This is a genomic window from Falsiruegeria litorea R37, assembly GCF_900172225.1.
GTDB lineage: Bacteria > Pseudomonadota > Alphaproteobacteria > Rhodobacterales > Rhodobacteraceae > Falsiruegeria > Falsiruegeria litorea.
Genome location: NZ_FWFO01000009.1, coordinates 1 through 57,671, shown reverse-complemented (window position 1 = coordinate 57,671; position 57,671 = coordinate 1). Strand labels below are relative to the sequence as shown.

The window sequence follows — 57,671 nt, the reverse complement described above, 5'->3', positions numbered from 1 at the left end:
ATCCGCCATGCGCTGCCTGTTCCAGCTTTCGCTGAAGAACCCGCGCGCGTCGCCAAAACGCTGGGGCGTCAGGATCAGCACCCCTGGCAATGCGGTCTGCTCTACCTGCATCTGCAAATCACCTCGTTCAAAATTGTCCTATCCGGACCTCTACCAAGATGGCCCGGAAGATGTCACCGATCTGTCAGCGGCTGCTGCGTTTTTTTACCCAGCCCAGGAAGGCCGCATCGGGTTTGCGCAGACGGGGGCTGCCGGACCGGGCCCAGACCCCGCGCCATTCCGCCTCGAGCGCATAGACATCCGCCCCCGGCATCAGGCGGCGCGCCTCTTCTACGGCCTCGGCACTGAGCGTCGGTGGCGGGGTGTCGGAACTCACCAACCCGCCGCGCGGGGTGAACCGCATCAGATCGCCGGGTTCCTCGGTCATCTCGTAATCGGGCAGGTGATCCGCCTCGATCATGTCGCGCAGCATCTTGCGGAACACGCGCCGGGGCGAGGCGCTGCCGGATTTTTTCAAAAGCGTGTCGACCGAAACGGTCCACGAGGGCTGCCGCCCGCAGTGCTTGCGCGCCAGCTCATAAATCCGCCGCTCCAGCGGTTTGCGCAGGCGGAAATAATCACGACTAAGGGTGAGAACCGATTTCGACACCACCGCACGAAACAGCCAGTCCGACAGGGTCACCGAAACGCTGGCCATCCGGCCCCCGCGGGATTTGCGCACGATCTCCCAGCTCTCGATCAGGCCAAAGCCGGTGGTCGTCTCTTTGTCGCCCGTCACGATGTTGGTGGTGATCCGGGTGCCCGCGAGCCGTTCGAACGCCTCGCGCAGACGGCGGTAGGCGTCACCGGATGTTTCCCGGTTGGTGGCCACCAGCAGATCATGCGCCTTGAGCTGCAGCGTCCGGCTGACCTGTCGCCCTGCGTTGATCGCCGCCATCAGCTGGCTGATGCAGAATATCAGGATGTCCTTGTCATGGATCGTGGCCAGCCCCTTGACGGATGGGGTCACGGTGATCTCGGTGCCGTTGTGATCGTATTGCAGGATGCGCCGATCCGGACGCGTGGCCAGCGAGAACAGCGGATGCTCCATGCTGGCGAGATCATCCTTGGGGATCGCGTCAAAAATATCGCAGACGAAAAAATCGCCCTGTTGATGGCGGTCCGGCAATAGCCCCCCCGCTGCTGTCACTGCCCTGCTCATTGGCCCTGCCCCGGCTCTTGTCTGCTCGGCCCGTTTGGCGGTCAGTTGTCCGACTCGTTTGGGGCTCGTTTTCTTTCGTGGTTTTAGTAACGCCACCCTAGAGTTATCCACAAGCTCAGACAAGCATCTGACAACGGGGGTTCGGAGTCACTTCATCGGGGGTTCAGAGTCACATTATCGGGGTTTCAGAGTCATCATGATCTGGGAATTTGGAGTTTGAGCATTGAATTAAAATAGTTTTCTTTCGAAAGCAGTGTCCTGTAACTGAAGATAACACACATTTAACACCCTAAAAAAATTTCACCACGCCAGAACTTGCGCTATATTCGCACCACCATCCCCTTATTTTGCTAAGAAAAATCACGCGGCCTGCGCGTTTTCCTTTCATGTGTCGCCTTTTTCGGTATCATGGGGAAAACACAGCACATCGAGCGGATTTCAGACAGGTTCCCCCATGGCCAAGGACAGCACCTCCCTGCCCCCCTATTTCAACATCGACCCCGACGCGGCCCTGGCCGAGTTGGACTTACCCACAGATACGGGCGGCTTTGCCGAGATCGCCGAGGCTTGCACCCGGGGCCGGGCGGACCTGGCCAGCCGAGGTATGGACGAAGAGGGGCGCAAATCCCTGCGCCTGTTTTCAACCTGGGAAATCACCCGCTATCTGATCCCCGTGGCCCAAGCCCATTTCCGCCGCGTGCTGAAACAGAACCCCGAGTTGCCCCAAGGCCAGTCCGAGACCGAGGGCGGCGCCAAGTGGTTCACCCTGGACGAGGTGCTGCGGCTCCGGGCGTTCTTTGGGGCGCAAGGATCCAAGGCCAAGAACTACCTGCCCTATCGGCCCGCCGGACAGCCCGCCAAACTGGTGGCGGTGGCGAACTTCAAGGGCGGCGTTGGCAAGACCTCCACAGCGGCGCATCTGGCCATGTCGGCAGCTCTGGATGGCTACAAGGTGCTGGTGGTGGATCTCGACAGCCAGGGCTCGATGACGTCGATCTTTGGCGGCCGGGTCGAGGATGAGTGGCAAACGGCCTTCCCGCTTCTGGCGCGCCACTACGGCGAGTATCTGCGGATCGAGAACCAACGCCGCCTGGATCGCGGAGACGCGCCACAGCCCCTGGACGAGGCGCTGAGCGCCGCTATGGACATGACCTCGGCAGATGTCATCCAATCCACCCATTGGCCCAACATCGACCTTATCGGCGCGCAGCTGAACCTGTACTGGGCGGAATTCCAGATCCCGGTCTGGCGCATGCAGGCGCGCGGCTGGAAGCTCTGGGACGCGCTCACCGACCGGCTCGAGGCGGATGGGGTGCTGGATGACTATGATCTGGTCTTCATCGATACCCCCCCGGCCCTTGGCTATCTGACCATCAACGGGCTGGCTGCCGCCGACATCCTGCTGGTGCCGATGGGGGCCTCTTTTTTGGAGTTTGACAGCACGGGCCGTTTCTTTGACATGCTGCATTCCACATTCGCCAGCATCGAAGATGGCGAAAACGTCGCCGCGCGTGCTTTGGGACGCCCCGAGATGGGGTTTGAATGGGATGCGGTGCGCACGGTGATCACCCGCTATGACGGCGCGCAGCAGGGCGAACTTTCGGCTCTGATGCAGGTCTATTTGGGCAAAACGCTGTCCCCGCATCGGCAGGATTTCACCGCGCTGATTGGCCAGGCCGGCGAACAGGTGAATGGCATCTACGAGGCCGATTACCGCGATTTCAATCGCGAGACCTATGCGCGCGGTCGCGAAACATTCGACGCCACCTATGCCGCTTTCAAACGCCTGCTTCTGGGTGTCTGGCGGCGCGGTGAGCTCGAAACCCAACAAGCAGCAGAATAACAGACCCTAACAAGGGCTTCCGGAGGAGCAGATATGGCAAAACGCAAACGGCTGACCCCCGCCCAACCCGGGTTTCTGGGCACATCGCAAGCCGCACCTGAAACCAAGGCTATGCCAGTGGGCATGAACGCCCCCATTGCGCAGGTCGCAGGCGAGGCCTCGGCCACCGCAGCCTTGGCCGAGGTGAGCCAGGCGCTGGCGGACGCGCGGTCCGAGGGGCGGATGCTGGAACTGCTGGATCTGGATGCAATCGACGAGCGCCACCTGGTCCGCGACCGCCTGGAACAGAACGAAGAAGAGATGGAGTCGCTGGTCGAAAGCCTGCGCGCGCGTGGCCAGCAGATGCCGGTCGAGGTGGTTGCCCTGCCTGACGCAGCCGGTGGGCGGACCCACGGCCTGATCTCGGGCTGGCGGCGTCTGACCGCGCTAAAGCGGCTCTATAAAGAGACTTCAGACCCGAAATTCGCCAAGGTCCGCGCCATGGTGATCACGCCGGACACGGCGCAGGACGCCTATGTGGCGATGGTCGAAGAAAACGAAATCCGGGTGAACCTGAGCCACTATGAACGCGCCCGCATCGCCGTGCGCGCGATGAAGGAAGAGGTCTATCCGACACAGCGTGCCGCGTTGCAGGGGCTCTTTGCCAATGCGACCCGGTCCAAACGATCAAAGATTGGCACCTTCATGATGCTGGTCGACGCTTTTGACGCGACGCTTTGGTACCCCTCGGCGATCAGCGAAAAGCTGGGGCTCGCCATGGCGCGTGAGATGGTGCGCGACCCAGGGTTCACTGATGCGCTGAAAGAGCGGCTGAAAGAGACCCCGCGCGACAGTGCGGGCGCCGAGATGCGGATCATTGCCCAGGCCCTGGCCGAACGGCAGCCCCCTGCCCCGGCCGCAGACCCAGAGCCTGCGCCGCGCCCCCGTGTGCGCTCGACCGCGCAGAACCCGGCCAAGGGCGAACGCATCGTGACCCAGGTCACGGCAGGCATCGAGATGCGGTTTACCCCGGATCAGAGCCGCATAGAGTTGATGGGTGAAGGCGTCACCGAGGCTTTGGTCGAGCTGATCCAGGACGCGATCCGCCGCGCCTGACGCCTCTCTTCCTCTTGCTGAAAATATCCTGGGGGAGTCGCCCGAATGGGCGACGGGGGCAAAGCCCCCTTCCCCTTATCAGGCTCTAATTGGACTCAATTTGTTTCGCGCGCGAAACGTTTCGTTAGGGATTACCGCCCCACTCCAAGGTACATTTCGAACCCGGCGCGCTTGGCGGATTTCTCGTTGTAGATGTTGCGCAGATCGACCATGCGGGGCGTTTCCATCTTCTTGGCCATCTGCTTGAGGTCCAGCGCTCGGAACTCGTTCCATTCGGTCAGCAACACCACCAGATCGGCGTTGCGCACCGCGTGATAGGGATCGTCCATCCACTTGACCCCGGGCAGCAATTCCTCGCCCTCGGCAAAGCCCTGCGGGTCAACCACGCGGACTTTGGCTCCGCCGCCGATCAGGGCCGGCACGATGGTCAGGCTGGGGGCATCGCGCATGTCGTCGGTGTTGGGTTTGAAGGTCACGCCCAAAACGGCGACGGTCTTGCCGTTGAATGTGCCATCCAGGGCATCGCGCAGCTTTTCGACCATGCGGGTTTTGACCTCGTCATTGACGCGCATGACCGTCTCGGTGATCTGCATCGGAAAGGCATTGTCCTGCCCGATCCGCGCCAGCGCTGCGGTGTCCTTGGGAAAGCACGAGCCGCCATAGCCGGGACCTGCGTGCAGAAATTTGTTGCCGATGCGCCCGTCCATGCCGATCCCGCGTGAGACCTCTTTGACGTCCGCGCCCACCCGCTCGCACAGGCCGGCGATCTCGTTGATGAAGGTGATCTTGGTCGCAAGGAACGCGTTGGCCGCATATTTGATCATCTCGGCGCTTTCCAGATCTGTTGTCAGGATTGGGAAGTCACGTAGATACAAGGGACGGTAGATGTCGGCCATCACCTCACCTGCGCGGTCGTTCTGCACGCCCACGACGACACGGTCGGGGTGCATGAAATCGTCGATGGCCGCCCCTTCGCGCAGGAACTCGGGGTTGCTCGCCACATCGAACTCGGCCTCTGGGTTGGCCTTGAGGATGGTCTGTTTGACCTGCCGGTTGGTGCCGAGCGGTACGGTGGATTTGGTCACCACCACGGTATAGCCGGTCATCGCCTGTGCGATTTCTTGCGCCGCAGCCATCACATAGGTCAGATCCGCATGCCCGTCGCCGCGTCTCGTGGGCGTGCCAACGGCGATGAACACCGCATCAGCCCCGTCCACGGCGGCCGCCAGATCGGTGGTGAAGCTCAACCGCCCCGCCGCCACGTTCTTGGCCATCAACGCCTCGAGCCCCGGCTCATAGATTGGCACCTGGCCTGCCTGCAGCATCTCGATCTTGGTCTCGGCCTTGTCGACGCAGATCACGTCATGGCCAAAGTCCGAAAAACAAACGCCCGAGACCAGCCCCACATAGCCTGTTCCGATCATCGCAATGCGCATCTTGCCTCAATCCTTCTTGTTGTCCGGGCTCGTCGGCGCCCGGCCGTCCTGCTCTGGCCGCACAATCGGCAATCCGGGGCAAGGTTTCAATGGCTTGTGTGGGGGCGGGGGATCATTGCAGTAAGGTGTGCCTGACGGGCGCCATCACGCCTTGTAGTGGCCGGTCTGATGCCAGCGCCAAGCGTCTGCGATCATCTGTTTCATGGTCGAACGCGCAGGCGACCAGCCCAATTCGGCGGCGGCCCGGCTGCTGCCTGACACCAGCTTGGTGCAATCGCCTGCCCGACGCGACCCCATGGAATAGGGCACAGGCCGGTTGGTGATCACCTGTCCCTGGTCAATCACCTCCATCACCGAAAAACCGGTGCCTGTGCCCAGGTTGAAGACGCGGCTGTCCTTGCCCTCTTGCAGCCAGTTCAGACCCAGAACATGGGCATCGACCAGATCGCAGACATGCACATAGTCGCGGATGCAGGTGCCGTCGGGGGTGTCGTAATCCTCTCCGAATACAGTCAGCGCGTCGCGCTTGCCTTCGATGGCGTCCAGCATCAGGGGGATCAGATGTGTCTCGGGGCGGTGAAACTCGCCGACCTCGGCCTCGGGGTCGGCGCCTGCCACATTGAAGTAGCGGAAGATCACCGAGCGCAGCCCGTGGGCGGCCTCAAAATTTGCCAGGATATCCTCGACCGCGCGTTTCGAGGCACCATAGGCGTTCAGCGGCAGCTGCGGGGTGTTTTCGTCCAGGACCACATTGTCGTGGTCGCCATAGGTGGCACAGGTCGACGAGAACACGAATTGCAGGCACCCAGCGGCCACCGCCGCCTCGATCAGGGTCAGCGAGCCGCCCACGTTGTTGGCCCAGTAGTGGCCGGGTTCATGCATGGCCTCGCCGACCTGGCTGAGGGCCGCAAAATGCATGACGGCGGCGGGCTTGTATTTGGCAAAAACCGCGTCCAGTCGGGCCCTGTCGGTCAGGTCGCCCTGTTCAAAGGGGCCGAATTTCACCGCATCCCGCCAGCCGGTGACCAGGTTGTCATAGGTGACGGGCACAAACCCCGCCGACTTGAGCGCTTTGCAGGCATAGGATCCAATGTAGCCTGCGCCGCCAGTCACCAAAATATGTGTCACGTAAGATCTCTCTGAATATTGAATTTGGGGGCGCTGATATCATACGATTTGCAGGGCCTCCAATGTTGAAATGCCTCTAAGCTGGATCGTCGTGGTGATAGCCTTTGTACCATTCGACAAACCGGCGGACACCGGTGTCCACATCGGTGATCATTTCAACATCGGTGAGGTCGCGCAGCAGCGTGGTGTCGGCCCAGGTGGCAGGCACGTCACCGGGCTGCATGGGCAGCATGTTTTTCTGGGCGTCCTTGCCAAGAGCCTTTTCAATGGCGCGGATGAAATCCATCAGGGCCACGGGGCTGTTGTTGCCGATGTTGACGGCGCGAAACGGGGCCACCGGGCTCAGGCTGTCGTGATCACCAACCGGCGTGGTGCCAGGCACCGCATCCCCCAGGGCCACGATCGCACGCACCAGATCGTCGATATAGGTGAAGTCGCGCCGCATCTCGCCGTTGTTGTAGACGTCGATTGCCTCGCTTTGCAGGATGGCGCGGGTGAATTTGAAATAGGCCATGTCGGGCCGACCCCAGGGGCCATAGACGGTGAAGAACCGGAACATGGTGACGGGCAGCCCATAGAGGTGGGCATAGGAATGGGCCATCGCCTCGTTTGCCTTTTTGGTGGCGGCATAGAACGACATCTGCGTGTCGACCTTATCCGTTTCGCGATAGGGCATTTCGGTGTTGGCGCCATAGACCGAGCTGGTCGAGGCCAAAAGCATATGTTCCGGCGGATGGGCGCGGGCGGCCTCGAGCAGCTCGTAAGTGCCGATCAGGTTGGCCTGCAGGTAATCGCGCGGCGCGTCGATGGAATGGCGCACGCCGGCCTGGGCGGCCAGGTGGATGACCCGCGTCGGTCGATGGGTGGCAAACAGATCCATCAGGCGACCGGGATCTTCGAGCTTGCCGATCTCGGCGGAAAACCCGGGGCGTGGGGTCAGCTGGTTCAGCCGGGCCTGTTTCAGGGCAGGGTCGTAGTAGGGGTTCAGACTGTCCAGGCCAACAACGTGCCAGCCCGCATCAAGCAGCGCATGGGCCACATGCGAGCCGATAAAGCCCGCCACACCGGTGATCAGGGCAACAGGGGCAGAGGCGGTCACGGGATCAGTCACGGGATCAGTCACGGGGGCAGGGGTCCGACTAAGAATAAAGCTATCTTTCCTTAAGACAGATCTCCTCGCCAGCCCAGAGGCAATTCCACCCCGGGAAGGGCATGGGCGGCTTGGGCTGTGTCTTGGCAAGGGGGGGATTATTGGCTAGGAGTTTGGCGACCCGGAACAGCCCTTATTGAAGACATTTTATCATGACACTTGCCCTGATTATCCTTGCCGCTGGCAAGGGCACCCGCATGCGCTCGGACCTACCCAAAGTGCTCCATCCCATTGCCGGTGCGCCACTGGTGGTGCATGCAATGGAAGCAGGCAAACCGCTGTCGCCTGAACGCTGCGTGGTGGTGGCTGGTCACGGCGCTGATCTGGTGCGCAAGCGTGTATTGGCCCATGATCCGACAGCCGAGATCGTGTTGCAGACCGAACAGTTGGGCACGGCTCATGCGGTGGATCAGGCGCGTGCAGCGCTTGAGGGTTTCGAGGGCGACGCCATCGTGCTTTATGGCGATACGCCCTTTGTTAGTGCCGAAACCTTAGGCGATATTCAGGCCGCCCGCGCCAGTGGCGCCGATGTGGTGGTCCTGGGGTTCGAGGCTGCCGTGCCCGGCAAATACGGTCGTCTGGTCGTCGAAGGGGATCGCCTGGCTCGCATCGTCGAGGCCAAGGATGCAACGCCTGCCGAGCTGGACATCACCCTGTGCAACTCGGGCGTGGTCTGTGCCGACAGCGCCACGCTGTTTGATTTGATTTCCAAGGTGGGCAATGACAACGCCAGCGGTGAATATTACCTGACGGATATTGTCGACATCGCCAATGCCGATGGCAAACGCTGTGTCGCGGTGACCTGTGACGAGGCCGAGACGCTTGGTGTCAACTCGCGCGTGGATCTGGCTGCGGCCGAAGCGGTGTTCCAGACCAGCCGCCGCCGTCAGGCTATGGAGGAGGGGGCCACGCTGGTGGCGCCCGAAACCGTGCATTTCGCCTATGACACCAAGCTGGGCCGCGATGTGCTGGTTGAACCCAATGTGGTCTTTGGCCCGGGTGTGGTGGTCGAAGACGGCGTCGAGCTGCGCGCGTTCAGCCATCTTGAGGGCTGCCATGTGGGGCAGGGGAGCATCGTGGGTCCCTACGCCCGTTTGCGTCCCGGCAGCGATCTGGCCGAGGGCGTCAAGATTGGCAACTTTGTCGAGACCAAGAACGCGGTTTTGGCCAAGGGCGCCAAGGTCAACCACCTGTCCTATATCGGGGACGCCTCGGTCGGGGCTGAGGCCAATATTGGTGCGGGTACGATCACCTGCAACTATGACGGGGTTCTGAAACATCACACGGAAATCGGCGAAAACGCCTTTATAGGGTCGAATTCTGCCCTGGTGGCCCCGGTCAAGATCGGCGCCAGAGCGTTGGTCGGGGCTGGATCGGTCATCAGCCGCGATGTCCCGGACGAGGCACTGGCGATGACCCGCGCCAAGCAAGAGGTCAAACCCGGTCTGGCCGCCAAGCTGCGCGCGCGGCTGCTCGAGCTCAAGGCCAGCCGCAAAAAGTAAGACGACCCGCTCAAAGAAAATCCCCGCCACGTCAAAGACAGGCGGGGATATGTGGCTCTAATTCAGGTATATTTGACCTATCAGGCCTCTTTGATCGATTGCGTTGCGGCCACCAGCGTGATGGTGCCTGCCGTGTGATTGGGTTGGGGCACCTTTAGTTCCTTGACCCCGGATGTGACCCCGGATGTGATCGCCTGTTGCGTGGCCAGGGGGTCGGCTGCGACCGAGATGCCGGCAAACCAGACCTTGTGGTTCGCGCCAGTGTCAGGATAGCCGCTGATGCCACCGCTGACGTTGGTCTGATTGGGCAACCAGAAGGGCTGGGCATAGACGGTGCCCGGGGCAAAGTTGAGGGCTGCGTTTGTCCCCGAAGTATCGATGCCACCAATGTATCCGGTCGTGTGGTACCATTTGTCGGTCTGAGGCACATGCAGGCCGTTGTAGAAGGCGTATTTGTAAGTGCTGCCGCTCGAGCAATTGGCAAGGCGTGTGCCTGCCGGCCAGGTGCCCGAGGCGTGATCGGGATTGCCCATCGAGGCCGGGAGCGGCTTGTTAAGGGTGATGACGTTGGTGGACTTGTTGATCTGTCCCAGATCGAACAGATCCGTGGCAAGCACACGGCTGTAATACGGGTAGGTGTAGCCGCCGCTGTTCTTGTAGCCAAAGATGATCAGGCCGCGATAATAGGCGGGAGATTGGCTTTCATTCCATCCGGCGGCATTGGTGAGTTGAACCGTGGTGTCGCCAGGGGTCAGCGGTGCGGCCAGCGTGGTCAGACTGTCGACGCCCCCATGTTTGTAGCGCATGTGGTTGTTGGAATAAATGATGTTGCGGTCCGCATCCAGGCAGATCAGGCCCATGTATTGGGCATGGCGTTCGCCGTTGGCAAAGGCGGACCAATCGCCGCTGACGCTTTCCTGGCGCAGGTATGAATTCAGCCGATAGACTTGATTGGGGTCTACTGCGACCAGTTCCGACATGGTTGCGGGGCCTGCATGGTGGCCCTTGAACTGGACGCTGGCGGGCAGGTTGGGCGACGTTGTGGCGTCATAGCTGAAGGCCGAAGGGAAATTATAGGCATTGCCCAGCAGGCAGGTGCCATTGGCCACCAGGCCATCCCCTTTTGCGATCATGTAATTGGTGGTCAGCAGGGCGCCGCTGCCAAATTCGGATGGGGCCAGCCCGCTGGCGCCGGATGGAAAGCTGACTGTACCAGTATCCTTGTCGGCCACGATGGCCTGTTTGAAGGTGGTGCCATCGCCGCTGACCTTGATCTCAAAATCATCTGAGCCGGTTGTGCCCATTTCGGCCCGCCCCGACCAATTCGTCTGAAACAGCAGGCTGGCGGTGTCGGCGGCGGCGGCTTTGTTCAGCTTGAGCTGATGGCCCGCGCCTGCATGGCTGAGCAGTGTGGCCGGACCTGAGACCGCCAGCGGGTTGCCGGCGTCCGCCGTGGTGCCAACCCCCACCTGCGTCAGGTTCTGAAAATCAGGGGGGCTGACCGCCTTGACCCAATCGGTGCCATCAAAGGCCAGAAGCTCCTGGGCGTCTTCATCCCAGGCGATCCAGCCACCCTCGGCCGGGTAAAAGGCCCAAGATGTGTCTTCGAACACCGCCAGCTCGCGGCTGTGTCCGGACCAGGCGCCGTCAGCGCCGATGGGCAGGATGTAGCGCGCGCCATCGTCAGGTGTTGCAGGCGGCGTGGTGATCGAAGCCGAGGTGACGGACAGTTGCACCAGCGCATCCAGACGCCGCATGCCCTCGTTATGGGTGACATGCTTCTGGGCTTGCGATGGCTGGATGTAGGGCAGGGACAAATTAGGTGAAACAGGCATGAAACCCCCCGTTGAATGGAACGGGGGGCAGAATTAGGCCAAATCACTTTATGGCTGGTGTGAGCACCGTACGTTGCGCGCCCCGGGGACATCCCCGGGCACGCATGTCAGGATCAGTTGTCGTAATAGGCGCTATAGGCCCCATGGCTGTCGCCATAGCCGTATTGCTTCATGCCCTTGACGTTGATCTGACCCAGCACCAGGCCGGTGACCTTGACGTTCACCGTCTCGAAAGATTTCAGACCCTCGCTGACTTGACGATGCGTGGTCTTGTCCCAGCGGACGGTGTACAGGATCGCATCCACCGACTGGCCGATCACACGGGCATCGGGCACCGCCAGAACGGGCGGGGTGTCGATGATGATGTAGTCGTATTTCTTGCGGATCTCGTCCATGAACTCGCGGAACCGTGCCGAGGAATAGAGGTCGGCGGCATTGGTGCCGGACTTCTCGCCGATCAGGATGTCCACGTTCATGGTGGGCTCGTGCACCACGGTTTCCTCAAGCGTGCGGTCGCCGGCCAGGACCGAGATCAACCCGCGCCGTTCCTTGATGTCGAAGTATTCCGAGAAGACGCGGCGGCGAATGTCGCCTTCGATCAGCAGCACCTTCTTGCCCAAGCCGGACAGGTTCTGCGACAGAGCCAGAGACTGTGTGGTCTTGCCCTCGCCAGGGATCGACGAGGTCGACATGATGATCTGCGGCGGGTTGTCGATGTTGGACAGCAGGACCGAGGTGCGCATGTTGCGGATCGCTTCGGCTGCAGCCGAGGTGGGTTTTTCGACCAGATATTGCAGTACGTTCTTGCGGCGGCGGGCGCTGATCGCTGGGATCTGGCCCAGAACCGGATAACCGGTATAGCTTTCCAGGTCTTCGGCCGCGCGGAAGGTGGTCTGTGTGAACTCGCGCAGCAGTACAAGGCTGCCGCCAACAAACGTGCCCATGATTATGGATAGGGCCACGATGATCATTTTACGCGGGGCGGATGGGCCCAGGGGGACAACGGCCTGCGACAGGATGCGGGCATCAGCCTGCTGGATGCCCTGTTGCACGCTGGTTTCTTTCAGGCGCGACAGGAAATACTCATAGATCAGTTTGCTGGCCTCGGCCTCGCGTTCAAGCTGACGCAATTCGACCAGATCGATCGACTGAAGCCGGATCTGCTCACGCTGATCTACAATGGTGGCCTCAAGCGCCGATATCTGGTTGGATACGCGGCTCTGTTCCAGCTCGGCCCGTTCCTGAACTTGCTGAAAACGCGCATCGAACGTGGTGCGATCTGCGTCCGGGTCATCCTTGATCTGGGTGTAGATGCGGGTCAGCGTTCGGTCCGCGGCGGCTTCGGCCATCTGCTTGAGGTCCTGGCTATCGTATGCCAGCTCAATTTCCTTGACCCGCAGTCGGGCGTTCACTTCGGTTTCCCTGGCTTCTCCAAGCCGGTCGCGGAGTTCCTTGATCTGCCGGTTCTGCTGGGCCAGGTCTTCGGGGCTGACCAGGTCGGTGGAGGCGTTGAAATCTTTGGCGGCAGCCTCGGCCTGCTCAAGCTCGACCTGAAGGTGGCTGACCCGGTCCGTCAACCAGGTGGTGGCCTGCTCGGTCGCTTCGAACTTGGTCTCAAGCTGATCCAGGATGTAGAGTTCGGCCAATGTGTTGGCGATCAGGGCCGATTTTTCGGGGTCTTCGGTTTGTGCGGTGATGGCAAAGACATAGCTTTGGCGCACGTTGATGACCGAGATCTTGGCCAGAAGGACATCGATGATCGAATCCAGGATTGCGCGGTCCGACAGGGATGGCGGAGGGGAGGTGTCGGTTGCCACAAAGCTCGTGACATAACCGATCAATGCGCCGAGCGAGAATTTGCTTGGCGGCTGCAGGGTGGAGTTGAATTCTGGATCGTCGACCAGGTTGAGCTGGACGGCCAGCTTGTCTAGCAGCCCGCGAGAGCGCAGCACTTCGACTTCGGTGTTGATGGTGATTTGGTCACCGCCCAATCCGGAAACGACGCTTTCCAGGTCGACAACCTGTTCCTGGCGGCTTTCCAAGGCAACCACCGAGCTGGCTGTGTAGGTCGGTGTGGCCATAACAAAGGCGTAGTAGACGCCAAACGCCGACATGATGAAGGCACAAAATGCGATGAAAAACTTGCCCCGCCACAATGTGCGGAAAATTTTTGACAGATCGATGTCGTCGCTGCCTGCTGCGGTCGCGGGGGCCTGCGTCGGGGCCTGTACCGTAGTGGAACTGAATTTTGGAAGCGATGTCATATTCAATCTCAAAAGTTAAAGTCGTGTCGAACCTGCTTCCCATACTGGCCCGACAATGGCAATTGCGGATTTCTAGCATCCTGGGGTGTGTGCCCCCAATGCGTAGAACACTCATTTCTCTGGTTTTCTTTTATCAAACCGAGTAGACGTACCCAGAGTTGAACATTTTTGATCTGAAGTTTCCGATGCTACATTCCAATTTGCACGATCTGCCGCGGGGGCTGAAACGCCTCATCTTTTTTGTGACTGACACCGCGTTGATTCCGATCAGCCTTTATATTGCAAGCGCCCTGCGATACGGCAGCGCCCTCCCTGATATGCAAGGTCGGATGAGCCTGTTTTTGGCGATCACGCTGCTGGGAATGGGGCTGATTGCTTTCTTCCGATTGCCGCAAATCAAGCTGGATGCCTTTGAAAATCGGGCGGTCATTCAGATCGGTCTGGTGGCGGTCATGCTGTCCTTTCTTGCGATGGTGTGCAGCTACATGCTGGGCAACGCGGGGCCACGATCGGTGCCGCTGATCTTTGGGTCGGTCTTCTTCCTGTCGTCTCTGGCGGTGCGCATGGCTGGGCTGTGCCTGCTCAACTACCTTTATGATCGCAGCAGCGACCGCGAGGCCGTGCTGATCTATGGCGCCGGTGCTGCTGGCATTCAGCTGGCTTCGGCCCTGACCCGCTCGCGCGAGGCGCGCCCTGTGGGTTTCATCGACGACAATCCGAACCTGCATGGGCTTATGGTCGCAGGCTTGCCTGTTTGTGCCCGGGCCAAGATCAACCTGATGATGGCCAAGCACGATGTGAAGCGCATCTTGTTGGCGATTCCCTCGGCCACGGCGGTCCGCCAGGCAGAGCTGCTGACGATCCTGTCGGGTTATGACGCCGAGGTGCAAGTGCTGCCCTCTTACGTGGATCTGATGGCGGGTCGCGGGCTTGAGGGCAAGCTGCGCACGGTGACCCCGGATGAACTTTTGGGCCGGGACAAGGTGGATCTGGACATCCCCGAGATCGCCAAGACCTATGCCGGACGCGTTGTCATGGTGACAGGGGCCGGTGGGTCCATCGGATCGGAACTGTGCCGCCAGCTGATCAACTGTGCGCCTGCGCGCATCGTTCTGTTTGAACAGAGCGAGTTCCAGCTTTATTCGATCGACCGCGAATTGCGCCCCTTGGCCAAGGCTGCGGGCATTCCGGTCACAACCCGTTTGGGTTCGGTCACCAACAAGGCGCGCGTCTCGGGTGTGATCGCTGAAGAAGTCGTCGAGATCATCCTGCACGCGGCGGCCTACAAGCATGTGCCGCTGGTCGAAGACAACGAGCTGGAAGGCGCGCGCAACAACGTGCTGGGTACGCAAGTTGTGGCCGAAGCCGCAGCCGAGGCCGAGATCGAGCGCTTCATCCTGATTTCCACCGATAAGGCGGTGCGCCCGACCAACGTCATGGGCGCCTCGAAACGGATGGCGGAACTGGTGGTGCAGGATTTGCAGTCTCGCAGCACGGTCACGAAATTCGCCATGGTGCGCTTTGGCAATGTTCTGGGCTCGTCCGGCTCGGTGTTGCCGCTGTTTCAGAAACAGATCGAGGCTGGCGGCCCGGTTACCGTGACCCATGCCAATGTTACGCGCTTTTTCATGACCATCCCCGAAGCCGCCCGTCTGGTGCTGCTGGCGGGTGCCTATGCGCGGGGCGGGGACGTCTTTGTGCTGGACATGGGCAAGCCGCAAAAGATCATCGACATCGCGCGCCGCATGATCGAGCTGTCGGGGCGCACCGTGCGCGATGAGCAGACCGGACAGGGCGACATTGCCATCGAAATCACCGGCTTGCGTCCGGGTGAAAAGCTCTATGAAGAGCTGCTGATCGACGATGACAGCCTGGTGCCGACGCCGCATGAAAAGATCCTGCGCGCCGAGGAAAGCAAACTGTCCCAGATCGAGGTCGTGGCCATGGTGCGCGAGCTGCAGAACTGCATCGCCGAAGCTGACACCCAGCGTCTGCGGGATCTGATTGCCACCCGGGTCGAGGGTTATCACATCCAGGAGCTCGAAGCCTCGCAGGCGGGTTAACGCCTCCCCCTCTTTCTCGTTCCGAGTATTTGCCTTTGACCGGGCGAATTGTTGCAGTCTTTCTTACAAAGTTTGCCTGATTTGGTGGCAGGCCTGCCTGATCGGGCGGGCCGCTGTTTGGGTGTGCCTTGAAACCAATAGACGGGATTATGGAACTTTGATACAAGCCCGTTAAAACGATCTGAGGGAATAAATTTTCATGTTGGATTCAATCACTTGGTGTACCAACTGCCTGAATATGTCGACGCGACCCCGTATTGCTTTCGATGACCGCGGTTGGTGCAACGCCTGCCAGTGGATGGAAGAGAAAAAGACACTGGATTGGGACTCGCGTCAAAAAGAGCTCGAGGAACTGCTGCAAAAGTACAAATCCACCGATGGCGGATTTGACTGTCTGGTTCCGGTCAGCGGCGGCAAAGACGGATCCTATGTGGCGCATCAGCTCAAGCACGTCTACGGGATGAACCCGTTGGCGGTGACCATCCGCCCGGCGCTGTCGCTGGAGTTGGGGGATCAGAACCTCAGCAATTTCATCAATTCCGGCTACAACCACATTCACGTCTCGCCCGACGCCGAGGTCATGCGCCGGTTCAACCGCTATGGCTTCATCGAAAAGGGCTTCCCTTACTACGGCTGGCTGACGACCATTCTGTCGTCGGTGATCCGCGTGGCGCTGAACTTTGACATTCCGCTGATTTTTTACGGCGAGGATGGCGAGGTCGAATATGGCGGGTCGACGGAATCCAAGAACCGCGCCCTGTTCGATATCGAATACATGAAGCGGGTCTACCTGGAAGGTGGCTATGAAAAGGTTCTCAACCTCTTCGATGACATCGATCCGGCAGATCTGTATTTCTGGCAATTCCCCAAGGATGACGCTCTGGAAGGGCGTGATCTGTACCTGACCCACTGGTCCTACTTTGAACCGTGGGATTCCTATCGCAACTATCTGGTGGCCAAGGAACACTGTGGCCTCAAGGAACAGGACGAAGGCAACCAGGGTACCTTCACCAACTTTGCCCAGAACGATCAGGCGCTTTATGCGCTGCATGCCTATCTGATGTACCTCAAGTTCGGGTTTGGCCGTGCCACCCAGGACGCGGGCATCGAAATCCGCCGCGGCGCTATGACGCGCGAGCAGGCGGTGAACCTGGTGCGTATGTATGACGGGCACTATCCGGAAGAGTTCATCGACATGTATCTGGAATACTATGAGATGACCAAGGAAGAGTTCGACGCCGTGCTGGACAAATGGGCCAACACAGAGCTGTTCGAAAAGGTGGACGGTATCTGGACCCCCAAATTCATGGTCACCTGACATGACGGTTGTCAGCATCGTCGATTACGGCGTCGGAAACCTGCGGTCTGTCATCAATGCGCTTGAACACATTGGTGCCCAGGCTGAACTGGTTTCCGATCCGGCTGCCTTGCGCAAGTCCGGCAAACTGCTCTTGCCCGGAGTGGGTTCTTATCGCATCGCGATGGAGCAGTTTCAGGCCAGCGGTCTTGCTGACACTTTGATGGAGCGCGTGACCCAGGATCAGATCCCCATGTTGGGGATCTGTGTGGGCATGCAGCTGATGACCGAGCACGGGACCGAGGACGGCGGCGCGCCGGGCCTGGGTCTGGTGCCCGGGGTGATCGACAAGTTCGATGCCGACACCATGAAGGCCAAGGGGCTGAAAGTGCCCCATGTCGGGTTCAACACGGTTCGGCCCAAATCGGGTTCGCTTTTGTTCAAGGATCTGGGCGACGGGATCGACGTCTATTTCACCCACAGCTTCCGGCTGGCCTCGACCGGCGACGATCATGTGGGGGCCTTGTGCAACTATGGCGTGGATTTTGTCGCAGCCGTTGAACACGAGCATGTGGTCGCCACGCAGTTCCACCCCGAGAAAAGCCAGGCAAACGGGCTGGCGATCCTTCGCAATTTTATGGACAACTTCTGATGCTGAAAAAGCGGCTGATCTTCACTCTTTTGTATTCAAAGGGGAGTTTTATGTTGAGCCGCAATTTCCGCCTGCAGCGGGTGGGAAACGCGGATTGGCTGAACCGGAACTACAATTTCAGCACCATCGCCACTTCGATCGACGAGTTGATCATTCTCAACACCGAACGTGCCGATGACGGCACCCCGCTGTCGCATCAGAAATTTCTGAGTGACGTCGAAAAGGTGACCAAAGGCTGCTTCATGCCTTTGGCTTTGGGGGGCGGGCTGACCTCGGTCGATCAGATCCCCCAGTTGATGCAAAGCGGCGCGGACAAGATCGTGGTCAATACGGCGCTGTTTCGCAACGCCGAGTTTGTCCGCGCGGCCGTGGCGAAATATGGCAGCCAATGCGTCGTGGCCTCGATCGATTATCGCCACAGCCAGGACGGGTTCGAAATCTATACCGCCTGTGGCAGCGAACGTGTCGAAGGTGAGTTCACCGATCTGCTGGCCTATGTGGCCGATCTGGGCGTGGGCGAGATCTATCTCAACTCCATGGACAAGGACGGCACTGGCCAGGGCTATTGGATGGATGTGCTGGATCAGATCAGCGCAATTGAACACCTGCCGGTCATCATGGCCGGGGGGGCGGGCAATTTCGAACATCTGATGGAAGGGCTGGGCAGCGCCAACATCGATGCTGTGGCCACCGCCAATCTGTTCAACTTTGTCGGGGACGGCTTGCCCAAAGCGCGCGAAAAGCTGCTGGCGCATGACCAGAACCTTGCCCGCTGGTAGCGGCTCTAATTTGGTGTTTTCCCCGTGACTGGGGGTATTTGAAATTTATTGGGATGACATGGTGATGAAAGATCAGCTCGTTCAACAGAGCACATCCATCAGGAACGTGATGCAGCAGCTTGAAGCTGCCAGCACGAAGATCGTTGTTGTTGTGGACGCGGCAGGTCATGTGATCCGAACCTTGACGGACGGCGACCTGCGCCGCGGACTGTTGCAAGGCGCCACGATGGATGCGCCTGTGGACGATTTGGCTGCCCCGCCTGCGCCACCGGTCACGGCCCTGGTCGGCAGCAGCGATCAGGATATCAGCGACCTTTTTGCCCGCACCCAGGTCAACAGCATTGTGCTGGTCGATGAGGCAGGTCAGCCGGTGGGGATCGAAGAGGCCGCGCATGTGCATGATCGCATCCTGCTGTCGCCGCCGCATCTGGGCGATGCCGAAGCGGGCTTTGTCGAAAAAAGCTTTGCCGACAACTGGATCGCGCCTGCGGGCCCCAACATTGATGCCTTCGAGGTGGCTCTGGCGCAAGAGGGGGGGCGCACCCATGCCCTGGCGCTGTCTTCGGGCACGGCGGGTCTGCATCTGGCCTTGCGGGTGCTGGAAATCCAGCCGCAGGACCGGATCTATGTCTCGGATCTGACCTTTGTCGCCTCGCTGCAGCCGATCCTTTATGAACATGCACAGCCGGTGCTGATCGACAGTGAACCGGACACCTGGAACATGTCCCCGCAGGCCCTGGCCAGCCGGTTGGAAAAAGACGCAAAGCTGGGACAGCTGCCCGCCGCAATCGTGGTGGTGCACCTTTACGGCCAATCTGCCAAGCTGGATGAGATTTGCGCGCTGGCCCAAACCTATGACATTCCGGTCATCGAAGACGCCGCCGAAAGCCTGGGCGCCCAGTATCGCGGCCGTCCCAGCGGTGCGCATGGGTTGCTGTCGGTCTATTCCTTCAACGGCAACAAGATCATCACCACCTCGGGTGGGGGGGCGCTGGTGTCCGATGACACAGGGCTGATCGACAAGGCACGCAAACTGTCGACCCAAGGTCGTGACGCGGCTGAGCATTACCAACATTCCGAAGTGGCCTATAACTATCGCATGTCCAATGTTCTGGCCGGGATCGGTCGGGGACAGCTTGCGGTTCTGGGCGACCGGGTCGCGCGTCGTCGCGAGATCTATGAGATCTACAAGGCCGGATTCCAGTCGCTGCAAGGCGTCTCGTTTCAGGCTGATGCGCCGGGCTCGGTGGGCTCGCGCTGGTTGACGGTTCTGCGCTTTGACCCCGATCAGGTCGACGTGCACCCCTATCAGATCATGCGTCATCTGGGGCGGTTGGGGATCGAAACTCGCCCGGCGTGGAAACCCATGAGCATGCAGCCACTGTGCGCAGGCTATGAGTTTGAACCCCACAGCCCGACCGAGCCTGTATCCGGCAAACTGTTCATGCAGTCGCTGTGCCTGCCTTCGGGCAGCGCAATGTCGCGCAGCAGCCAGGACCGGATCATCAACGCCATTTGCGATATCATTTCAGGAGCGTAAAGACATGTGCGGTATCTTTGGAAGCTTCGGCTATGATGGCACACAGCTGTCGGATGATGTGATTGCCCAGGTGTCGGGGGCGATCCGCCACCGGGGCCCGGATGCAAACGGCTATTATTCGGATGATCGGGTGGTGTTGGGCAATACCCGTCTGGCCATTCTCGACCTCAGCACGGCCAGCGATCAGCCGCTTTATTCGGATGACCGCGACATCGTGGTGGTTCAGAACGGCGAGATCTACAATTACATCGAACTGCGCGAAGAGCTGCGCCGGCTTGGCGCGCGCTTTGACAGCGAAGGCGACACCGAGGTTCTGTTGCGCGCCTTTGAACAGTGGGGCCCCGATTTCGTCACCCGGCTCAACGGCATGTTCGCCATCGCCGTGTTTGAGAAAAAGCACCAGAAACTGTGGCTCTACCGCGACCGTTTGGGGGTCAAACCGCTTTACCTGGCGGGCGGCGAGAATGGCGAGCGTCTGTGGTTTGCTTCGGAAATCAAGGCGATCCTGGCCAACGGCAACAGCTATACCCCCGATCTGGATGCTTTTGCCCAGTTCTTTGCGCTCAACTACATCCCGCAGCCCTCGACCGCTTTTGCCGGCATCCGCCACCTGCCGCCCGGACACCGGGCCGAGATTTCGGCAGACAAGGGCGTGCAGATCACCCGCTATTGGGATCTGGCCGATGTGGCCGAGCAAACGGACATGAGCGAGGCCGACGGTCAGGCCGGGTTGGTGCGTATTCTCGATGATGCGACCCGGATTCGGATGCGCTCGGATGCGCCTTTTGGGGCGTTTTTGTCCGGCGGGCTCGACAGCAGCTCGGTCGTGGCCTTCATGAGCATGTATCAGACCGCCCCGGTTCGCACCTTTTCCATCGGCTTTGATGATCCGCGCTTTGACGAAACACGCTATGCCCGGATGGCAGCCAAGCGGTTTGGAACGCTGCACGAAATGGGCACCCTGACCCATGATTCCTACACCATGTGGCCCCGGTTCATCTGGCACTGCGACCAACCCCATGGCGATGTCTCGTTCATGCCCACTGACCGGGTTGCATCCCTGGCGGCGCGCGACGTCAAGATGGTGCTGACGGGCGACGGCGCGGACGAGCTGTTTGCGGGGTACGAAAAATACCTTGATCTGTTCCCGAACGGTCAGACCGATCATCTGGGCGCGAATTGGGAAGACGATTTTGTCCGCAGCTCGGGCCTGTTGGTGGGCTCGCAGGCGGATGATCTTTTGGCCGGCCCCCTGAAAGAGGCGTTCAAGGACACCGATCCCTATCGGGCCCTGTCCAGCGAAATACGCCGGGCCGATCACCTGGATCCGATCAACCGGGTGCTGTTTGCGGAAACCACGACCCTGCTGCCGGGCAACAACCTGGTCAAACCCGACCGGATGGCGATGGCCAACTCGGTCGAGGTGCGCTCGCCCTTCCTGGATTACCGGATGGCGGAATTTGCCTTCTCCATGCCCGGTGCGCTCAAGCTTAAGGGCGGCGAGACCAAGGCACTGTACAAGCGGGCCGTGGAACCCTTCCTGGGCAGCGAGCTGACCTATCGACGCAAGCAGATGTTCACCGTGCCGGTTGGCGAATGGCTGCGTCAGGCATTGGCAGGCTACACCCGCGACATGCTGCTGGATGGCCGTCTTGAGGCGCGTGGCCTGTTTGACATGGACACCATCGACGCCATGCTGACCCAGCACATTGCGGGAACCGCGAATTTCACCCGCCAGTTGCGGGCGCTGATTTCGGTTGAAACCTGGTTCCGCCTGTTTGTGGACCGGGATGCAGATGTTCTGGAGCAGGCGGGTCAGGCCCCAGTCTGATACGCTCTCGCGCTTGTTTTTCCCTGATTAGACCATTGGATTTGAGGCCCACATGCAGTTTTTGATGATCGTCGACGATCCCGACATCGCCCGCTACGCCAGTGAAAATGGTGTGGACCGGTTGTTTGTGGATCTGGAATACATCGGCAAGGATGTCCGCCAAAAGGGCATGGCCACCTGGAAAAGCAAGCAAACGCTCGAGGATGTGACCAAGATCCGCGAAGCGGCCCCCGAGGGCCACGTGCTGGTGCGGATCAATCCGCTGTATGACGGCACCAAGGCCGAGCTGGACGAGGCCATCGCACGTGGCGCCGACAGCATCATGTTGCCGATGTTCCGCACCACGGATGAGCTGTCGCGCTTTTTTGATCTGCTCGGGGACCGGGCCGAGGCGCTGCCGCTGGTGGAAACCAATGATGCGCTGCAGGCGATCCCCGACATGGTCGCGAGGTTGCCGCTGACGGGTCTGCATATCGGGCTCAATGACCTGCATCTGGATCTGGGGCTGGATTTCATGTTCCAACCCATCGCCGACGGCCTGCTGGATGCGCCCTGTGCGGCGCTGCGGGCGGGCGGCGTGCCCTTTGGCATCGGCGGCATTGCCCGCGCGCGCGAGGGCATCGTCAGCCCCGATTACCTACTGGGCGAGCATGTCCGGTTGGGCTCGTCGGCGGCGATCCTGTCGCGGACCTTTCACCGCGAGGCACAAAGCCTGGCGGACCTGCAAGACAACATGGACTTCCCCGGCGAGGTCGCCAAGTTGCGCGACATCTATGCCGCGTTTCAGGCACAGGATGGCGACGCGCTGGAGCAGAACCGCAAGGACACCTGCAGCCGCATCAATGATGTGGTAGCTCTGGTGCGCAAACAGAAATCGGATCAGGGACAGGCATGAGCGCACATATCGAACTTGGGGGCCGTCGCATCTCGGCTGATGACCCGTGCTATGTCATTGCCGAGGTGGGGGTGAACCACAACGGGGATGCCGCGCTGGCGCATAAGATGATCGATGCCGCCAAAGAGGCGGGTGCCGATGCGGTCAAATTCCAGACCTACAAGACCGACGCGCTGATCACCGCGAACACGAAAAAGGCCGATTATCAGACCGGCACCACCGGCGAGGGCTCGCAGGATGCGATGCTGCGCCAGCTGGAACTGCCGCAAGAGGTCTTTGCCGAATTGGCCAAACACTGTCGCGAGGTGGGCGTCGATTTCATGTCGACCGCCTTTGACAGCGAAAGCCTTGAGGCGGTGTCGAAACTGGCCCCGGTCTGCCTGAAATGGCCCTCGGGCGAGCTGACCAACACGCTCTTGCTGCGGCAGGCGGCGCAATATGATCTGCCCATCTTGCTGTCGACGGGCATGGGCACGCTGACCGAGATCTCGACCGCGCTGGATCTGCTGGCCGCACATGGCACCGATGACGTGGTGATCCTGCAATGCGTGTCGAATTATCCGGCCGCGATCGAGGAACAGAACCTGCGCGTGCTGCCCCATATGGCGGCCGTTTTTGGCAAGCCCACCGGCTTTTCCGATCACACCGAAGGCCCCTATGCGGCGCTGGCGGCGCGGGCCTTGGGCATGTCGGTGCTGGAGAAACACTTTACCATGGACCGCACCATGGAAGGGCCTGACCATCGCGCCTCGATCGAGCCTGCGGAATTTGGCCAGATGGTCACCGTGCTGCGTCAGGTCGAACAGGGTCTGGGCGACGGGGTGAAACGGCGCCTGAATTCCGAACAGAACATCCTGAGTGTGGCCCGCAAGAGCCTGGTCTACCTCAGCGATCTGCCCGCGGGCCATGTGCTGAGCTTGCAGGACCTGACCGCCAAACGCCCCGGCACTGGCCTGCCGCCTGATGAGGTCGACAGCTTTATCGGCCGCACCCTGGAGCAGGCCGTCACCCGCGACGAGCAGGTGCAACGTGGTCATGTCCGCTGAGGGGCAAACCCCTCTGTGCCTCTTTGGGGCAGGTGGGCACGGCCGTGTGGTCGGTGCCATCGCGGCGCGTATCTGGCCCGCAGATGTGATCTTTGGCGATGGTGGGCGTGCCTTGGGCAGCCTGGTTGATGGTATCCCGGTGGGGGTCTCGGATCTGAGTGAGGTGCAGGATCACCATGTGATCGTGACCGTGGGCAAGACCGCCACCCGGCGCAAGTTGCAGACCCGCGCCGAGGAGCTGGGTCTGACCTGCACCCATCTGATTGCCAACCCCGGCGGTTACTTTGCCGATGCGCCCGGAGCGGGCAGCATGATCCTGACCGCAACCGTGGTGAACCCCGGTGCGCGCATTGGCCGGGGGGTGATCGTCAACACGGCTGCGGTGGTCGAACATGACTGCATCGTGGGCGATTTCTGCCACTTGGCACCGCGTTCGGTGATGCTGGGCGATTGCAGCTTGGGTGATGATGTCTGGCTGGGCGCCAATGCGACGGTTGTGCAGGGGGTGTCCATCTGTTCGAATGTCACCATTGGGGCGGGAGCCGTGGTCATGCGCGACATTACTGAGCCGGGCACCTACGTCGGTGCCCCCGCCCGCAAAATCAACGATACGAGCGCTTTGACCCCGTCACCCTGAGGCCGGTCATCTGGAGAATCCCCATATGTCACATTCGATTACAGCCCGCCCTGCCAACGTTCCCGAACCGGGCACGGTCGATGTGCTTTTTGTCACTTATGGGGGGGGTCACTGCCGGATGGTGATCCCGGTGGCCCAAGAGCTTGAGGCGCGCGGGATCAAGACCTGTGTGTTTGCCTTGACCCTCGCCATCCCCCCGGTCCGAGACAGCGGGCTGGACTGGTTTGGCTATTCGAACCTGCCACAGGCCCAGGACCCGCATGTGCAATCCATGGGCAAAGAGCTGTCCAAAGGCTTCCCGACCGATGGCCCCGTGGCGATCGAGGAAACCGTTGCCTACATGGGGCTGAACTATCGCGACCTAGAGCTGACCCATGGGGCCGAGGCCGCCGAGGCGCTTTATGCCGAAAGCGGCCGCTTCAAATTCCACCCCTATCACATCATGCTCGAAACGCTGGAACTGATCCGGCCCAAGGTGGTGGTGGCCACCAACTCGCCCCGCTCGGAGCGGGCCGCGATCGAGGCGGCCAGCCATTTGGACATCCCGGCGCTGTGCATGATCGACATGTTCGCCATCCAGGAAAAGGAATGGATCAAAGAGCCGGGATACGGCACCAAGGTCAGCGTGCTGAACGAATGGGTCCGGGACATGCTGATCGAAAACGGCCGTCCCGCAGGCGACATCCATATCACCGGCAACCCCGCTTTCGATCAGTTGCAGACCGACGAGGTCCGCGCCAAGGGCCAGGCGCTGCGCACCGACCGTGGTTGGGGGCAAGAGGGACGCACGACCCTCCTTTATGCCTCGGCCCCGGAATCCCCGACCGATCCCTACACGGGCGAGCCCGCAGATATGGAGCTGCCGCTGAAGGTCGAAAACGAACTCAAGGCGATTGTGGCTGCAAACGAGGAACTGGAGCTGGTGATCCGGCGTCACCCGAGCGAGGATCAGACCGTTGCCCTGGCCCCACGCGTGCACCAAAGCACCATGGCCGATGACATCGACGTTCTGTTGCATGCGGTCGATATCGTTGCGGTGACCTGCTCGACCGTGGGTTTTCAGGGCTATCTTGCGGGCCGGGATGTATTGAGCGTTGAATGTTCTGTGGTCTCACGCGATGCACCATACGGGGCGTTTGGGATCAGCCGGGCGGCCATGACCATAGGTGACATCGACGCGGTTCTGCGCGATATCCTGGAGACACCCGGAGACGCCAAGGACACGCGTCGATCGCCCGCTGGACAAGAAATCTCCGATCTCATCGAACAGCTTCTTCCTCAGCAGCGGCAGGCCTGAGACATGTCAGACACAACAGCCCATCCCGAGCAGACCGCGACCTCGATCCCGCAGGCCAGACAGGCCGCGCGCATTCATGGACTGGATCTGTTGCGCGGTGTGTGCGCGATCTTTGTGGCGACCTATCATTTTATGCTGTGGCAGGGATATGGAGAGGTCGAAAGCCTTGGCACCTTTCCCGTTTACACTTTCTTTGTGCTCTCAGCGCTGACGATTTCCCATATCTACCAACACAAGTTTTCCGAGGTGATCAGCAAGCGGGACCTCTATGTCTTTTTGTACAAACGCATGAGCCGGGTGTTGCCCCTGCTGGCGATTGTAGCTCTGGTCATGGCGCTGTTGCGGGTGGCGGTGAAGCCCGAGTTTGATATCGACGTGATCACGCGGTTCATCATGACCGCAACCGGGGCCTTTGCCTTTCACATGCCGGCCTTGATGTCCAACACCATTGGGGCTTGGTCACTAGGGATCGAGTTTGTCTTTTACATTCTGTTCCCGATCGTGGCTCTGCTGATGCCGAAGCAGTTGAACGCAAAGCTGTTCCTGATTTTTGGTGCGTTGGTGCTGCTTCAGCTTGCTTCGATCCACAAGGTTCTGGCGTTCGAGCCCGAGTTTGCCTGGTACAGCTTTGTTATGCCTGTGACCTTCGCACCCTTCTTTCTGGGCGGGATGCTCATTCTCTATTTCAAGAAGCGTGAACAGCGGGGGTTTGCCTTGGCGGCCATGGTCTGTTTGTGCGTGATGTCGTTCTGCTCGCTGATCACCCCGGTCCAGATCGGCAAGGACCCGGTTCTGTTCACCGCCTTGATGGGGTTATCCATTGCTGCGGTCTATTTCTCGTACAACTGCAAACTGTCCGGGATCGGCGAGAAGATCGCACATGAGGTCGGGCGGCTGAGTTATCCCTTGTATCTGACCCATTGGTTCAGCTTTCAGCTGGTATCGAAGCTGGGCGGGCACCTCGCGCTCGAGGGGGTGGCCCTCTGGGTTGTGTTCTTTGGTGTGGCGATGTGCGTTGCGCATGTGGCCAACATCCTGTGTGAGATGCCGATGCAGCGATACTTGAATGGCCGTTTGCGCCAGCGCAGCGGTTAAGTCAGTATGCGTGGATCGTTTACCCCCATGAACACTCTATTGAAGGTGAGGCGCTAACGTGTTGGTCGTTCGAAAAACCACCGTTTTGTGGATGGGCTTGTTCCTGATTTTTGCCATGGCAGGAATGGTCATTTTGCCGGACACCGAGATCGACAACCTTCAGTTTCTGGGGTGGCAAGATGGGTTCTTCTCGCAGATGAACCACATCCAGTATTTTTACATCTGGTCAGATTTCGAGCCTCTGTCACAGCTGAATGCGCATTTGGTCCGGTGGCTTCTTTATTATCCCATCTTCCATTTCGGTCCGCATGACTACTTCTTTTATGCGCTCTATGCGGCGCCGATCTCGTTTCTGCTGGCGCGCCAGAAAATGTGGTTGGTGATTCTGGTTTTGCTCTTGATGCCCTTTGCCTTGAGCCTGCGGTCGGGGCTGGCGGCCATCGGGTTGGTGAGCGTCTATTTCGTCATGTTCCACCGCCTTAACGCCGGGCTGGTGCTGACGTTTGGGGCGCTCTTGTGTGTCTTCAGCAGCGCCACCTTGCTGCAGGCGTCGATCTTCTTTTGCTATGTTGTCTACAAGCGTGGACTGCGGCTCAAAGAGGTCATTCCGCTTCTGATCATGCTGACGTTTCTGGTGATCGGTGTCAGTGACAAGGTGAGCGGGGCTTTGGCAGGGGATGTCGGATATGTGGATGTCGGGGGAAGCAGCAATATTCTGATTGCTTACGTGATGCGCGGCACCATCATTGTCAGCTTTCTGCACAACAACCCAAGGGCCTATGTCTATCTTGCGCTCCTTGTGGTCCTGCTGATCTATGTGGTCCGCCTGCTGATCAAGCGTGGGGTCGTTCAGGGGATGCGCCGGGTGATGCTGTTGTGTCTGTTGCCTGGGTTCGTACTTGAAGGGCTCGGTGTTGTTGCGGCCTTTCCGATTGTGGTCTGGGCCTTGGTTCCAAAATACTGGCGTGGATTGTCCGAGGAGAAACCCCTTTGAGCATTCCCGTCGCCTGGGTCGGCTGAGACCTCTGCAAGATATATCATCAAACGCTTTGAATTAGAGAACCACCTATGAAATCCGCTCTGTCCGCCTCTGCCCTGATCAGCTTTGCCTTGCTGTTGGGGCGTCTCTCTGGGTTTCTTCGTGAAACTCTTTTGGCGGGGCGCTTGGGCACAACGGCCGAGGCGGATGCCGCGATCCTGATCCTGACCCTGCCTGATTTCATGGTGGGGCTGTTGCTGGCAGGGGGCTTCAGTGCAGCCCTTGTGCCGGTGCTCAAACAACATAAGGGCACGGACCGGCTGTTTCTGACGCGTCGGTCGAGCCTGGTGATCGCGTTGGGGTTTGTGGTGCTGGCGTTGTTGATCGCGGTGTTCGCCGAGCCGGTCATCCGCCTGTTCATCCCGAGGGTGGATTTTGCCGCGCTGCCGGATTTTGTCCCGGGCTTCAACCTGAGCCTGATGGCGCTGCCGGTGGCCGCACTGATCGGGGTTTCAACCAGCTATCTCAACACCGTGGGCCGTTTCACCATTCCCAGCCTCAGCGTGCTGGTCTTCAACGGGACGATCTGCATCTATCTGGCGCTGCCCTTCGTGAACCCCGCTCAACTTGTGGGCTTTGCCGGGGTGGTGCTGCTGGCGGCGGTGCTGCGGCTTTTGTTCCAACTGCGTGCGATGCCCGAGACGATGCGCAAACCGACAGGCACCCCGCCGCCCTGGCCGCCGGGGCTGATGCGCAAGTTTGTCGTGGGCACCCTGGGGTTCAGCGTCATCGTCGGCGCAGCCATCGTGTTCCGCTCGCTGCATGCCCTGAACGGCGAGGGGTATATGGCGGTTTTCAACTATGCGCAGAAGCTCTTTGAGCTGCCCGCCGCCCTGCTGATCGCGCCGGTGGTGATCGTGCTTTTGCCGACGCTGTCGGGGCTGGACCCTGCCGACACCGACACGTTCGAGGATTACGCCCGCAAGGGCATGCTGGCCGGTCTGACCCTGGCTTGTGTGGCTGCGGCTGCGGGGGGGCTGTTCATGCCCACCATCGTGCGCATCATCTTTGAGCATGGCGCCATGACGCCTGCGGAAAGCGCCCGCATCACCCAGACCGCGCGGGTGCTGGTCGCTGCCTTGCCGCTTTATGCGCTGCTGCAACTCAGCGCCACGGCGCTCAACGCTCAAGGGCGCCCGACCCTGATGATGATCAACAGCTTCATCGGCCTGGGCGCAGGTGTGGCGTTTTACGGCGCGCTTGTGGCTCTGGGGTGGGGGGAAAACGCGGCTGCGGCAGGATTTGTCATGTTCCACGTGGTGGCCGCCGGCTTGTGCATGGGGGCCACATTCGGATGGGGGGTGCCCAGTGGGGCCACGCTGCGGGCGGTGCTGTTCATGCTGGTGAAACTGACCCTGGGGCTGGCGCCTTTTGTCTATCTGGCAACGGTGACGCCGGATATGCCGATCTGGCTGGGTTTTGCTTCTCTTGTGGGGGCCAGCTTGCTACTGACTGCGGTGAACCTGCCTTTGATCAAGCCTTTGATTAAGATGAAGATCGACAGAAGTTGAGAGAATGACACGGATGGCGCAACAGGCTCTGGTGATCGGCTATGGTTCAATCGGCAAACGCCATGACGCGGTGCTGAGCGAACTGGGGTTGCGCACGGCCATCTACAGCCGCCGCGCCATCGACCACCCCTGCAGCTATCAGTCGCTGGACCTGGCGTTGCAGGATTTTGCGCCCGATTACGTGGTGGTGGCCAACCGCACGTCCGAGCATCGGGGCACGCTGCAAGAACTCAAGTCGCTGGGATACACGGGCCGCATCCTGGTGGAAAAGCCGCTGTTTTCCGAGCTGGGCGACATTCCCGACGGCATGGGAGATGCCATCCGCGTTGGTTATAATCTGCGGTTCCATCCGATCCTTCTGCGCCTGCGCGAGCTGTTGCAGGGGCAGACGATCTGCACCTTTCAGGCCTATGTCGGGCAGTATCTGCCGACCTGGCGGCCGGGCACGGATTACCGCGACAGCTATTCCGCGCGCGCGGGCGAAGGCGGCGGGGCGCTGCTCGATCTGAGCCATGACATCGACTATACCACCTGGCTTTTGGGCGGTTGGTCGCGGGTCACGGCCATGGGTGGCAAGACCAGCGCGCTTGAGATCGACAGCGACGATGCCTTTTCCCTGCTGCTGGACACCCCGCGCTGCCCGGTGGTGCATGTGCATGTGAACTACCTCAACCGCACGGCCCGGCGCGAGATCGTGGTCAACACCACCACCCACACCTATGTGGCCGATCTGGTGGGCAACCGGATCCTGATCGATGGCGCCGCCGATGATCACCCGATTGAACGAAACGAGACCTATGCCGCCATGCACCGCGATGCCATGGGGCCGGACACCGGGCTGTGCTGTACCGCGCCCCAGGGGCTGGCGCTGATGCGCTTGCTGGATGCGGCGCGGCAGGCCTCAATTGAACATGTTTGGATAACACCGTGATACTTTCTTCGATTTGTGCGCGTGGCGGCTCTAAGGGCGTCAAGAACAAGAACCTTCGCATGATCGCGGGCCGCCCGCTGATTGCCCACACTGTCCAGCAGATCCTGGACAGTGGCCTGTTTGAACATATCGCCATCAGCAGCGACAGCGACGCCATCCTGGATGCGGCAGGCAAGGCCGGTGCCGACATCCTGATCAAACGCCCCGATGAGCTGGCCACCGATACAGCCGCCAAGCTGCCGGTGATCCAGCACTGTTTCCAGCAGGCCGAGGCCACAACCGGCAAGACCTTCAGCCACCTGATCGATCTGGATGCCACAGCGCCCCTGCGGGCAGTGTCGGACATCACGGCGGTGGCCGATCTGCTGAAGCAGCCCGGCACCACCAATGTCATCACCGGGGCACCCGCGCGGCGCTCGCCCTATTTCAATCTGGTGGAATGCGATGAAAACGGTGTGCCCAGCCTGTCCAAAGCCCCCAAAGGTGCCGTGGTGCGGCGTCAGGATGCGCCCGAGTGCTATGACATGAACGCCTCGATCTATGGCTGGACGCGCGCGGCGCTGTTTGATCAGGCCTCGCTCTTTGAGCCGGGCACGCGGCTGCATGTGATGCCCGAGGACCGCTCGGTCGATATCGACAGCGAGCTGGATTTCCAATTTGTCGAAATGCTGATGAACGCACGCCAGCAAGCCGAAGGAGCAGATCATGCTTGAAGATAAGGTCATTGTTGTCACCGGCGGCGCAGGTCTGATTGGATCGCGGTTCTGTCAGGCCATCGTCGATCAGGGCGGCATCGCCGTGGTGGCGGATCTGAACCTTGAGGCCGCTGAAAAGACCGCCCAGACCGTGGGCGGGGACACGAGGCGCGCCATCGCGCTGAAGCTCGACATCACCGACAAGGTCAGCCTTGAGGCCGGGATTGCCACGCTGCGCGACAGCTTTGGCCGCATCGACGGGCTGATCAACAACGCCTACCCGCGCAACAAGAATTACGGCCGCCGCCTGGAAGAGGTGGAATATGCCGATTTCTGCGAAAACATGTCCCTGCACCTGGGCGGCTATTTCCTGACCAGTCAGGTGTTTTCCGCCTATTTCGCCGCGCAAAAAGGCGGCGCAATCGTCAACATGTCCTCGATCTATGGCGTCATGGCGCCCCGGTTCGAGGTCTATGACAACACCCCCATGACCATGCCGGTGGAATATGCCGCGATCAAATCCGGGGTGGTGCATTTGACCCGCTATTTCGCGCAGTACTACAAGGCGTCCGGCGTGCGGGTGAACACGCTCAGCCCCGGCGGGGTCGAGGACGGGCAGGCGCCATCGTTTCTGGCCGCTTATGCGCAGTTCTGCGGCACCAAGGGGATGCTGGATGCCGATGATCTGACCGGCGGTCTGGTGTTCCTGCTGTCCGATCACGCGCGGTACGTCACCGGCCAGAACCTGGTCATTGATGATGGGTTTTCCTTGTAAGGGAGCGGGGGGATGAAGATCCACTACGTCACCGGCAGCCGTGCCGACTTTGGCCTGATGCGGCTGGTGTTGCAGCATCTGGATGCCCAAGCGGGTCTGGATGTCGCCTGTGTCGTGACCGGCCAGCACCTGCTGGAAAAATACGGCAACAGCCGCGATGACATCGTCCAAAGCGGGCTGCGCATCGCGCGTGACATCCCGGTTGCACTCAGCGGGCGGGATGGGGCCGAGATGGGGCAGGCGCTTGCCCATGAACTGCTGGGCTTTCTCGACTGCTGGCAAGACGACCGCCCGGATCTGGTGCTGGTTCTGGGCGATCGCGGAGAGATGCTGGCCGCTGCTCTGGCGGCGGTCCATCTGGGTATCCATGTGGCCCATATCCATGGCGGCGAGGTCTCGGGCACGCTGGATGAAAGCTTTCGCCACGCGATCAGCAAGCTGGCGCATTTCCATTTCCCCGCCAATGCAGATGCCGCCGAACGGCTACGCCGCATGGGCGAGCAGGCCGATCACATCTGGACCACCGGTGCGCCGGGTCTGGTAGGTGTCACCGATGGCACCGCGCGCGACCCGAACTGGCTGCGCCAGCGGTTTGATCTGAAGGTCACCGGCGCCCCGGTTCTGGTGGTGTTTCACCCGGTGGTGCAGCAGGCAGCCCAAGCCGCTGAGCAGACCGCACAGATCCTGCAGCTGCTGTTGGAGCAGGACTGTCACGGGCTGATCATGCGCCCCAACTCGGATGCGGGTGCCGAGCTGATCGACCAGGAGCTGGATCGTTTTGCTGCCAACCCGGAACACGGCGGGCGCTTCCGCATCCTGGCGCATCTGGAGCGCTCGGAATACCTGAATTGTCTGGCCAATTGCGATCTGATGATCGGCAACAGCTCGTCCGGGATCATCGAAAGCGCCAGCTTTGATCTGGCCTGTCTGAACCTGGGCGATCGTCAGAATGGCCGCTTGCGCAATGCCAATGTGGTGGACTGCGCAGACATCGCTCTGGAACAGATGCGCGCGGCCTATGCACAAGCACGGACCTTGCAGCCCCCGTTTGAAAACGCCTATGGGGATGGCAAAACGGCTGAGCGGATGGCCAAGATCCTGCCCGATCTGCCGCTGACGCAGGAAACCCTGTCCAAGATAAACGCTTATTGAACGCTAAAACCCTTTGTTAGAGAAAGACCCTGACATGTCGCAGTCGCACAGCTCTATTCGGAAACCCAAAACCGCGACCGTGGTGGCCCTGCGTCTGTGCGATTTGTGCATTGCGGTGCCCATGGCGCTTTTGTTTGCCATTCCGATGCTGATTGCGGCACTGGCGATCTGGCTTGAGGACCGCGACAGCGTGCTGTTCAAGCAGATTCGGGTGGGGCAGGGGACACGCCACTTCAAGATCTTCAAGTTCCGCACCATGTACACCGATAAAAGCCGGATGATGGGGGATGAACACAAAGGCGCACCCTCGGAAGAGGCGCGCGCGCAATTTCAAACCACATCGGCCAACGACAGCCGGATCACCAAGGTGGGCAAGGTGCTGCGCCCCACCCATATGGACGAGCTTCCACAACTTTTGAACGTGGTGCTGGGGCATATGTCGCTGGTGGGTGTGCGCCCTGACGTGCCGGTGCAAGAGGCCGATTACACGCCCGAGGTCTGGCAGGACCGCCACCTGCTGCGCCCCGGCATCACCGGCTTTGCCCAGGTGGATTCCACGGTCGAGACCACTGAACAGCGCACCGCCCAGGATCTGCGTTGGGTGCGCAATGCTTCTGTTGCGGCTTATGTTCAAACCCTGCTCAAGACCGTGACCAAGGTTCTCAAACGCAACAGTCTCTGAAAGGTCCACGCCTGCATGACCAGCCCAAAGACGCCAACGCCGAAGACCCCGCTGCGGATTTCTTCCGAAGGCAAATACACTTTGGATCTCATGCGTGCGCTTGCGGCACAGATGGTGTTGTTGGGGCATATCTTCGGGATATTGGGGAGCAGCGCTGCTTTGCGGGACATCGCTGCCGTGCCAGTGGTGGTGTTTTTTGTCCTGTCGGGGTACCTCATTACACATTCAGCCGAGAACCTGCGGCACAGAGGAGCAGGGTTCCGGGCCTTTTTCATCTCGCGATTTTCAAGGATTTTCCCGCCCTATCTGCTCTGCCTGTGTCTGATTGCCCTGGTAGATGTGACCATCGTTCGGACCGGGGTTTTCGGGGCATATGAATTCGCGCCCCAAGTGACGCTCAAGGAGTTTCTGGGCAACATCTTCATGTTGCAGGTTCGCCCTGTGGTTGGGTCTGTAGGACGCGCGCTGTTGTGGGAAGTGAACCAGTTCGGGTCTGCGCGCCCGTTCTGGACGATCAGCTTTGAATGGTGGCTCTACATGAGTTTTGGCATCGTCTTCTTTTTTCGCCATCAGTTGGGGCGGCCCTGGATTCTGCTTGCCCTTGGCATCTGCGGGGCGGTGCCGGCCTTGAACATCCTGAGTGAAAACGAGTTTTCCAGCGGATTGACATGGGTCTGGCTGGCGGGGGCAGGGCTCTATTACCTGAACAGACGATGGAACCCAGGGTGGGTGTCCGCCCGAACCCTGTTGATTATGGCCGGGGTGTTCGGGATGTACGTGCTGGTCGATTACGCGGCCAACATCAAAAAGTTTTCCATGGTTGATGTCTATGATCTGAGCTTCATGGTTCTGTTGGTGTTCCCTGTCGCGCTGATGATCATCTACAGCCAATGGTTCCCCGATCGCGCCCGCAGATGGGTGGTCGCGCCGCGGGTCGTGTCCTTTCTGGCAAGCTATTCCTATTCGCTTTATCTGATCCATTTCACGGTGATTGTTGTGGTCTCGCAGATCATGCCCGACGCATCCATCTGGATATCCGGGGTTTGCATGGTCGTGTCGGCAAATCTGGTCGCGATCTGCGTGGCGAGCGTCACGGAATTCAGATTGCACGACATCAGGGATGGGATGAGCCGTCGTTGGATCTCTTGAACAAGCGAGGCCGCACGGGAACTACATTGGGTGAGCAATACCTCGGTTGCGGTCTATTTCCAGACTCTGCTCCAGACCGTCGCCAAGGGTCTTGAGCGCAACAGCCTGTAAGCGTGATTCCAGTAGAAATTTTCCATAATCATGGTTACGCGTACGTTGGGTGGGAAGAGGTGGATTCACAAATGAAGTGCAAATTCTGTATCAGAACAGACGCTTGCACGGAGGATGCTGAATGGGACACCACTACTCACACCTGAGACTGGACGAACGCCGCAAGATCGCCAAGTGGCTTAAAGTCCATATGCCAATTTCTGAGATCGCGGATCGTTTGTGCCGTGATGCTTCGACAATCTACCGAGACACTAAACGGAACCGCTACACGGACTCAGAACTTCCGGAGCTAGATGGTTATCACGCCGTGGCCGCTCAAGACATGTACGAGAAACGTCGTGCCATTCATCGCAAGATGATGGTGTTCCCGGAACTCAAGGCTGGCTCCCCTGCCCGCCGATGCACGCCAGTCGATCACCTTCGACCGCGGAACGGAATTTTCGGCCTGGCAACGGCTCAAAGACGGGATTGGAGCCGACAGTTGGTTCTGCGATCCACAGGCGCCCTGGCAGAAAGGCACCGTCGAGAGCACCAACAACAGGCTGCGAAAGTACCTGCCCCGCTCGACCGAACCGACGGCGCTGACCAATCGATATTTAAGGTCGATTTGCCACCGCCTCAATTCCACGCCGCGCAAATGCCTCTGATACCGGACGCCTGCCGAAGTGTTCGAAAACCACCTGATAGAAATTCAGAACCGATTGGAATAAAACGGGATATCAGAAACTGCACTTCACCGTGAGTTCACAAGGGCACATTCACAACACGGCTCACACTTTCCTGTCGCCAAGCAACAACGGTGCGTTGCCGTTGGTCAACAAGGGGATCGTCGTTGTGGCGCTCTCGGGCTGCGCCAAAAGCAGCATCCGGGGGCTTGAGCCCGCGGCAGACCAAGTGGGAATAATCAGGCAAGCGGTTGCAGCAACACCACCAGTCAGGACGAACCGGCGGGTCGGATGTGGCTCGCGCAGGGCGTGGGCAGGCGGTTGGCTCATCCCGCCTGCCCGCCGTGAAACACTGCCGAATAGCGCTCGAAATCGGCCACCTCCGAGGTGGCCAGATTGCGCGACAGCAGCCGAAGGCCGGTCTGTTCGATATGACCCGCACTGTGAGGGTAGACGAGACCGGGGTGGCCTGCGGCATTCACGGTGCCCGACAACACGTGCGCGTAACCGTTGCTGTCAAAAACCCCCTCGTCGAATTGGATCTGGTAATCACCGGTTCCACGCCGCCGGACATCGGTCACGCCGACGCTGTCCAGAACTGTGACCTGTTTGCCGACAACGCTCCAGGTGGCAAAGGCCTGCACCCGGCCCGCATTCAGATCGCGATTTCCGCTGAGCAGTTTGTGCCGGTTGGTGTTGGGGTCGATGATCTCGATGATGTTGCCAGTGCCCAGGTCCGAGACCCGGTCGCTGACACCCAAATCCCACAGGCGAGGATAAACCTTGTTCCGCCGCGACGTGGCCGACAGATACAGGGCGTAATCCGCAGCGGGGCTTTCGGAATAGCCACCGATGATCGTGTTGTCATACCCATCTATGCGAAACTCGAACGTGGTGTTGGACGAGCCGGTGGCCCGGCTCACTGCTTGCACACGGCAATCCAGATACATGCTGCCGGCCCCGTATTTGGACAGCTGACCAAAGCCCATTTCACAATGCTGGGCCTCACAATGGGCATAATGGTTGGCGTACGAGGCCGAGCCTGCCCCCGGCAGGATGAAATCGGGATCATCCAGGACATACCCCTTTTGTGCCCCGGCCACATGGCAGCCCGAGTAGCGGTTGACCTCGCCGCCCGAATAGGCGGGACCGGGACTTGTGGACATGCCCAGAAAGGCGATCCCCTGGGCCGCGTCGTCTGCGTTTGCGGGCCGGGGCACCATGTTTTCGGACAGGCCACGCGGGTAGGTTCCGACATACAGGTCATCGCAAAGCGAGCGGGTGACATGGGACAGGTCGATCCCGCGCTGACGGTAATTCGACGGCGCCGCTCGTTCCGGGTGCTGAAGGATCACACCAAAGGATCGCAGCACCACGTCCTGCAAATAGGCATTGGGCCCCTCGGGGTCCCAGGACCGCGACAGGGCAGCCCCTCCCTGCCCGGGTTTCAGGATGATCTGTGAGCGGTTGCGTCCCTCGCCTTCGATCTGCAGCCCCTCGCGCAGCAGCTGCAGATCGGGGCTGGCCAGATAGAGCCCGGTGGGCAGGACCATCTTGCCGCCCGGAGCCGAGGCTGCGGCATTGGCACATTGGATCAGAGCCGCATCCGCATCTACCTCCAGCTCTTCGGGGGTGGCGAAATGCTGAGGTGTCACCGCAAAATCCCGGTTGGGTCTGGCTGCGGCCAGCGGCCTGAGGTGTATCCCGGCGGCGGTAACCAGCACGCCCCCGCTGCTGCCTGGGTCGACCTCCTGAAAGCCCAACCCTCCGGCCCGCCAGATGGCTCCGTCCCCGCGGGCTGGGATGTCCGACGCCAGAAGTGTCTCGAGCGTGTCGAATTCCACCTCAGCAGCCATGTGTCGGGCCAGCTGCTGTGCCAATTTCTGGGGTGGAATGCGCACGGTAGAGCCATCACGATTGCCCAGTAGATCGTCGACCTGTTCCGTCAGTGGAAGGTCGCCTGTATGCACCCCTGTTTCCGACATGCCTTGCTCCTGCCTCTGATTCGCATCACCACCGGTGACAGGGTACAATCATTCTTCAAACCTGTTCAAAAGGGGAATGTTGGTATTTCTGCACGGGTGACAGACTGTCGCTCCAAGTCGGCGGAACTGTATCACATCTCTCAAAAAGGCGTCAAAAGGATCAATCTTTTGGCGATTCAGGAGGTTTCAAGGTGATACTTAATTCTTTCGTAGTTAATCGACCTTAAACATACTGGATTTTGGATTAACCCTGCATTAACAAGGAAATCCAAATTGGTGAAAACACTGACACTGCCGAATTCGGTGAGTTTTTGATGCCCGAATTTTCCGGGTAAGGGAGCCGCTCTTGGGGGGTTAGTTTCTAGTATGATTACATTTTTTGACAATTTTAATTTGTCTTTTGTACTGATTACCCTGAGCAGCTTTCTCGTTGCTCTGGTCGTTGTCCTCACAAAAGACAGCCACCTGCACTGCACCGCCAAGGGTCATGCAGGTCTTGAGGTGCAGAGCATGCACAAAGCCCCAACACCCAGAATTGGCGGGGTCGCTTTTGTGACCGGTACGCTGATTGCGCTGCTCTTGCTGACTGGCGAGGCCTTTTCCCTGCTGGCCCTGATGCTGGTGGCGGGGCTTCCGGTGTTCGTGGTCGGCTTGTGCGAGGATATCGGCATTGGAGCCCGCCCCTACAAGCGCTTGCTTGCGGCGATGATCAGCAGCCTTATCATGGTATTGGTGACCGGCGCGACCATCGACCGCGGGGTGGCGCCTTATATCGACCAGGCGCTGGCTGTCACGCTGATTGGTGCAGTGTTCACCATCATCGTGGCCACATCGATCAGCCATGCGTTCAACCTGATTGACGGGCTGAACGGGCTGGCTATGTCGGTGGCCGTCATTTCTCTGGTGTCGCTGAGTTTCATCGCCTTGCGGTTTGACGATCATGCGGTGGCTTTGCTGGCGACGGTTATCGCCCTGTCGATCCTAGGTGTGTTCTTTGTGAACTTTCCCTTCGGCAAGATCTTTCTGGGGGATGCCGGGGCCTATCTTATTGGCTTCATGGTGGCCTGGGTCGCGATCCTGCTGATGGAGCGCAACCCCGACATCTCGCGCTGGTCGATGCTGCTGGTGATCTTCTGGCCCTTCGTCGACACAACCTTTGCGGTGCTGCGGCGCGTGCTCAAAGGGGTGTCGATAGCCGCCCCGGACAAGTTGCATTTCCACCATCTGGTGCTGCGCACCATCCTGCGCCATGGCAAAGCCAAAAGCCGCAGCGCAGCCAACCCGGTCGCCTCAAGTCTGGTCATGCCGCTGGCCGTGATACCGGCCATCCTGGCGGTAGTGGCCAGTGACAGCCGAGGGCTCTCTATTCTGTTCCTGGGTCTGTGCACGGTGGGCTATCTTGTGGCGCGGCTCGGGTTGGTGGCAGCGTTTCGGCAGACACCACAAGAGGCCTATCGCTCGTCTGTGGCGGCAATCGAAAAAATCCAACCTGCGACACCATCCAACCGACTGGATGAGGCGGTTCTGGATTAAAGTGCTATATGGCGACGATATCTGCTTGCCCCATCTTACCGCTCATATCCAGAACGGTGGGGCCTGCTACAGACTGGACAGCCTGAGAGCGAGAACGTAAACGCAGGGCAACAGCCTATTCACGGATTTTGTATATTATGGCACGAGCGCTTTTTGGAACCGATGGTGTACGCGGAGAAGCAAACAGCTTTCCCATGACCGCGGAAATCGCGATGAAGCTGGGGGCTGCGGTTGGCCGCTACTTCCGCCGCGACAAGAACGAGCACCGTGTAGTGATCGGCAAGGACACCCGTCTGTCGGGTTACATGCTTGAAAACGCGCTGACGGCGGGCTTCACCTCGACCGGCATGAACGTCTTTCTGCTGGGTCCGGTGCCCACGCCGGCGGTGGGGTATCTGACGCGTTCGATGCGTGCGGATGTGGGGGTCATGATCTCGGCCAGCCACAACCATGCCAATGACAACGGCATCAAGTTCTTTGGCCCTGACGGGTTCAAGCTCTCGGATGAGGCCGAGACCGAGATCGAATCGATCATGAACCGCGGCATCACCCTGTCGCGCCCCGAAAACATCGGCCGGGCCAAGCGTCTGGATGACGCTTTGGGTCGCTATGTGGAATATGCCAAGACCACCTTCCCGCGCCAGCGCCGCCTGGATGGGCTGCGCATCGTGCTGGATTGCGCCAATGGTGCGGCCTATCGCGCCGCCCCCACGGTACTGTGGGAACTGGGCGCCGAGGTCATCCCCGTGGGCGTCTCGCCCAACGGACGCAACATCAACGCCGAATGTGGCTCGACCCACCCGCATCAGGCGGCTCAGAAGGTGCGCGAGACCCGCGCCGATCTGGGCATCTGCCTGGATGGGGACGCCGACCGGCTGATCCTGCTCGATGAGACCGGAAAAGAGGCCGACGGTGATCAGATCATGGGTCTGATCGCCACCCGGTGGGCCCGCGAAGGCCGCCTGAGCGGCAATGCCCTGGTGGCCACCGTGATGTCGAACCTCGGCCTGGAACGACACCTGAACGATCTGGACATCGGTCTGGAACGCACCAATGTGGGCGACCGCTATGTGGTGGAACGGATGCGCAAGAACGGTCACAACCTGGGCGGCGAGCAATCAGGTCACATCGTGATGACCGATTATGGCACCACCGGCGACGGGCTGATCGCGGCGCTGCAGTTCATGGGTGCCATGGTGGAAACTGGTCAAAAAGCCAGCGACCTGACCCGCGTCTTCACCCCGGTGCCGCAAAAGCTCAAGAACGTGCGCTATGCGCCGGGCAAGGATCCCCTGGCCGAGGACTGCGTGCAAAGTGCCATCGCCAAGGGCGAAAAGACCCTGGGCAGCAGCGGCCGCCTGCTGATCCGCAAATCCGGGACCGAGCCGCTCATCCGCGTGATGGGCGAGGCCGAGGATCAGGGTTTGCTGGACGAGGTGATCAGCGGTATCAGCGATACGATCGCCGGTGTCAGCTGAAACAATATGACAAAAGGTAAGCGGCATCCTGCACAGCAGGTTGCCCGGATTTGTTGAGCCACTGCTGAAAAACTGCCATAACCTGAATACTGTTAGCGCAAGAAGAAGATTTTTTAAGGGAGTATTGAGATGTGCGGAATTGTTGGAATTCTGGGGACATCCGAGGTTGCGGGGCGGCTGGTTGAATCGCTTCAACGGTTGGAATACCGGGGCTATGACAGCTCAGGGATAGCGACCATCCAGAACGGCCGCGTCGACCGTCGCCGGGCGGTGGGCAAGGTGGCTGCGCTCTGCGATCTCCTGGACATGGACCCGCTCGACGGTCAGGCGGGCATTGCGCACACCCGTTGGGCCACCCACGGCGTCCCCAATGAAACCAACGCACATCCCCATCACGCAGGCCAGGTTGCCGTTGTCCACAATGGCATCATCGAAAACTACGCAGGCCTGCGCGAAGAGCTGATCGAACAGGGCATCAACTTTGCCTCGGACACCGACACCGAGGTGATCGCCCAGCTTTGCAACAGCTATCTGAACGCAGGCAGCACCCCGTTTGAGGCGGTGCAACAGACCCTGCAGCGCATCCACGGTGCCTTTGCCCTGTGTTTCCTGTTTGAAGGCGAAGATGATCTGATGATCTGCGCCCGTCAGGGCTCGCCCCTGGTGGTGGGATATGGCGAGGCCAACGAAGCCACGGGCCGCCGCGAGATGTTCGTGGGTTCGGACGCGCTGGCGCTGGCGCCGATGACGCAAAAGATCGCCTACCTCGAAGAGGGCGACATGGCCGTGCTGACCCGCTCGGGCGTCGACGTTTATGACCGCGCGTTCCAGCCGGTCACCCGCGAGGCGCGTCAGCTCAAGCTCGATGCCGTTCTGGTCGACCGCGGCGAGCACCGCCATTACATGCACAAGGAAATCCACGAGCAGCCCGCCACCCTGGCGCGCGCGTTCTCCAACCTTCTGAACCTGGACAACAGCAGCCTCAATGGCGCGGTGGCCGATGTCTCGTTCGAGGGCGTGAACCGCATCGTCCTGGTGGCCTGCGGCACCGCCTATTACGCGGCATCCGTGGCGAAATACTGGTTCGAAAGCCTGGCCAACCTGCCCGTTGAACTCGATATCGCCAGCGAATTCCGCTACCGCTCGGCGCCGTTGCGCGCCGATGATCTGGCGATCTTTGTCAGCCAGTCGGGTGAGACCGCCGATACCCTGGCCGCCCTGCGCCACGTCAAGGGCAAGGTCAAAACCTCGCTGGCGGTGATCAACGTGCCCACCAGCTCGATCGCGCGCGAGGCCGATCACGCGCTGGAAATCATGGCCGGGCCGGAAATCGGCGTCGCTTCGACCAAAGCGTTCAGCGGCCAACTGGCACTGCTGGCGGCCCTGGCGCTGAAAGCGGGCAAGGATCAGGGGCTGGTCGATGCAGACCGCGAACGTCAGCTGGTCACCGGCATGGCAGGCCTGCCCCGCCTGATCGCCGAAACCATCGAGATCGAACCGCTGGTTCAGGAATTTGCCACCACCATGACCACGGTGCGCGACGCGCTGTTCCTGGGCCGTGGTGCCCTGGCGCCGCTGGCGCTTGAGGCGGCACTGAAGCTGAAAGAGATCAGCTATATCCATGCCGAAGGCTATGCCGCAGGCGAGCTCAAGCATGGCCCCATCGCGCTGTTGGACAAGGACGTGCCGGTCATCGTCTTTGCCGCCTCCGGTCCGCTCTTTGAAAAGACCATGTCCAACGTGCAAGAGGTCGCCGCCCGTGGCGCGCCCGTGCTGATGGTCACCGACCCGCAAGGGGCAGCACTTGCACAAGAGGTCGGCCTGAAAACCCTGGTGGTGCCGTCCACGGCCGAGGTTCTGGCCCCCTTCACCCACACCATCGTGGCGCAGCTTCTGGCCTATCATGTGGCGGTGCTGAAAGGCACCGACGTGGACCAGCCGCGCAACCTGGCAAAATCGGTGACCGTGGAATAACCCGCCGGTCCTTGGAACACGAAACGGCCCGCGCCTGGATATCAGGGCGCGGGCCGTTTTGGTTTGACGCTCAATACGCCTCCATATTGCCCAGCAGAAGCGAATGCATATCGGTGCTGAAACCCCCATCGGTGGCAGTCACCGTGGTGCCGGTATTGTAGTTCACGGATGTGGGCGTGATCCCCGACAGATCCGCGTTGGCATCCAGGAACAGCCATTCGGGCGCGGATGTCCCCTCCAGCCCCACCGCCGCACGCAGCACATCCAGCGCATCAAGGGCATTGATGGTGCCGTCGCGGGTGATGTCCGCCGCGATCAGGTTCAAGGCCGAAGCCGGCCCCCAGGTCGGATCCAATCCCACCGCAATACGCAGTACCTGCAGCGCATCCAGCGCGGTGATCTCGGCGCTGGCGGTGGAATAGGATTTGACGATGTCCAGCGTGCCTGTGCTGCTGCCCGACAGGCCCAGATCGAAACTTCCGTTGGCATCCGCCTGCGCCGTCACCATGCTGCCGCCTGATGGAGTGAACCGGACCTCGGCGTCACTCAGCGCGGTGTTGGCGGTGCCTGTGGCCACGGTGATCTGTCCCACCACCCCTGGCGAGCCGATCGAGATGGCAGGCGTGCCGCCCCCACCACCGCCACCGCCAATGCCGATGATCGGAACATGGTCCGGCCCGGTGAACTCTCCGCCGAAAATCGTGCTGGCCTCAAGCGAAGTGCCCGAGGCCGAATTGATCACGATGGTGTTGTCGCGATAGGTGATCTGCGCGCCCTGCCCGGTCGAGGTGATCGACAGCTGGCCGACATTGCGCAGCATCGGATAGTCAAACAGATCCAATCGGTCGATCCCGGCCTCGAAATCGGTGATCGTGGTGGTGCCCGATCCGTCGCGCATGACAAAGATGTCAGCTTGGCTGCCACCCGACATGGTGGTCGTTCCCGTGGCCGCGATCAGGATGTCACTGCCTGCCCCGCCTGACAGGGTGGCATCCCCGGTGAGCCCCATCAGCATGTCGTCACTGCTGCTGCCGGTCACGGTGCCGGTCCCTTGTAATACATATCCCAACGAGGCCAACGAGACCGACATCTGGGTCAGGCCCGCATCCTCTTGCGAGCTGGCAAAGATCTGCAGATCGGTGCCCACGTAAGCCATGGCAATGGCCTCGACATTCTGCAACCCGGTCAGGGTGGTGTCGGCAAAGCTTTCCAGATGGATCAGCTTGCCATGCGGCGTCAGGGTAAAGAGGCTTAGCCCGTCATCGCCTCCACCCGCCACCACAAAGACCCGGTCCTGGACCTCGATCAGTGCCAGATCCTGCACTTTTTCGAACCGGGTGCTCAGCGTGTCCAGCAGGTGATCGGTCGGCACCAGCCGCCCATCCAGCCCCAGGCGCATGACGCTGAGCGAATTGCTGCCCGAGGCGGCCACGATCACCCAGGATTCGCCGTAAGCCTGCACCACTTCGATCGCGGTGATGTCTGCCAGCCCCAGCCCGTATTCCGCGCCACTGGTGCTGGGAGACGACAGCGTGCCGCTGTTGGTGTCGATCCCATAAGCCACCACATTGTGCGAGACCGGGTCGGCCGCGACCACATAGGTGCTGCCCCCCGTCTCAAGCGTCTTGAGCGCAACGGCCTGCCCTGCCTCGCTGCCGATCAGGGTCAGCGTGCCATCGGATTCGATCCGATAGGTGGCAATGCGGTCGGTCTCGTCATGAGCGATGGCGAGGAACCCGTTGCCTGCCCCAGCCACCTGCGTCATCGCGTCAATGTCACCACCGCCGCTCAAGGTGACGGTCTCGCGCAGGCTGCCGATGTCGCCGCCCGAGTTGAGCGTATAGCTCACCAACCCCGTGGCCGTGTCCACATCCAGCGCCAGATGCTCGGTGCCTGCGATGGTGACCGGCATGATCCGGCGCGCCACCTGGCTGGTGATCGAACTGGCATAAGCCTGATCGTCATAGAGCACCGGACTGCCACCCGATTGCAGACGCCAGGCCGTGATGCCGCCATTCACCCCGCTGGCCGCATAAAGATACGTTTGGCCATTAAACGTTTTTAAAGCCAGATCACCGATACCGGTATCGAACCCAGCCGATCCCGTTGTCGTAATACCTACGAATTGAAACATGAAAACACCCCAAACCACTCACAAGGCACAGCCTGGACAGGGGGTGGGGCGGATCCGGGACCGGAATTGTGGTGAGAAGGGGGCCTTTGGCCTCAGATTAACTCAATTTTGAGAGGTGAAGCCGCGCAACAGGAAGGAGCGGGTCATGTCGCAAACAGCGCTCGTTCCACATCAGGGATCCAGGGGGACAGCGGATCCGGCGGTCATCTTCACCATGGCAGACAGCCTTTGCAGCGTACGAGGACAACGATGAAGACGCCAATTTCAACACAGGACCAAAGAGCGGCGGACCAGCAGGACGATGGTGCGCGCAGACATTTCATTCGCAAATGGCTTGACCGGAAATGGCAGGCCTTTGCCAAAACCGGGCTGGGCGGCTTGCTGCTGGCTCTGCCCGCATTGGCGCAGGCCTCGACCCCGGATGATGCCTATCTGGATGTGGATACGATGGCCAATGTGCGCTCGGTTCAGACCCTCGGGGATGGCAGTGTGCAACTGACCCTGCTCGATGGGCGCCAGGTGATCGTGCAGGCGGCGGATGTGCGCATTCTGGATGCCGATCAGATCCTGATCTCGGGCGAAGCCGCGGCCGAGATTGCTCAACTGGCAGCCGACACCGCAGGCGGTGGGGATGGCGGCGGTGGCGGTGCCTCGGGTCTGGGCGGTGCAGGCGCGGCCCTGGCCGGACTTGGCGTTGCCGGCGCAGTCGGCGGCGGCGGAGGGGGCGGCGGCGGCGCGGCCCCTGCCCCCCCACCATTGACACTCAGCGATCTGACCAGCACAGGCCTGTCCAACGCCAGCACCGGCACCACCGTGCCAGCCGGGACCGAAAATGTCGTGGTCACCATCGGAAGCTTCAGCAAGACCGTCACCCCGGACGAGGACGGCAATTGGACCCTGACCTTGACCCAGGCCGAAGCTGCTGCTCTGCCGCAAGGCGCCACCACGATCGAGGTGGCGTATGAAAATGCCGCCGGGAATATTTTTGGCACAGAAACAGTTGCTTATACCATCGATACGCAACCGCCATCGCTCACCATCAACCCCGTTGCAGGGGATGCGATCGTGAATGCGGCCGAGGCGGGCAGCGACCTGAACATCACCGGCACCACCGATGCCGAGGATGGCCAGACCGTGACCGTGACCCTCAACGGTCAGACCTATACCGGCACCGCCAGCGGCGGCGCCTGGAGTGTGACCGTGCCTGCCGCGGCTCTGACGGCCTTGGGGGATGGGGCAAACATGACGGTGACGGCAGATGTCACGGATGCAGCAGGCAACCCGGCCGCCCAGGCCAGCAGCGCGCTGAGCACCGATTTCACCGCACCCACCGTGACCATGAATGCGGTTGCTGATGGTACCATCAATCTGATCGACCAGGGGCGCGATCTGCAGATCACCGGTACAACAACGGCAGCGGACGGGGATCCGGTCGTCGTGAGCTTCAACGGTCAGAACTATGGTGGTGCGGCCAATGGCGGCACCTGGGGCGTGACCATCCCGCAGGCTGATCTGGCGGGTTTGACCACCGGGACCGATATCGCCGTCAGCGTCACGGTGACGGACGCGGCCGGCAACACCTCGACCGCGGTCACGGCCTCGGTGCCGGTGGATCTAACTGGGCCGTCTCTCACCCTCGCCGACCTGCCGTTTGGAACTGCACTGAGTGCAGCCGAAGCCGGAGCAGACGTGACCGTCAGCGGTACGACGAACAATGTTCCCGACGGTCAGGCCGTCACTGTCACCTTGAACGGTCAGACCTATACGGGCGCCGTGTCGGGCGGCAACTGGAGCGTGACCATTCCTGCCGCCGATCTGGGCGCGCTGACCAATAGCGGAGCGTACACATTGACGGCGGATGTCTCGGACACCGATGGCATAGCGGCCCCACAGGTTTCGTCCGGGTTCCTCGCCGATTTCACCGCACCCACCCTGACAATCACCTCGCTGTCGTCTGGGGCCGTGATGAACGCGGCCGAAGCGGGCACGGATCTGACGGTCTCTGGCACCACCGATGCCGAGGATGGACAGACCGTGACTGTCACCCTGAACAGTCAGACCTACACCGGTACGGTGTCGGGCGGCAGCTGGTCGGTCACCGTTCCGGCCGCAAGTTTGAGCGCATTGACGGATGGCGCAACCATCCCGCTCACGGCTGATGTCTCGGACGTCGCAGGCAACGCGGCCACCCAGGCCAGCAGCAGCTTTGACACCGATTTCACCGCGTACACCGTGACGCTCACCGCACTGTCGGACGGGGCGGTGATGAATGCCGCCGAACAGGGCACCGACTTGACCATGACCGGCGGCTCGGACGCACCCGATGGCACCCAGGTTACGGTCTCCTTGGTTCGCTCGGACGGCACGGTTGACGCCAGCGGCACCGCCACCGTGACCGGTGGGGCCTGGTCGCTAACGATCCCGGCTGCCAGCCTGGCCGCCTTACAAGACGGGCAGACCTATACGGCCAAGGCGGATGTCGCGGATGACGCCGGCAACGTGGGCAGCGCCACATCCAGCTTTGCGACCGATTTCACCGCACCCACCCTTACCCTGAACGCGCTCAGTGTCGGCGGTGTGCTCGATGCGATCGAGCGCAAGAGCGACCTGGCCGTTTCGGGCAGCACCACCGCCGAGGATGGGCAAACCGTCACCGTCACCCTCAATGGGCAGACCTACGCGGCGACCGCGAGCGGTGGCGCCTGGAGCGTGACCATCCCGCAGGCCGATCTGGCCACGCTGGCGGACACGACAGATTACGCGCTGAGTGCAAATGTCTCTGACGCGGCAGGCAATGCTGCGACACAAGCCAGCGCCGGGTTGAGCACCGATTTCCGCCCGATCCTGACTCTCAACGATGTAGGGTCCAATGATGCCGTGGTGTTGTCGACCGCCAAGGCCAGTGGCCTGACGGTTTCGGGCTCTTCTGCCGAGCTGGCGGCGGGGCAATCCGTGGATGTCACCTTGAATGGCACTCTGGTGGGCTCGGCCACCGTTGCCTCGAACGGCAGCTGGTCTCTGGCAATTCCGGCGTCCAGCTTCTCGGCGATCACTGCTGGCACCAACCTGAGCTTTGAGGCAAATGCCTCTGTTGCAGGCGGGCGCGATCCGCTGCCTGCGACCGACACCGCCGTGGCCTATGATGCTGGTGCCTATGTCATTGCCGAAACCGGGCGCGATGGGTCAACCGTCACATTTGCCATGTATGCCGATCCCGATCGGGATGTTTCGGGCGGGCTGGCCGTGACCTCGCAGATGACGTTTGATTCCAGTGTCGTCGCCTTTGATGCGGGATCGGTCAACGCCAACAACGCCTTTAGCCTATTCCTGGCCAACCCCGCAGATGCCTCGACGGTGAACTTTGCCGGCGCCGCCACCAGCTTTGGTGATCTTTCGTCCCCGCTGGTGACATTCGAGATGACCGTGCAGGACGCCAGCAAACCCATCGTGCTGAAACTCACCACACCCGATGGAGGCCCCACGACGTTGCAATTCGGCACCGATGGCGCCGACACGCTGGTGGCCGAGGATGTCAGCAACGTCATCCAGGGCGGCGGCGGCAATGACAGCATCGACGTCTCCGAAGGCGGTCGCCACGTGGTAGTCTTCGAGGCCGACCCAAGCGCCAATGGCACCGATACGGTCACCGGCTTCACCCTGGGCCCAGAGGCCCAGATCACCGATGCCATCACCTTCAGCGGGCTGGATATGTCGTCCCTGCGCGGGGCTGGCACAGGGGTCGAGAACCTGGCCAGCGGTGCCACCATCGGAACGGACACCGGCGTGGTGGGCTTTACCACTGCGGTGAGCGATCTGAACGCGGACACCCTGGCAGATGCAGCCGAAACCCTGGTGGGCACAGATGCGGGCGATGTCTTCTACTTCATGGCCAGCGATGGCAGCAACGCGGCGATGGCGCGCGTCACCTTCTCGGATGCCGATACCGCCACAGCCGAGGTCATGGGCACCTTCAACGGTCTGAGCGATCTCAGCACGCTGCATGCAGACAACATCCTGCACACCGACCCGACCGGTGCTGCGGCCTGACGCAAACACGGTACCGGCGGGCCCTGCAACAGGGAGCCGCCGGACCCAAACACCCGGACCAGAACGGACCCGCAGATGGCAGCACAAACGGATCTTGTCCCGATCAGCAAGGCGCGGCACGGGCACCGGTTCTGGCGGCGCTTTTCCTCGTATGACTTTGCCCGGCCCCTAGCTGAAGTTCCCGTTGTGGCCGAGGAAATCCTGCACTGCGCCAGCGCCTTTCCCCTGGCTTTTCGCCGCAGCGGCCCCAATAGCGGATCAGCGGTCACCCCGGTGGCGCTCCTGTCGTTGATCCCCGAGCAGGACACCCCCTTTGTCAGCCACGAGGGGCACTGGCTGGGGACTTATGTGCCCTCACACCTGCGCAGCCATCCGTTTGCGTCCCAAACCACCGGCCAACAGGATCAGATGGCCCTTCTGATTGATGAAAACAGCGGTCTGATCACGGATAACCCGCGCGACGAGCCATTTTTTGCCCCCGATGGCACGCTGTCCCCGGGGCTGGCCCAAGTGGTGCAGTTCTCACGCACCCGCGCCGCAGCAATGCAGGCGACCGAAGTGCTCTGCGCCACGCTTGAGGCGATGGAGCTGTTCACGCCGTTCATCTCACACGAGGGGGTTGATCTGCCCGTCGGCCTGTTGACCATCGACAGTGGGCGACTCAAATCCTTGCCCGATGCGCATCTTGTGTTGCTCGCACGCCAGGACGCGCTGCGCCTGATCCATGCCCATCAGGTTTCGTTGCAGCACTGTCTCTGGCTGGACAAGGCAAGCCGACAGACGGGTCTTACGAAAGCCACACCTGACACAGATACAACCTCTCCGGGCAATGATGCGCTTGACGGGTTTCTCTCTGCTCTGGCACAAGCGCAGGAAAACGACGCAGTGCCCGGGTAATCGGGAGAGGAGAGCAAATGTCTACAGGTGAAGCCCCCTCTGCCAGAGCAGGGGTTGCCGGTCTGATCCTTCTGGCCGTGGCCGCCTGTGATATTGCGCCTGATCTTTCCACCGTCGAAGCCTCTTTTGCCACCGGCACCGCCGGAGCCGGCGCGGCCCAGATCGACAGCGCCCTGGCCAAAAGCAGCTTTGGCCAGCAGATCACCCAAGCCGTCAACACCAGCCCCGATCTGGCCCAAAGCAGCGTGCGCATCCGCGCCGCCCAAGCCGAGCAAGAGGCGGCCGAAGGCGCCTGGAAACCGCAGGTCTCGGTGGGTGTCAACGCAAGCTCGCGCCAGCAAACCATCAACGAGGCCAGCACCTCGCCCTATCTGCGCATCTCGCAGCTGGTCTATGACGGCGGTGCGGCAGCGGGCGACCAGACCGCCGCCCGCGCCCGCGTTCTGGAAAGCCGCGGCGATCAGCTGACCACGGCGGCGGCTGTCACGCTCGAGGCGATCGAGGCCTATGTGATGGTGCTGGACCGGCGCAAACTGCTGTCCATCGCCCGCGACAACGTCGCCACGCACGAGCGGCTGGAACGCCAGATCAGCGAACGCACCGACAGCGGTGCAGGGTCCGAGGCCGACGTACTGACCGCCCGCTCGCGCATGGCCGATGCGCGTACGTTCTACGCCGATGCGCAGGCGCGCGCTGACCGGGCCGAGGCGCGCTTTCGCGAGGTCTTTGCCCGCGCCCCCTCTTCCCTGCCGCAACCACAGGCCGCCCCCGGCCTGACCCGCAGCGACAGTGAAATCGTCGGCAACAGCCCCCGGGTCCGGGCGCTGACCGCCAGCCTGCGTGCGGCCGAGGCCGATCTGATCGCCGCCAAGGCGCGCCGCCGTCCCAGCCTAGTGGCCGGCGCGCTTGGAGATCGCAATGCAAATGACGATCCGGACGTTTCCGTTGACCTGTCGTTAAACTTTGATCTGGATACTTCTGGTCAGCGTCGCGCTGCTGTCAAAGCGGCCGAGGCCAGAGTGGAAGAAGTCCAATTCGAACGCGATTTGCTGATCCGCGAGATCGGTCGTGAACTGGAATTCATTCGGTCGGACCAGAAAGCCGGTGCAGAACGGCTCAAGGCTGCCCGAATTGCCGCAAAGGCCAATGCCGACAGTGTCGCGGCCGCACAGGAACAGTTCACTATCGGGCGTCGCAGCCTGATCGAGATTCTGGATGCACAGCGCGACTATGTCGGGGCGCAGGAACGGTTGATATTGGCGGAACAGAATTTCTTTCTGACCAATTATGCCGCGCTCAGCCTGACCGGTGACATCCTGGATGTATTTGGCATAGCCCTGAACGATTGGGGCGAAGAGGATGAGCCACCATCATGACGCTCTCGCAGGTCGATACCGTTGGAAAGTCCCCCCGATTTGAACCCGATATCGTCCCTGCCCTAGAAGCCTGCATCCTGCATGTGGCCGACAGCCTGGACCGCCCCATCACTCTGGCAGCCCTCCATGCGGCGCAATCGGGAACATCCGGCACGCTGTCTGTCCGCGATGCCATCGCCGCTGCCGAACGCGCCGGGCTGCAAGCGGGGTTCGGCGCCCGAAAACTCAGCCAATTTGACGCCGCGCTTACCCCTGCGATCCTGTTGCTCAAGGATGACCGCGCCGTGGTCTTCCATGGCCGCGACCCCAAGGGCAGGCTGCTGATCCATGATCCGGCCCTGGGCGAAGGGATCGGCGAGCTCGACGAGCGCGAGCTGCAAGACAGCTACACCGGTTATGCGCTGCTGTTTCGGCGCGAACACCGCGACGATATCGCCGCCACGGCCAAGGGGCGGCACGGGCATTGGTTCTGGTCGGCGCTCGCTGCCAACCGCTGGTCTTATACTCAGGTGATCCTGGCCGCCGTGCTGGCCAATGTGCTGGGGCTGACGACCTCGATCTTCATCATGATCGTCTATGACCGGGTACTACCGAACGAGGCGACGGAATCGCTCATTGCGCTGACCCTTGGCGTCGGGCTGGCGTTGCTGTTTGATTTCGTGATCAAGATGCTGCGCGCCGGTTTCATCGACCGGGCCGGCAACCGCGCCGATGCGCAAATGGGGCGGCGTATCTTTGACCAACTGCTGAACATGCAGATGCACGCGCGCAAGGGATCGACCGGGGCCATGGCCAACACCCTGCGCGAGTTCGAAACCCTGCGCGAATTCTTTACCTCGGCCACGCTGGTGGCGGTGGTGGATCTGCCTTTCATCACGCTGTTTGTCGGTGTGATCTACCTGATCGGCGGGCCGCTGGCCTTGGTGCCTGCTTTGGCGGTTCCGGTGGTGCTGCTGACCGGGCTCGCCGTGCAGCCACTGCTGTCGCGCCTGGCCGAGCGCAGCTTTGCCGACGGGCAATCCAAACAAAGCGTGCTGGTGGAAACCGTGTCCGGGATCGAAACCATCAAGACCACCGGGGCCGCCCGCCAGATGCGTGCCCGCTGGGACGAGGCGATTGAACGGCAAGCCCAGCACGGGCAGCGCAGCCGCGCCATCAGCCAGTTTGCCCTAAACCTGACCGGCTTCACCCAGCAGGCGGCGCAGGTGCTGATCGTGTTCTACGGCGTCTTTCTGATCACCGCAGGCGAGGCGAGCATGGGTGCACTGGTCGCCTCGGTCATCTTGACGGGGCGGGCTTTGGCGCCCCTGGGACAGCTGGCACAGACCCTGACACGGGCCAATCAGGCGCGCACATCCTATCGCAACCTCGATGCCCTGATGCAGAGCGAGAGCGAACGCCCCGAGGGGCGCAGCTGGATCAGCCGCCCCAAGCTGGACGGTGGTATCACCTTCAACAACGTCTATTTCGCCTACCCCGATCAGGGCAATGATGCGCTCAAGGGCGTGTCGTTTCGCATCAATCCGGGCGAAAAGGTCGCCATCCTGGGCCGCATCGGATCGGGCAAAAGCACCGTGGCGCGGCTGCTTCTGGGGCTTTATCAGCCGCGCGTGGGCTCGGTCATGGTCGATGGGCTGGACATCCGTCAAATTGATCCGGGCGATCTGCGCCGTAATATCGGATCGGTTTTGCAGGACATCTGGCTGTTTTCCGGCACCGTGCGCGAGAATATTTCGATCGGGGCGATCCGCCCGCGTGATCACGACATTGTCGCGGCCGCCCGCACCGCCGGGGTCGAGGATTTTCTGGCCCAGCACCCGCATGGCTATGACATGATGCTGGGGGAACGCGGCGAGGGGTTGTCAGGCGGACAACGCCAGGCCATCACCCTGGCCCGTGCCTTGGTCGGACGCCCGCCGATCCTGCTGTTTGACGAACCCACCAGCGCCATGGACGTGCAGAACGAGGCCGCGGTGATCAAGCGCCTGAAAGAGGCCGCCGCCGACAGTACCATGGTGATCGTGACCCACCGCACCAGCCTGCTGGAACTGGTCGACCGGGTGATCGTGATCGAAGACGGCAAGGTTGGTGCTGACGGGCCCAAAAGCCTGCTGACCCGTCACGCCCCCAAAACAGGCTCTAAACAGGGGAGACAGGCCAATGTCGCGGCATCCTGATCTGGACAAGCTGGCCCGCGAGATGCGCGGGCGCTCGCCCCTGCGCGGCTCGCTGCTGCTGTTGGTGATCCTGGGCTTTCTGGTCACCGCAGGGCTTTGGGCGCACAACACCGAGATTGACGATGTCACCCGTGCGGATGGGCGCATCGTGCCCTCGGGCGACATCCAGGTGATCCAGGCCACCGAGGCGGGCGTGCTGCAGGCGCTGCATGTGCGCGAAGGCCAGGTGGTCGATCAGGACACCCTGCTGATGGAACTGGACGGCACCCAATTGGACAGCCAGCTCAGCCAGGAACAGCAACGCGCCTTTGGCCTGATGGCCCGGATCGAACGGCTGCAGGCCGAGATCGACGACGTAGCCTTACGCTTCAGCGACGAGTTGCTGGCCGAGGCAGCGGATGTGGTGCGCTCGGAAACCGCGCTGTATCAGGGGCGGCAGGCGGAATTGCAGGCGGAAATCGACATCCTGGAAAACCAGCGCCTGCAGCGGCAGCGCGAGTACGAAGAGGGGATGGTGGATCAGGTCACCGCCACCGCCACGCTCATGGTGCTGGCCGAGGAACGCGCCATCATGGCCCCACTGGTGGAACGGCGAATGGAACCCGCCACCACGCTGCTCACCCTGCGCCGCAGCGAGGCCGAATGGCAGGGCCGTCAGGTTCGCGCCGAAGCGGTGGTAAACCGTCTGCACACAGGCCTCAGCGAAATTGACGAACGCATCCGGGCACAGCGCAAACGCTTTCGCAGTGCAGCGCTCACCGATCTGGCGCTGGCCACGGCCGAGCTGGCGGCGCTGAAACCCGCCCTGCCCGCGCTGGAACGTCGCGCGGCGCGGGCGCAACTGCACGCACCTGTGCGTGGCATCGTCAACCGCATCCACCGCAGCACGCTTGGGGCGCTCGCGCGCAGCGGCGAGGACCTGATCGAGATCGTGCCGCTGGATGATACCCTGCTGGTCGAGGCCTACGTGCGCCCCGCCGACATCGCGTTTCTGCACGCGGGCCAACCGGTCAAGGTCAAGATCACGGCCTATGACTTCTCGCGCTATGGCAGCCTGGATGGCGAGATTACCCGCATCGGTGCCGACACGATCACCCGCTCGGAACGCAATGACGAAGAGGTGTTTGTGGTCGAGGTGCGCACCGAAAACACCATGTTGGATGGCGATGGGATCGCGGTTGAAATCATCCCCGGCATGATCACCGAAGTCGACATCCTGACGGGTCGCAAATCGGTGTTGGATTACCTGATCCAGCCGGTTGTCCGCGTTAAAGATCGCGCCCTCAGAGAATGACCCTCAATCCCATCGGCTCATGGGCTGAGCGGATCCCCGCGCGCAGGAAAAACACAATATGGCGTTTTTTTGGCGCGGTTGGCAACTAAGACTTGCGAGTCCCGTCGATTCCCGACCATAGGAATATCAATGAATTCCGGGGAAGACTATGTTGCCAAAATCCGTTTTGCTTGTCGTGTTCGCGTTTCTGAGTGCCTGCAGCACCATTTATGTTGCGCCTGATGTGCCTAAGAATGATGAACACGTCGTTGTTGTGCCTGTCTCGGAGCAGACCATCAGCACTTACAACCGCTCGGGTTATACCCCAAAATCGCTGCCATCTGTATTTTTCCAGAGCGCGGGCACCTCGGGCACCCTGCGCGGCGCGGGCACCTTGCCTGAAAGCTCGCTGCCAGAAGAACAGCGCCCCTCGACCCTCAGAAGCAATGTCCCTGTTGAGCCCCGCGTCGGTCCCTATCGCATCGGCGTTGGCGACGTGGTGCTGCTGGCCACCAAATCCAGCCGCAACTCGGTCGAAGAACTCAGCGGCCTGCTGGCAGCCCAGAACAACCGCCGCGGCTATACCGTGCAGGATGACGGCGCCATCGCAATCCCGGATGTGGGCCGCGTCCGCCTGGCCGGCCTGACCATCGAAGAAGCCGAGGCCGAGCTGTTCCAGAGCCTGGTGGAAAACCAGATCGACCCTGCCTTCAGCCTCGAGATCGCCGAGTTCAACTCGCAACGTGTCAGCGTTGGTGGTGCTGTGCGCCAGCCCGGGGTCAGCTCGATCAACCTGACCCCGCTTTATCTGGATCAGGCCATCGCCGCTGCGGGCGGCCTGGCCGTGCGCGACCTCGATTTCGCCTCGATCCGGCTCTATCGTGACGGCACCCTCTATCAGATCCCGCTGCAAGAATACCTCGACAATCCTGACATGCAGCGCATTCGCCTGGTGGCAAGCGACAGCATCTATGTCGACAGCGAATACGAGCTGGACAAGGCCGAAACCTATTTTGGCCAACAGATTCAACTGACCACGGTCCGCCTGGCCGCCCGCGAACGCGCCCTCGAAGAGCTGACTACCGAAATCTCGCTGCGGCGCGCAGAGCTGGACGAGCAGCGCAGCAACTTCCAGGCTCGGATCGAACTGGACGGGGTGGATCGTGATTATGTCTACCTGGCTGGCGAACGCAGCCAGCCCAGCCGCTACACCCTGCCCTTTGGTCGCCAGACGACGCTGGCCGACGCGCTGTTCGACGGCAACGGATTTTCCAGCGAAACCTCGGATCCATCGGAAATCTACGTGCTGCGTGCCGCCCCCAAGAAGGGCCACCAAGAGCGTGTCCTTGCCCTGCATCTGGATGCCGAAGACGCCACCGCCTTTGTTCTGGCCACCAAGCTGGAGCTGCGGCCCAACGACATCGTCTTCATCGCCGAACAGCGCGTGACCCGTTGGGGCCGCGTCGTCAACCAGCTTGGCCCGGGCCTGATCGCAGCCGCCATCGCAGCCCTGTGATGGCCTGAGACCCACGGCATGAGGGCTCCAGTCTGGACCCCTCATGCCGGTTCCTATATTTCCCTTTGCATGTCACTTTTAAAACGCCTCTTCTCCGGCAAACCCAAGGCCGTTCCCTTCACCGCCGAGCTGGCCCCCGATACCCCCTTCTATGTTGTCGGGGATGTGCATGGCCGCATGGACTTGCTGGAAAAACTGCTCGCCAAGATCGACGCCGAAGACGGCGCGATGGATGTGCCGCTGGTCTTTGTCGGCGACTACATCGACCGGGGCGAGCAAAGCGCCCAGGTGCTGCGCCATGTCCATGGCCTGTATCAAAGCGCGGACCGACAGGTGATCTGCCTGACCGGCAATCACGAAGACATGCTGCTCAAGTTCCTCGAAGACCCCGCCGAACGCGGTGCCCGCTGGTTGCGCTATGGCGGTCTGCAGACCCTGTTCAGCTTTGATGTCGGCGCCATTTCCGACAAAAGCTCGGAGGGGGCGATGGAACAGGCGCGCAACGCGCTTGAAGATGCCATGGGGCCAGAGTTGATCAAATGGCTCGAAGACATGCCCACCTCGTGGCAGAGCGGCAATATCGCGGTGGTGCATGCTGGTGCGGATCCCGCCGAGCCGATCCTGGATCAAAGCCCACGCATCCTGAAATGGGGCCACCCCGATTTCCGCCACAAGACCCGCAGCGACGGCACCTGGGTGGTACATGGCCATACCATCGTGGATCAGGCCAACGCCACCGATGGGCGCATCGCCACCGACACCGGTGCCTTTGCCACCGGCAAGTTGACGGCGGCCTATATCGAGCCGGGCGATATCCGCTTCATTCAGGCCTGAAACAGACCCTATTAGAGCCTATTTTTGGCGCAGATCGGCTGCGTCCAGAGACAGGAACCACGCATAGGTCTGGCGAATGCCCTCTTCCAGAGGGATGCTGGCGCAGGATCGCCCTCCACCATGCCCCGGCGGCCTGCCATATAGACCTTCATTGCGACCCATGCCCAGGATTAAATGGCACCGTTTACCAAAGAGAACTGAGGTGCTGTCGTAACTCGATCCTGCAATGTCACGATGTCACGTATGAAAATCGTATTCTGCCCGGTGCCACCCAAGTTCAATTTACGTTGAAAGGGATCGTAGGAATAAGCTTCAAATCCATGGTCGGCCATAATTGCGCTGACGCTTTCTGAACCAGATGCGTTGTTTTCCGTGATAATCGACTTCAGGCTTGGGTCGGACAAAAATCCAGACATGCCCTTCAACACCTCGGCTTCAAAGCCTTCAACATCGATTTTGACCAGGAACGGGACCTCTCCTTGTAGGAGATCATCCAGCCGGTGAACTGATACTTCAACCGTTTCCCCTAGATATTCCCCGTCAATCGCGCGATTTGTGGTGTCGCTGTCGGCAGTGAAGCGAAGCTGTTCCGCCTTGGATCCGGCGCCGACATTATAGGCCATCGTGCGGGCATCAATTCCATTGCAGACAATATTACGCTGCAGTCGTGCGAATGTGCTGGCAATTGGTTCCAGGCAAATGGAGCGCGCACCAACCCCCCCTGACGCCAGTACCGTGAAACTGCCGATATTTGCACCCACATCTGCAAAAAGATCGCCCGCCCGCAATGCATGGAGGACAAAGGCCATATCGGCCACTTCATGCAGCCCGCAATACCAATTTCCCGTTGCGCCTGACATGCCTCTTTCCATGATCAGCACGGTGTCATTCACGAAAGGGACATGCTGCGGATATGGCATGATTCGAGTCGCGAATTGCCAGCGCATAAAGCGCGATAATGCGCCGAGCCGGTTTGGCCTGTTGAGCGGATGTTTTATGAGAAACCGTAGAGTATTCAGCATAACTTACCCCTCGTGTGAGACCGGCAGATCCATGCCGTGCTCTTTCAGCAATGCGTGACGGCGGGCGGTTTTCAGATCCTCGGCCACCATTTCGGCGCACATTTCCTGCACGGTGATCTCGGGCGTCCA

Annotated in this window: 44 protein-coding genes and 2 pseudogenes (1 of these 46 running past the window's edge); 33 read left to right on the top strand and 13 right to left on the bottom strand. The window is 60.9% G+C overall.

What is annotated here, in order from left to right:
* Positions 1-111, bottom strand: the 5' portion of a protein-coding gene (gene rfbC / locus TRL7639_RS22440) for a dTDP-4-dehydrorhamnose 3,5-epimerase (RefSeq protein WP_085798150.1). Its footprint begins 444 nt before the window's first position; 111 of the gene's 555 nt are visible here — the first part of the coding sequence; the start codon lies at positions 109-111; its stop codon lies off the left edge, out of view.
* A gap of 73 nt (positions 112-184) precedes the next feature.
* A complete protein-coding gene (locus TRL7639_RS22435; RefSeq protein WP_085798149.1) occupies positions 185-1,201 on the bottom strand; it encodes a replication initiator protein A in 1,017 nt (338 codons plus the stop codon).
* A gap of 454 nt (positions 1,202-1,655) precedes the next feature.
* On the opposite strand from TRL7639_RS22435, the gene TRL7639_RS22430 reads away from it, so the two are divergent.
* The gene (locus TRL7639_RS22430; RefSeq protein WP_085798148.1) at positions 1,656-3,044 is read left to right on the top strand and encodes an AAA family ATPase; all 1,389 of its coding nucleotides are present in this window, start codon (positions 1,656-1,658) and stop codon (positions 3,042-3,044) included.
* A gap of 33 nt (positions 3,045-3,077) precedes the next feature.
* Positions 3,078-4,139 carry a ParB/RepB/Spo0J family partition protein gene (locus TRL7639_RS22425; protein WP_085798147.1) on the top strand — a complete coding sequence of 354 codons (1,062 nt, stop codon included), beginning with the start codon at positions 3,078-3,080 and terminating at the stop codon, positions 4,137-4,139.
* A 131-nt stretch (positions 4,140-4,270) separates the two neighbouring features.
* Here the strand turns inward: TRL7639_RS22425 and TRL7639_RS22420 are convergent, their stop codons facing one another.
* From TRL7639_RS22420 to TRL7639_RS22410, 3 genes are all read right to left on the bottom strand, one after another.
* Positions 4,271-5,575 (bottom strand): UDP-glucose dehydrogenase family protein, encoded by a 1,305-nt coding sequence (locus TRL7639_RS22420; protein WP_085798146.1) that lies wholly within the window; start codon positions 5,573-5,575, stop codon positions 4,271-4,273.
* 144 nt (positions 5,576-5,719) lie between these two features.
* The gene (gene galE / locus TRL7639_RS22415; RefSeq protein ID WP_085798145.1) at positions 5,720-6,703 is read right to left on the bottom strand and encodes a UDP-glucose 4-epimerase GalE; all 984 of its coding nucleotides are present in this window, start codon (positions 6,701-6,703) and stop codon (positions 5,720-5,722) included.
* A 76-nt stretch (positions 6,704-6,779) separates the two neighbouring features.
* On the bottom strand, positions 6,780-7,814 hold the full coding sequence (locus tag TRL7639_RS22410) for an NAD-dependent epimerase/dehydratase family protein (protein WP_235820493.1): 1,035 nt from the start codon (positions 7,812-7,814) through the stop codon (positions 6,780-6,782).
* 191 nt (positions 7,815-8,005) lie between these two features.
* Here TRL7639_RS22410 and glmU point away from each other — a divergent pair, with 191 nt between their 5' ends.
* Positions 8,006-9,355, top strand: coding sequence for a bifunctional UDP-N-acetylglucosamine diphosphorylase/glucosamine-1-phosphate N-acetyltransferase GlmU (gene glmU, locus TRL7639_RS22405; protein WP_085798144.1), 1,350 nt, complete (start codon positions 8,006-8,008; stop codon positions 9,353-9,355).
* An 80-nt stretch (positions 9,356-9,435) separates the two neighbouring features.
* Here the strand turns inward: glmU and TRL7639_RS22400 are convergent, their stop codons facing one another.
* Both TRL7639_RS22400 and TRL7639_RS22395 read right to left on the bottom strand, forming a co-directional pair.
* On the bottom strand, positions 9,436-11,190 hold the full coding sequence (locus TRL7639_RS22400; RefSeq protein ID WP_085798143.1) for a DUF2793 domain-containing protein: 1,755 nt from the start codon (positions 11,188-11,190) through the stop codon (positions 9,436-9,438).
* Between the two features lie 113 nt (positions 11,191-11,303).
* Positions 11,304-13,454 (bottom strand): GumC family protein, encoded by a 2,151-nt coding sequence (locus TRL7639_RS22395; protein WP_085798142.1) that lies wholly within the window; start codon positions 13,452-13,454, stop codon positions 11,304-11,306.
* Positions 13,455-13,639: 185 nt separating this feature from the next.
* Between TRL7639_RS22395 and TRL7639_RS22390 the strand changes: the two genes are divergently transcribed.
* The 20 genes and pseudogenes from TRL7639_RS22390 (at position 13,640) to TRL7639_RS22295 (ending at position 35,341) form a co-directional block, all read left to right on the top strand.
* Entirely contained in the window at positions 13,640-15,517 is a 1,878-nt protein-coding gene (locus tag TRL7639_RS22390; RefSeq protein WP_085798161.1) for a polysaccharide biosynthesis protein, read from the top strand.
* Positions 15,518-15,716: 199 nt separating this feature from the next.
* A complete protein-coding gene (locus TRL7639_RS22385) occupies positions 15,717-16,835 on the top strand; it encodes an N-acetyl sugar amidotransferase (RefSeq protein ID WP_085798141.1) in 1,119 nt (372 codons plus the stop codon).
* A gap of 1 nt (position 16,836) precedes the next feature.
* Positions 16,837-17,466, top strand: coding sequence for an imidazole glycerol phosphate synthase subunit HisH (hisH, locus tag TRL7639_RS22380; protein WP_085798140.1), 630 nt, complete (start codon positions 16,837-16,839; stop codon positions 17,464-17,466).
* A gap of 50 nt (positions 17,467-17,516) precedes the next feature.
* Positions 17,517-18,245 (top strand): HisA/HisF-related TIM barrel protein, encoded by a 729-nt coding sequence (locus TRL7639_RS22375; RefSeq protein ID WP_235820492.1) that lies wholly within the window; start codon positions 17,517-17,519, stop codon positions 18,243-18,245.
* A 64-nt stretch (positions 18,246-18,309) separates the two neighbouring features.
* On the top strand, positions 18,310-19,785 hold the full coding sequence (locus TRL7639_RS22370) for an aminotransferase class I/II-fold pyridoxal phosphate-dependent enzyme (protein WP_207559716.1): 1,476 nt from the start codon (positions 18,310-18,312) through the stop codon (positions 19,783-19,785).
* Positions 19,786-19,789: 4 nt separating this feature from the next.
* On the top strand, positions 19,790-21,616 hold the full coding sequence (asnB, locus tag TRL7639_RS22365; RefSeq protein WP_085798138.1) for an asparagine synthase (glutamine-hydrolyzing): 1,827 nt from the start codon (positions 19,790-19,792) through the stop codon (positions 21,614-21,616).
* A 52-nt stretch (positions 21,617-21,668) separates the two neighbouring features.
* On the top strand, positions 21,669-22,511 hold the full coding sequence (locus TRL7639_RS22360; protein WP_085798137.1) for an aldolase/citrate lyase family protein: 843 nt from the start codon (positions 21,669-21,671) through the stop codon (positions 22,509-22,511).
* Positions 22,508-23,557 carry an N-acetylneuraminate synthase family protein gene (locus TRL7639_RS22355; protein WP_085798136.1) on the top strand — a complete coding sequence of 350 codons (1,050 nt, stop codon included), beginning with the start codon at positions 22,508-22,510 and terminating at the stop codon, positions 23,555-23,557. The genes TRL7639_RS22360 and TRL7639_RS22355 overlap by 4 nt, the downstream gene beginning before the upstream one ends.
* Entirely contained in the window at positions 23,547-24,194 is a 648-nt protein-coding gene (locus tag TRL7639_RS22350; RefSeq protein WP_165759893.1) for a NeuD/PglB/VioB family sugar acetyltransferase, read from the top strand. Before TRL7639_RS22355 ends, TRL7639_RS22350 begins: the two co-directional genes overlap by 11 nt.
* Before the next feature lie 25 nt (positions 24,195-24,219).
* Entirely contained in the window at positions 24,220-25,491 is a 1,272-nt protein-coding gene (locus TRL7639_RS22345) for a hypothetical protein (RefSeq protein ID WP_085798134.1), read from the top strand.
* A gap of 3 nt (positions 25,492-25,494) precedes the next feature.
* The gene (locus TRL7639_RS22340) at positions 25,495-26,586 is read left to right on the top strand and encodes an acyltransferase family protein (RefSeq protein ID WP_085798133.1); all 1,092 of its coding nucleotides are present in this window, start codon (positions 25,495-25,497) and stop codon (positions 26,584-26,586) included.
* Between the two features lie 91 nt (positions 26,587-26,677).
* Positions 26,678-27,580 (top strand): hypothetical protein, encoded by a 903-nt coding sequence (locus tag TRL7639_RS22335; protein ID WP_085798132.1) that lies wholly within the window; start codon positions 26,678-26,680, stop codon positions 27,578-27,580.
* Positions 27,581-27,654: 74 nt separating this feature from the next.
* Positions 27,655-29,136, top strand: coding sequence for a lipid II flippase MurJ (locus TRL7639_RS22330; protein ID WP_085798131.1), 1,482 nt, complete (start codon positions 27,655-27,657; stop codon positions 29,134-29,136).
* Positions 29,137-29,140: 4 nt separating this feature from the next.
* Positions 29,141-30,067 (top strand): Gfo/Idh/MocA family protein, encoded by a 927-nt coding sequence (locus TRL7639_RS22325; protein WP_207559715.1) that lies wholly within the window; start codon positions 29,141-29,143, stop codon positions 30,065-30,067.
* Positions 30,064-30,780, top strand: a complete 717-nt coding sequence (locus TRL7639_RS22320; RefSeq protein WP_207559714.1) for an acylneuraminate cytidylyltransferase family protein — start codon at positions 30,064-30,066, stop codon at positions 30,778-30,780. Before TRL7639_RS22325 ends, TRL7639_RS22320 begins: the two co-directional genes overlap by 4 nt.
* Positions 30,773-31,537 (top strand): oxidoreductase, encoded by a 765-nt coding sequence (locus TRL7639_RS22315; RefSeq protein WP_085798128.1) that lies wholly within the window; start codon positions 30,773-30,775, stop codon positions 31,535-31,537. The genes TRL7639_RS22320 and TRL7639_RS22315 overlap by 8 nt, the downstream gene beginning before the upstream one ends.
* Positions 31,538-31,549: 12 nt before the next feature.
* Positions 31,550-32,689, top strand: a complete 1,140-nt coding sequence (gene neuC / locus TRL7639_RS22310; RefSeq protein ID WP_085798127.1) for a UDP-N-acetylglucosamine 2-epimerase — start codon at positions 31,550-31,552, stop codon at positions 32,687-32,689.
* Between the two features lie 34 nt (positions 32,690-32,723).
* Positions 32,724-33,371 (top strand): sugar transferase, encoded by a 648-nt coding sequence (locus TRL7639_RS22305; RefSeq protein ID WP_085798126.1) that lies wholly within the window; start codon positions 32,724-32,726, stop codon positions 33,369-33,371.
* Between the two features lie 15 nt (positions 33,372-33,386).
* Positions 33,387-34,520 (top strand): acyltransferase family protein, encoded by a 1,134-nt coding sequence (locus tag TRL7639_RS22300; protein WP_085798125.1) that lies wholly within the window; start codon positions 33,387-33,389, stop codon positions 34,518-34,520.
* 232 nt (positions 34,521-34,752) lie between these two features.
* Positions 34,753-35,341, top strand: a pseudogene (locus tag TRL7639_RS22295) (IS30 family transposase).
* Positions 35,342-35,401: 60 nt separating this feature from the next.
* On the opposite strand, the gene TRL7639_RS22290 reads toward TRL7639_RS22295, so the two are convergent.
* Positions 35,402-35,626 (bottom strand): hypothetical protein, encoded by a 225-nt coding sequence (locus TRL7639_RS22290; RefSeq protein ID WP_085798124.1) that lies wholly within the window; start codon positions 35,624-35,626, stop codon positions 35,402-35,404.
* Complete coding sequence (locus TRL7639_RS22285; protein ID WP_085798123.1) at positions 35,623-37,281, bottom strand: hypothetical protein; 1,659 nt, start codon at positions 37,279-37,281, stop codon at positions 35,623-35,625. Before TRL7639_RS22285 ends, TRL7639_RS22290 begins: the two co-directional genes overlap by 4 nt.
* 393 nt (positions 37,282-37,674) lie before the next feature.
* On the opposite strand from TRL7639_RS22285, the gene TRL7639_RS22280 reads away from it, so the two are divergent.
* From TRL7639_RS22280 to glmS, 3 genes are all read left to right on the top strand, one after another.
* A complete protein-coding gene (locus TRL7639_RS22280) occupies positions 37,675-38,814 on the top strand; it encodes a glycosyltransferase family 4 protein (protein ID WP_165759892.1) in 1,140 nt (379 codons plus the stop codon).
* Between the two features lie 137 nt (positions 38,815-38,951).
* A complete protein-coding gene (gene glmM / locus TRL7639_RS22275; protein WP_085798121.1) occupies positions 38,952-40,292 on the top strand; it encodes a phosphoglucosamine mutase in 1,341 nt (446 codons plus the stop codon).
* Between the two features lie 129 nt (positions 40,293-40,421).
* Positions 40,422-42,266 (top strand): glutamine--fructose-6-phosphate transaminase (isomerizing), encoded by a 1,845-nt coding sequence (gene glmS / locus TRL7639_RS22270; protein WP_085798120.1) that lies wholly within the window; start codon positions 40,422-40,424, stop codon positions 42,264-42,266.
* A gap of 70 nt (positions 42,267-42,336) precedes the next feature.
* Here the strand turns inward: glmS and TRL7639_RS22265 are convergent, their stop codons facing one another.
* Positions 42,337-44,400: a hcalcium-binding protein gene (locus TRL7639_RS22265; RefSeq protein ID WP_085798119.1), complete on the bottom strand. Its 2,064-nt coding sequence runs from the start codon at positions 44,398-44,400 to the stop codon at positions 42,337-42,339.
* A 249-nt stretch (positions 44,401-44,649) separates the two neighbouring features.
* Here TRL7639_RS22265 and TRL7639_RS22260 point away from each other — a divergent pair, with 249 nt between their 5' ends.
* The 7 genes from TRL7639_RS22260 (at position 44,650) to TRL7639_RS22230 (ending at position 56,520) form a co-directional block, all read left to right on the top strand.
* The gene (locus TRL7639_RS22260) at positions 44,650-48,447 is read left to right on the top strand and encodes a beta strand repeat-containing protein (RefSeq protein WP_085798118.1); all 3,798 of its coding nucleotides are present in this window, start codon (positions 44,650-44,652) and stop codon (positions 48,445-48,447) included.
* A 75-nt stretch (positions 48,448-48,522) separates the two neighbouring features.
* Positions 48,523-49,344, top strand: coding sequence for a SapC family protein (locus TRL7639_RS22255; RefSeq protein WP_085798117.1), 822 nt, complete (start codon positions 48,523-48,525; stop codon positions 49,342-49,344).
* Between the two features lie 17 nt (positions 49,345-49,361).
* The gene (locus tag TRL7639_RS22250; protein WP_085798116.1) at positions 49,362-50,720 is read left to right on the top strand and encodes a TolC family protein; all 1,359 of its coding nucleotides are present in this window, start codon (positions 49,362-49,364) and stop codon (positions 50,718-50,720) included.
* A complete protein-coding gene (locus TRL7639_RS22245; protein ID WP_085798115.1) occupies positions 50,717-52,897 on the top strand; it encodes a type I secretion system permease/ATPase in 2,181 nt (726 codons plus the stop codon). The genes TRL7639_RS22250 and TRL7639_RS22245 overlap by 4 nt, the downstream gene beginning before the upstream one ends.
* Positions 52,881-54,191: an HlyD family type I secretion periplasmic adaptor subunit gene (locus TRL7639_RS22240; RefSeq protein ID WP_085798114.1), complete on the top strand. Its 1,311-nt coding sequence runs from the start codon at positions 52,881-52,883 to the stop codon at positions 54,189-54,191. Before TRL7639_RS22245 ends, TRL7639_RS22240 begins: the two co-directional genes overlap by 17 nt.
* Before the next feature lie 175 nt (positions 54,192-54,366).
* Positions 54,367-55,686: a polysaccharide biosynthesis/export family protein gene (locus TRL7639_RS22235; protein WP_235820491.1), complete on the top strand. Its 1,320-nt coding sequence runs from the start codon at positions 54,367-54,369 to the stop codon at positions 55,684-55,686.
* Between the two features lie 69 nt (positions 55,687-55,755).
* A complete protein-coding gene (locus TRL7639_RS22230; RefSeq protein WP_085798113.1) occupies positions 55,756-56,520 on the top strand; it encodes a metallophosphoesterase family protein in 765 nt (254 codons plus the stop codon).
* Between the two features lie 18 nt (positions 56,521-56,538).
* On the opposite strand, the gene TRL7639_RS23185 is transcribed toward TRL7639_RS22230, so the two are convergent.
* The 3 genes and pseudogenes from TRL7639_RS23185 to TRL7639_RS23420 form a co-directional block, all read right to left on the bottom strand.
* Positions 56,539-56,682 (bottom strand): hypothetical protein, encoded by a 144-nt coding sequence (locus tag TRL7639_RS23185; RefSeq protein ID WP_165759891.1) that lies wholly within the window; start codon positions 56,680-56,682, stop codon positions 56,539-56,541.
* 8 nt (positions 56,683-56,690) lie between these two features.
* Complete coding sequence (locus TRL7639_RS22225) at positions 56,691-57,542, bottom strand: FkbM family methyltransferase (RefSeq protein WP_085798112.1); 852 nt, start codon at positions 57,540-57,542, stop codon at positions 56,691-56,693.
* 3 nt (positions 57,543-57,545) lie between these two features.
* A pseudogene (locus TRL7639_RS23420) lies at positions 57,546-57,671 on the bottom strand (GDP-mannose 4,6-dehydratase); the annotation flags it as partial.

Bases quoted from the DNA above. Each gene is read 5' to 3' on its own strand.
- TRL7639_RS22230 (WP_085798113.1), top strand. From the start codon at position 55,756: ATGTCACTTTTAAAACGCCTCTTCTCCGGCAAACCCAAGGCCGTTCCC.
- TRL7639_RS22245 (WP_085798115.1), top strand. From the start codon at position 50,717: ATGACGCTCTCGCAGGTCGATACCGTTGGAAAGTCCCCCCGATTTGAA.
- TRL7639_RS22360 (WP_085798137.1), top strand. From the start codon at position 21,669: ATGCAGTTTTTGATGATCGTCGACGATCCCGACATCGCCCGCTACGCC.
- TRL7639_RS22435 (WP_085798149.1), bottom strand. From the start codon at position 1,201: ATGAGCAGGGCAGTGACAGCAGCGGGGGGGCTATTGCCGGACCGCCAT.
- TRL7639_RS22400 (WP_085798143.1), bottom strand. From the start codon at position 11,190: ATGCCTGTTTCACCTAATTTGTCCCTGCCCTACATCCAGCCATCGCAA.
- TRL7639_RS22330 (WP_085798131.1), top strand. From the start codon at position 27,655: ATGAAATCCGCTCTGTCCGCCTCTGCCCTGATCAGCTTTGCCTTGCTG.
- TRL7639_RS22395 (WP_085798142.1), bottom strand. From the start codon at position 13,454: ATGACATCGCTTCCAAAATTCAGTTCCACTACGGTACAGGCCCCGACG.
- TRL7639_RS22385 (WP_085798141.1), top strand. From the start codon at position 15,717: ATGTTGGATTCAATCACTTGGTGTACCAACTGCCTGAATATGTCGACG.
- TRL7639_RS22250 (WP_085798116.1), top strand. From the start codon at position 49,362: ATGTCTACAGGTGAAGCCCCCTCTGCCAGAGCAGGGGTTGCCGGTCTG.
- TRL7639_RS22260 (WP_085798118.1), top strand. From the start codon at position 44,650: ATGAAGACGCCAATTTCAACACAGGACCAAAGAGCGGCGGACCAGCAG.
- TRL7639_RS22325 (WP_207559715.1), top strand. From the start codon at position 29,141: ATGACACGGATGGCGCAACAGGCTCTGGTGATCGGCTATGGTTCAATC.
- TRL7639_RS22240 (WP_085798114.1), top strand. From the start codon at position 52,881: ATGTCGCGGCATCCTGATCTGGACAAGCTGGCCCGCGAGATGCGCGGG.
- TRL7639_RS22255 (WP_085798117.1), top strand. From the start codon at position 48,523: ATGGCAGCACAAACGGATCTTGTCCCGATCAGCAAGGCGCGGCACGGG.
- TRL7639_RS22225 (WP_085798112.1), bottom strand. From the start codon at position 57,542: ATGCTGAATACTCTACGGTTTCTCATAAAACATCCGCTCAACAGGCCA.
- TRL7639_RS22420 (WP_085798146.1), bottom strand. From the start codon at position 5,575: ATGCGCATTGCGATGATCGGAACAGGCTATGTGGGGCTGGTCTCGGGC.
- TRL7639_RS22335 (WP_085798132.1), top strand. From the start codon at position 26,678: ATGGGCTTGTTCCTGATTTTTGCCATGGCAGGAATGGTCATTTTGCCG.
- TRL7639_RS22290 (WP_085798124.1), bottom strand. From the start codon at position 35,626: ATGAGCCAACCGCCTGCCCACGCCCTGCGCGAGCCACATCCGACCCGC.
- TRL7639_RS22375 (WP_235820492.1), top strand. From the start codon at position 17,517: ATGTTGAGCCGCAATTTCCGCCTGCAGCGGGTGGGAAACGCGGATTGG.
- TRL7639_RS22430 (WP_085798148.1), top strand. From the start codon at position 1,656: ATGGCCAAGGACAGCACCTCCCTGCCCCCCTATTTCAACATCGACCCC.
- TRL7639_RS22345 (WP_085798134.1), top strand. From the start codon at position 24,220: ATGTCACATTCGATTACAGCCCGCCCTGCCAACGTTCCCGAACCGGGC.
- TRL7639_RS22285 (WP_085798123.1), bottom strand. From the start codon at position 37,281: ATGTCGGAAACAGGGGTGCATACAGGCGACCTTCCACTGACGGAACAG.
- TRL7639_RS22315 (WP_085798128.1), top strand. From the start codon at position 30,773: ATGCTTGAAGATAAGGTCATTGTTGTCACCGGCGGCGCAGGTCTGATT.
- TRL7639_RS22265 (WP_085798119.1), bottom strand. From the start codon at position 44,400: ATGTTTCAATTCGTAGGTATTACGACAACGGGATCGGCTGGGTTCGAT.
- TRL7639_RS22370 (WP_207559716.1), top strand. From the start codon at position 18,310: ATGAAAGATCAGCTCGTTCAACAGAGCACATCCATCAGGAACGTGATG.
- TRL7639_RS22390 (WP_085798161.1), top strand. From the start codon at position 13,640: ATGCTACATTCCAATTTGCACGATCTGCCGCGGGGGCTGAAACGCCTC.
- hisH (WP_085798140.1), top strand. From the start codon at position 16,837: ATGACGGTTGTCAGCATCGTCGATTACGGCGTCGGAAACCTGCGGTCT.
- neuC (WP_085798127.1), top strand. From the start codon at position 31,550: ATGAAGATCCACTACGTCACCGGCAGCCGTGCCGACTTTGGCCTGATG.
- glmM (WP_085798121.1), top strand. From the start codon at position 38,952: ATGGCACGAGCGCTTTTTGGAACCGATGGTGTACGCGGAGAAGCAAAC.
- TRL7639_RS22350 (WP_165759893.1), top strand. From the start codon at position 23,547: ATGTCCGCTGAGGGGCAAACCCCTCTGTGCCTCTTTGGGGCAGGTGGG.
- glmU (WP_085798144.1), top strand. From the start codon at position 8,006: ATGACACTTGCCCTGATTATCCTTGCCGCTGGCAAGGGCACCCGCATG.
- TRL7639_RS23185 (WP_165759891.1), bottom strand. From the start codon at position 56,682: ATGGGTCGCAATGAAGGTCTATATGGCAGGCCGCCGGGGCATGGTGGA.
- TRL7639_RS22355 (WP_085798136.1), top strand. From the start codon at position 22,508: ATGAGCGCACATATCGAACTTGGGGGCCGTCGCATCTCGGCTGATGAC.
- TRL7639_RS22340 (WP_085798133.1), top strand. From the start codon at position 25,495: ATGTCAGACACAACAGCCCATCCCGAGCAGACCGCGACCTCGATCCCG.
- TRL7639_RS22425 (WP_085798147.1), top strand. From the start codon at position 3,078: ATGGCAAAACGCAAACGGCTGACCCCCGCCCAACCCGGGTTTCTGGGC.
- glmS (WP_085798120.1), top strand. From the start codon at position 40,422: ATGTGCGGAATTGTTGGAATTCTGGGGACATCCGAGGTTGCGGGGCGG.
- asnB (WP_085798138.1), top strand. From the start codon at position 19,790: ATGTGCGGTATCTTTGGAAGCTTCGGCTATGATGGCACACAGCTGTCG.
- TRL7639_RS22305 (WP_085798126.1), top strand. From the start codon at position 32,724: ATGTCGCAGTCGCACAGCTCTATTCGGAAACCCAAAACCGCGACCGTG.
- TRL7639_RS22300 (WP_085798125.1), top strand. From the start codon at position 33,387: ATGACCAGCCCAAAGACGCCAACGCCGAAGACCCCGCTGCGGATTTCT.